Raw genomic sequence first — 57,235 nt, forward strand, 5'->3', positions numbered from 1 at the left:
CAACAAGCTGGAAGCCGAAATTGCCGAACTCGACGATGATGAAAAGCAGGAGTTTCTGGAAGAGCTGGGCATGGAAGAACCGGGCCTGAACCGCGTGATCCGCGCAGGCTACAACCTGCTGAACCTGCACACATACTTCACTGCCGGCGTCAAAGAAGTACGCGCCTGGACCATCCCCCTGCAAGCAACTGCGCCGCAGGCTGCGGGCAAGATCCACACCGATTTCGAGAAAGGCTTTATCCGCGCTGAAGTGGTGGGCTATACCGACTTTGTGGATAACAAGGGCGAAGCCGGCGCCAAGGAAGCAGGTAAATGGCGCCTGGAAGGCAAGGATTACGTTGTCGCAGACGGCGATGTTATCCACTTCCGCTTTAACGTCTAAAACACCCGCCCCCTCCTGACACCGACCGAAGCAGTCCCGGACTGCGGGGCCCCACAAAGGCTCCGCAGTACACCTCTCGGGTGCAACCCCGCACCTGATCTAGCACCATCACCGTAGGTTGCCATGTATCAATCCAACTGGAGAGTCGGCCTGCCGCTGGCCCTGACCACCGCCTTCCTGTGGGCCCTGCTGCCCATCGCCATGAAAGGCCTGATCAGCGACATGGATTCCACTACCGTGACCTGGTTTCGCTTCTTTGGCGCAGCCCTGTTTGCCGGCGCCTGGTATGGATCCCGCCGCGACCTGCAGCTCGGCGCACTGTTGCGCGGGAAACTGCTGCCCTACACCGTGCTCGCCGTCGCCGGCCTGCTGGGCAACTATATTTCCTATGCCACCGGACTCAATTACATCACTCCCGGCGCCCTGCAGGTACTGATCCAGCTGGCACCACTACTGCTCCTGATTTTCAGCGTGATCTTCCTCGGCGAGCGTTTCTCTGCGCGCCAGTGGATGGGCGTGGGCCTGGTATGTATCGGGCTGCCGCTGTTCTTCAACCTGCGTATTCAGGAGCTGATGGAAGGGGAAGACCGCGAGTATCTGGTGGGTGTTGGCCTGGTGGTTATCGCGGCAGTGACCTGGGCCATCTACGGCCTGTTCCAGAAAAAGATCGTCGCCCAGTCGCGCCCACAGAACCTGCTGATACTGATCTATATTTCCGGCACCCTGTGCTTCCTGCCGGTCTCACAGCCATCCAGCGCACTACAGCTGGACGCACTCGGCTGGGGCCTGCTGATTTTCCTGACCGCCAACACACTGATCGCCTACGGCGCCTTCGCCAAGGCTATGGGTGCCTGGGAGGCATCCCGGGTCAGCGCCACCCTCGCTCTGGTACCGCTGATGACCCTGGCGCTCAGCGCCGTCATCGGCAACCTGTGGCCGCAATACATCGAAGTGGAACCGCTGAACTGGATCAGCTGGGTTGGCGCAATTACCGTTGTGCTGGGTTCGCTGCTCGCCGCCATCGGCCGCGGACGCTGATCCCCGGGGGAAAAGCGGATTACGCGCTAAGCTACTGATTAATTTACTAAAAAAGTGTTGACAGACCCCCGAGGTAGCCCGATAATGCGCGCCCTCGGTTAGACGAGATTGGTTGTGGCAAGGTAGCTCAGCTGGTTAGAGCGCAGCACTCATAATGCTGAGGTCGGGAGTTCAAGTCTCCCCCTTGCTACCATTTTTCTCTGTGAGTACCAGCCTCACAGCACCTTTACTGGGGTGTAGCCAAGCGGTAAGGCAGCGGGTTTTGATCCCGTCATGCGAAGGTTCGAATCCTTCCACCCCAGCCATACTTAAAAAAGGCGATCTCGCAAGAGATCGCCTTTTTTATTATCCGCCCCGGACGCAAACTAGTGCGAAGACGGGGCCTACCACGAGCTGAAAGTAGCTAGGATCCCGGGACAGGCTGGCTCAAAGAAATATCCGTATCAACGGCGTCAGCCAATCCCGTGCGATTGCGCTCGCGACGCAACCCCAACAGGCGCAGCGCCTCAAAGCCCGCAAGACACACCACTACCGCAACCAACGCGATCGCCGTTCCGGCAAGCCCCAGGGTCGCCCTTTCCGAAATACAGGTCCACACGAACTGCACAATACACAATAGTGCCACTGCGAGAAGCGTGGGCTGGCGACCAATCAAACCGACCACGAATACCCCAAGAGGCGCCCCCAGAGCCACCACCGGCGCCGCCGCCAGCCAGTTACCCAACACTCCCGGCTGCCAATCGCCGGCAACACTCTTCACCACAACGCCCACCACGGAAGAGAACGCCATAATCACCACGGATGTCGGAATGGCGACCTTGAGATCCACGCGGCTGAGCAACACCAGTGCCGCGTATATCACCATATCGATACCGACCCCGGTAACCGACACTGCGGCAAAGCCGGATGCGGCCCCCAGCATCAGCCCCACTCGAAAATCCTTGGGACAACGCGGGTCCCCAGCGTGATCGTGACCGGTAATTTCCCGCAGGCGATACAGGTGCAAAACCCCGAAGCTGCCCCAGATCACCGCAAACGACAGCTTTACCCATAGCTCGGGAACAAGGGGCGCAAAATAGAGAATACCCAGCGGCGTCGACAACAGGCTGCCCAGCAACGCACCGCGCAACATAGACCAGGCCAGCAACTGGCGCCGACAGAAAATAAAGATACTGGCACTGACCATACCAATGGACTGTACCGCAAAACTGAAATCCCGACCGAGACTGGCCGGCATATCGAACAGCAACACCAGCACGGGAAACCCGACTGTGCCGCCACCCATGGGCGTAGAACCCGCGGCGTAGGAACCGATCGCCATGGACAGGGCCATTGGCCAGTGTTCAGCTACCTCGCCCCAGAGGTTCTGGCTGGATACAAACAGCGCCCAGAGACAGTAAAAAGCTGACAGGAATAAGAACCAGGCGGAGTAGCGGGATAAGAGCATGGCGGGAATAACCGGAGAGTATGTCCCGGCCTCGAGTGGTCGAGACCGGGAAATCAGGGAGCAGAGCGCCCCCTGAAAGCAGATATCAGGCTTCTGCCTGCATCTTCGCCAGACGGGAGAACTGATGCATGGAGCCGAGCTGTGCGAACAGCGGCGGCAGGAAACCACGCTTGCGGAAATCAGCGAAGTCTTCTTCGCTGAGCTCGCCCAGCTTCTTCTCGTCAACCATGTAGATACCGGTCAGGTTGATCTTCTCACCACCAGCGTTGACTGCAACGTTCTGAGTGGTCAGCAGGTCTTTCTCGGCCAGAATGGTGATGAACGCCTTGGTCATCTGGTCGCTCTCGAGGTAGCCCACCAGAGACTCTTTCTTGGCCTTCAGGTATTCGCTTTCTTCGCCAGACTCGGTGAACAGGGCATTACCCTCTTCCTCACCGACAACCGGGCTGTTTTCAATCAGGCCTACCATGAGCTGTTCTTTGTTCTCACCAGCCGGGGCCAGAACGAAAGGATGGTTGCGGACTGCGCCCGGAACGAAAACACCTTTCCACTTATCACCATCGACGAACAGGTTCTCGCCTACTTTCAGGCTCAGCAGTGCAACAGACTGGAACTGGTCGGTATCGGAGTTCTTGACGAAAACGATAGGGTATTCAGCACCCAGACGGGCGAATTCATGAGCAGTTACCGGCACCATGTGTGCTTTTGCAACGTGCTCGAAGGTCCCCAACTCACGAACTTTCAGCTTACCGTGAGCGTCGCTGCGCAGAGGAACGATTTTTGGGGCTTCTACAGTGGCCATACAACACCTTATTGAAATTTGAAGTTATTCTAAAAAACCCGGACAGTATATTTTTTATACTCAAAAAGGGAAGCAAAAAGTTACACCAGCGGGGAGGAAGTTACCAGTCCTTCCTGCACTGATTACGCGCCCTTCACCCACTCCAACCGCCCAGCCTCATCTATTCGTAGCTGACAAACAGGTTGGCGGTCAAACGCCCCGTCTCGGGACAGAAGCTGATGCTTTTGTCACTCAGTATATTCGCACTGTGCAGCAGATTTCCCTTGTAGATCACCGCCCGGTTATATTTTGCCGGCACAAATCCTACCCTGGTGAAAAGATCGTCAGAGTCTCCACAGTACTTCCGCGGACGGCGAAACTTGTTGAACTCAACATAGCAACTATCCAGGTAGTGTTCGACCCGGTCGGGGCGTATGGCTTCATAGCCAGTGCTTTTATGCCGGTAAAACCCGGTTCCCCCATGGGTCTCGTCACACAGATACAGCAAAATCGCGTAAAGCCTGGGGTCACTGGTATCGAAATGAGGAGCGCGCTGTAGAGGCCCCAGCTCATCCTCCGCAACCGTAATGAGATTCAGCGTCTCTTGCTGAATCTTCAACTCGGCTCCCGCTGCTATGTTAAATTTCTCACGCACAACCGCATCCAGTCGCTCCATCAACCGTAACGCATGGCTTTCGGGGGCCCCCGCACGGACACCGGGATAACCTTTCCCCTCCGCCGCCATCGGCCACGGCGCAAAGCTGGCGCGCTTGGCGAAATCCACCAGCTCTTCAGGGTTTTCGAGAAAATCATCAATCACTATGACGGTATTCTTCTCTTCCCCAACTTCAATCAATTGCATATCAAACAAACCAACGATCACTCACGATGCGAATATTTCTGAATCTAAACTGCAACGAGCTCAGCCTCAAAACAGAATCAAGTGCGACTTCTATTCAGATGGCACTGCAACTCTGTCAGCCAGTCTCGGTGCGACATTAAATCACCAGCGAGGGACTCGAAACGCAACAAGGCCTCGCGATAGATATCCGCGGCGCCACGACGCTCTTCCTCCCCCAGAGTGATGGCTTTCGTCGGATATTGCATTCCATAAAGTACGAACAGATAGTTTTCCACCCCAAAGAGATCAAAAGTACTGAAAAAGTCAGAGCGCTTCGGTGTAGACACCAGCCATCGCGACAACCGCTCCGCCAGCTCGTCAGATTTTTTGGAATTTTCCGTGCAGTCGACCCAGAATTCAGTATCTCTCCGATCGGAAATACAGTAATGCATCTGTACAAAATCGATTACTCTTTCCCAGGCGTATTTCACCGCCTTGTTGTAGTAACCCGATAGTGACGGAATATCTTCCAGCGAGCGGGGGAAACTTTTTGCTAGCAGGTTGGCAGACAGATCAGTCACCAGAATGGAGGTAGCTTCCAGCGGCTCCACGAACCCCTGAGCCAGCCCCAGGGCTACACAGTTTTTCTTCCAAAACTCTCCGCGATAGCCGATCTTCATCGGTATTTTTCGCACATCGGCGGTATCCAAAGTTCTCCCCACATAGCTGGAAAACTCACCTAGCGCATCAGACTCGGTCAGGTGGGCACTGGAATACACGCATCCCAATCCCCTGCGGTTGGTTAGAGGAATATCCCAGATCCAACCCGCCTTGTGAGCAGTAGCGGAGGTATAGGGCTGAATGGGATCATTTTCTGCCGTGGGCTCCTGAAGAACCAGCGCAGTATCGGTAAGGATTTGAGCGGACTTATCCACAAACGGCACCTGCAACTCTTGCCCCATGAGAATGGATGCAAAACCGCTACAATCTATATAGAAGTCAAACTGCTCTTCCTCTCCACTGGCATAGATCAACGAGCGCAGGTTTCCATCCTCTCCGGTGCGGGCACCCCTGACAGTCTCAGATTTATATTTAACACCAAAGCGTTTTTGAGCATTACTGGCGATCAGTTCGGAAAATTTTCCGGCATTAAAGTGATAGGCATAATCAACCACCCCCCTGTACGGCGGCGAAGACATGAGTTTGGGGGAGCGATTCTGTTCCGCGACAAAATACGCATCGGCGAGACGGGAAAATCCCTCTTTCCCCTTACCGTCCAGCCAGTAGTCCGTAATATCGTAGCCTTCGGGGTAAGGCGAACTGAAAGGATGGTAGTAATAGTTGCCACCGGGCTCTGGAGACTTTGTCATCCAGTTGGAAAACTTGATCCCCGTTTTGAACGTGGTGTCGCAGCTCACCAACAAATCCAGCTCGGAAATACCGAATTTGTGCAGCGTCTCGCGTATTCTGGGCACGGTGCCCTCGCCCACACCTATCACCGGCACATCCGGAGATTCGATCAGGGTGATCTCAATTTGCGAGTCACCAGATAGCTCAACACCCAGGTGGTTGGCCGCCATCCAACCAGCAGTGCCGCCGCCAACAATCGCAATCTTTTTTATCTTCATACCAATCACTTTCAGACAAAAAAAAGGCCCAGCTAAAAGCCGGGCCTTTTTTACTAGCTAACGATCAAGCTCTTAGAACTTGTAGCTTGCACCCAACTGGTACACGGCTTCGCCTTCGAAAGACCAGGCCGGGAAGCCTTCCAGAAGAGGGCCCTTCATACCGGTCTCGGTACTGGACGCATCGGCAGCACCGTACTGGATGTCGTCTTCTTCGAGGACGTTGATCGCTTCGAAGGTCACATCCAGATTGTCGGTAGCATACCAGTAGAAGCTCAGGTCCAGAGAACCGAAGTCATCGTGCATACGGTTACCGTACCAGAAACCACCCTCACGGATCAGGTATTCGGAGCGGAAATTGTATGCTGCACGCGCAGAGAAGGTATCATTTTCCCAGTAACCAACCAGGTTGTATGCATGCTCAGAAGCCTCAGTGAACAGCGGCAGCTGATCCATGAATGCATCAGTCGGAACGTCACCATCGGTATAGGTGTAGTTCGCAGCTACACCGAAGCCGTTGTCAAATGCATGCTGGATCTGAAGCTCAAGACCTTGCAGATCAGCACCACCTGAGTTTTTCAGCGTTTCGACTGCCCAGCTGTCGCCGCCCGCGGGATCTTCGAGGCCAATCTGCTGGTCCAACAGGATCTCGGAAGTCACGAAGTCGTCAATGGACTTAACGAAGTACGTCGCAGACACCAGATTACCGTCGCCGTAGTAGTATTCCAGAGCAATGTCAGCACTGGTGGCTTTCATCGGCAGCAGACCTTCGCTACCGAAACGCTGCTGCTGGTTGTTGTCACGGTCGTCGCCATAGCCGTTGTATGAAACGAGCATGTCGTCATAAGTCGGGCGAGAAATCGTCTGAGCAGCTGACGCACGCAGCACCAGATCTTCTGACAGCTCATAGCGAACGGTTGCACTTGGCAGGACGTCGCTGTAGTCGGCACGGTACGCAGACAACTCGTAGCTATAGCCATTGTTGGCGCCAATGTCGCCATCCATCAGCTCGGTACCATCCAGATCGTACTGCTTACGAGTAACGTCGGTAGAGATGTAACGCAGACCGAAGTTACCGGTCAGAGCTCCGGTCTCAAAAGTGAACATACCGTACAGAGCGGTGTTCTCTTCGTTCAGGTCGGAGTAACCCGCACGCTCTTCCGCCCAGCTATCCAGGCTGTCGCGAGTCGCAGCAACCATCGCACTCAGGTTCGGCTTGGGTGCAGTAAAGCCCTGCTGCCCCACCTGGAAAGTGCCGTTGTAAATCTCGCTAGCGGCTACTTCTACCGGAGTGAGCTGGCCAGCATAGGAACGGCGATTGACATCGTGATCGGTCCAGCGAGCACCGGTTTTAAATGAAGTCAGGATACCAACGTTCAGATCAAATTCCACATCAAGCTGAGCGTAGGATTCTTCATCCTGAGCAGGGCCGCTGCCCACAGCCCAGCCTTCCGGAGACAGCATGGTGCCGTAGTCATCCAGTGTCAGACTCGGATCCATGGTCGGATTGATGACAATCTCTTTGCCAGTCGCATCGATAGAGCCTTCCCACAGAGACATGGTGTCACCAGCGCGTACGCTCGGGAAGTGGGAGAAGTTGGTGGTAAAGTCAGTGCCGCCTTCTGCTTTGGTGGAACCGATGTTACCGCTTACACGGAAACCGTCACCTTCGTATTCAGTACCGAAATCGAAGGTGTCAGAGCTCATGGAGGATAGGCGTCCCCAGGTCTGGTTGAAGGTCTCGTTACCCGGAGCACCGGCAGCCCAACCCGGTTCCAGATCACCAAACTGAGAGTCGGTGGTGGTGCTGGAAGTACACAGGCCTGCGGCGTTGGTGGTGTGACAGGTCACATTGTCACCGGCCAGAGTGAACAGGTAGAGGCTGGTGTTGGTGTTGTTTGCTTCCATATCCAGGGACATGGCGTGCAGAGTGAAAGCCAGCTCTTCAGTCGGCGCGTACTGCAGGGTTACGTCCAGAGCAGTGCGCTCTTGATCCTGCAGGAAGGTGGTCGGCGCAACGTCGCCAGACCAGCGGTAGTCAGACTCGGTACCACGACGAACATATTCGCGGTCTTCTTTAGCTGCAGAAACCAGGACACCGAAAGTCTCGGAATCGTTTTTCCAGCTGTACAAGCCGGAAACTTCCGGAGAGAGTTCGTCGCTGATGGTTCCTACACGAGCGGTGGTACCAACCCATGCAGTGTTGGCGTCCATATCCAGCGGTTTGCGGGTGTTGACGATTACGGTACCGCCGATGCCACCTTCGTTCAGGTCGGCACGGGAGGATTTATATACTTCGATGCCACCGATCAGCTCGGCAGGGAGCAGGGAGTAGTTGAAGCTGCGGTCTACAGGGATCTGGTCAAACCAGCCTGTGGAAGCAACGTTCTGACCATTCAGCTGGGTCAGAGTCATAGAGGGAGCTGCACCACGAATGGACACAGAGGCACCCTGACCAAATGCGCGACCAACAGTGATACCCGGGATACGACCCAGTGCTTCACCTACGTCGGAGTCCGGGAACTTACCAACATCTTCCGCAGACACAGCGTCGACCAGATCGGTCGAGTCACGCTTAATGTTTACGGCATCTTGCAGAGCTCCACGAATACCGGTAACGGTAATTTCTTCCAGAGCGTCCTGGGCAACTGCCAGCGGAGCCATCAGGCCACCACTCAGTACAGCTGCGCTGATCGAGAGAGCGAGTTTGTTGCGCTTAAGCATCGATTTCCCCTTCCTTTTTTATAGATATAAAGGTTTGGTTAGAAACTTTTATTCACCTTGTACCTCGAAATGATAGCGCTGTCATTCGTTTTTATGATAGCGCTGTCATTCTCACGATTGACAATACACAGAATGAAATAAAAAAGCTACCTGCCGAGAAGGGAAATATCCGGCTTTTTTGTCGCATTTTGCAACAGCAACCTGTCAGTTATGACAATTGGCATAGAGCTACTCGAAACCCGCGTGCAAACTAGGATAAAAAATGCACAGGATAAATGACTAGAGAGGCCCCGTGTGTCAGAAGAGAAAGCTGCAGACCGGAAGCAAAACTCCCGACTGAGCCGGGAGTTTTGCTATCTAGAGAATTGAACCGCTAACGGGGAGCCCCGCGGTTATTCAATTTCCTTGATACGCATGGAGCTGGTGCCACCGCCCATATTCAGGCGCTCGCCCTGAGTAATCAGGATGCGCTCGCCCTTCTCCAGAGTTACCCGGGATCCCAGCACCTCAATGATGGCATCGGTCAGGTGCCCCAGGGGTACGGAAGCCGGATCAAACTCGATGGGCTCGACACCGCGCAGCAATACCAGCTGGCGTGCAACACGCGGGTGGCGAGTCAGCGCGTAGATCGGCAGCTGCGACGTCGCGCGGGACATGATACGCGGGGTGCGACCGGATTCGGTAAGCGCCGCTACCGCACTCAGGTTTTCAACCCGGACTGCGGCCTCGATCGCTGCCTGGGCAATGACAGTATCGATGGTTTCGGATGACGACCGGTCTGCTGCAGGACGGGTGGTGGTACCGAGGTACTGCTCAGCCCCCACGACGACTTCCGCCATAGACTCCACCGCGGCAACGGGGAAATCACCAGCAGCGGTTTCCGCGGACAGCATCACCGCATCGGTGCCGTCGAGCACCGCATTCGCGACATCCATTACTTCGGCGCGTGTCGGTGTCGGGTTGGTGATCATGGACTCCATCATCTGGGTCGCAGTGATCACACCGCGATTCAGGGCATTGGCGCGGTTGATCAGCTTTTTCTGAACACCCACCAGTGCGGCATCGCCTATCTCTACACCCAGGTCACCGCGGGCAACCATGATGACATCAGAGGCGAGAATAATACCGTCCATCTGCTCATCATCATTTACTGCTTCCGCGCGCTCCACTTTGGCGACGATGGCAGCGTTGCTACCCGCTTCGCGCATGGCCTTGCGTGCGATTTCCAAGTCTTCGCCACTGCGCGGGAAGCTCACCGCGAGGAAATCCACATCCAGCTCGGCGGCGAGCTTGATGTCTTCGTAATCTTTTTCCGTCAGCGCCGGAGCGGAAAGGCCGCCGCCCAACAGGTTGATTCCCTTGTTGTTGGACAGCTTGCCGCCCTGCAGCACACGGCAGAACAACTTGCTGTTGGTGCCACCGGTGACTTCGAGGCGAATCTTGCCATCGTCCAGCAGCAGGATATTACCGGGCTTGCAATCCGCAATCAGGGACGGGTAGTCCACACCCACACGTTGCTGGTTACCGCCCTCTTTCGGGCAATCTGCATCGAGGGTGAACTCGGCGTTGTTTTCGAGAAAAATGCTACCTTCGGCGAAACGGGCAATACGGATTTTCGGGCCCTGCAGGTCGCCAAGCACAGCCACCAGCTTGTTCTGCTCGGCGGCGGCGCGACGCACTTCTTCTACACGCTTGCGGTGGTCATCGGCACTGCCGTGAGAAAAGTTGAGGCGTACAACGTTGACGCCTGCGCGGATAATCTCGTCAATAACACGCGGCTTGTCAGTACCCGGGCCGAGTGTGGCAACAATTTTGGTATGGCGAATCATATTGGTGGTATTCGTTTTTCGATTGGATGAGAGGCGAATATTGTTTTTATGACAGTCGGCGCTGACTGCAGAAAAGCAAAACCGGAGCGGGTATTGCACCCGCACCGGTGCGATAACATTCACGTTATCAGGCTGCTATGACAGCCTTATTTTAAACGCCGGCTTTACAGCTCGAGCGCTTTGGCCATCGCCAGGCTGGTATCCAGCATACGGTGGGAGAAGCCCCACTCGTTGTCATACCACGCCATGACTTTGACCAGATTGCCATTCACACGGGTGTGGTTGGCATCGAAGTGGCTGGAAGCAGAGGTGTGGTTGAAGTCTACGGAAACCAGCGGCTGCTCACAGAAAGACAGTACACCGCCTTTGATGGTGCCTGCGGCATCGCGCATGATCGCGTTGATTTCATCAACGGTGGTTTCACGGCTGGCGATAAACTGGCAGTCCACCAGGGACACATTGTTCACCGGCACACGTACTGCCATTCCATCCAGTTTGCCTTTCAGCTCTGGCAGAACCAGGCCCACCGCCGCGGCAGCGCCAGTTTTGGTCGGGATCATATTGTCAGCTGCGGCACGGGCACGATAGATGTCCTTGTGCACAGCATCCTGGGTGTTCTGGTCATTGGTGTAGGCGTGCACGGTGGTCATGAAGCCGCGTTCGATACCGATCGCTTCGTTCAGAACCTTGGCTACCGGGGCCAGGCAGTTGGTGGTACAGGATGCGTTGGAAACCACCTTGTGCTCTGCGGTGAGCTTGTCGTCGTTAACACCGTAAACCACGGTCAGGTCCGCGTCGCCGGACGGCGCAGATACCAGTACCGCTTTGGCGCCGGCCTGCATGTGCTGGGAGGCCGCTTCTTTGCCGGTAAACAGGCCGGTACATTCCAGCACCAGATCTACTTCCAGCTCGCCCCAGGGCAGCGCCGCAGGATTGCGCTCCTGGCAAACCTTGACGGTGTCGCCACCGATAACCAGGTTTTCACCTTCTACCGCAACGTCGGTATTGAAACGGCCGTGTACGGTATCGAACCGGGTCAGGTGAGCGTTGGCTTCTACCGGTGCCAGGTCGTTGATGGCAACCAGCTGAATGCGATCGTTGTAACCGGATTCATAGATCGCGCGCGTTACATTGCGGCCGATGCGGCCATAGCCGTTGATAGCAATTCTGAGTTTCATATCGCTACACCCTCTGTGTCTTGAAAATTTATGAATTTTTATACGGGGTGCCGGGCGTGTCCCCCCCAGCACGTGCTTACTCTGTGAAAACGATTCTGCCGGGAAATTAGCCCTTCAGCAGAGTGGCCTCTTTAGCCAAGCGAGTGATTTCCGCCCAGTTTTTCTCGGCTACCAGCTTCGGTGCCGCCATCCAGGAACCACCAACGCAAACTACATTGGCCAGGCCCAGATAGTCTTTGGCGTTCTTCGGGCTCACACCACCGGTGGGACAGAACTTCACTTGCGCCAACGGACCACCGATGGACTTCAGCATGGGTACACCGCCCGCGGCTTCCGCAGGGAAAAATTTCTGATAGCGGTAGCCGCGCTCCAGCAGGCGCATGACTTCAGAAGGGTTCGCCGCGCCGGGCAGCATGGGAACAGAAACATCGTCCGCCGCATCCAGCAGCGCTTCGGTAGCACCCGGGCTTACCATGAAGGTTGCACCGGCATCCACGGAACGGCGCACGTCCGCCGCATTCAGCACGGTGCCAGTACCGACGTGTGCATCCGGCAGGTGCTTGGCAATTTCTTCAACCGCGGCAAGGGCCGCTTCGGTGCGCAGAGTCACCTCCAGTACGTTCAGGCCGCCCTCAACCAGCGCCTGAGCCAGTGGCAGGGCTTCGCTGACGTTATCGATAACCAGAACCGGAACTACACCGGCCTGCTCCAATACGGGTACAAGTGACTCTTGCATCATCTACTTCCTATAGGTCTCAATTCTTTTTAAACACGAACCCGATCGGGTTCACGGTGCCCAATACACAGTGACCGGTTTCAGTCCCTGCTTGAGAATACTGCGCACCGGCATTTCCAGCTCGTCGTCACCCAGCAGTGCCTGCCGGTACACCTTGAGCTTTTCCTCGCCGGTAATCAGCAACTTGATTTCTTTTGCCTGCAGAATGGCCGCCAGTGTCAGTGTCATACGCTCGGTGTGCGCACCAGTCACCGCGCTTTGCTTGGCCGTGATGGCCTTGCACAGCTTGTCCGACTTGGTGTCCAGCGCGTCGGCCAGACCTTCCGCATGGGGAAAGAACGAAGCGGTATGCCCGTCGTTGCCCATCCCCAGCAAACACACGTCAAACGGACGCGGCAATTCCTGATAAGCGCGCTCGCAATCGCCCTCGCCTTCTGCGGGCGTGGCTGCGGCGTTTTTCATACCCAAACACGGCGCCTTGCTGGCTTCGTTCTGCAACAGGCTGTTGGATATAAATGCCAGATTGCTACCGGCCTCGTCCTTCTCCACCCAGCGCTCGTCGACCAGCGCAACATTCACGTTCTGCCACGGCAGCGGACGTCGGGAAAGCTCGCGGTATACCGGCTCCGGTGAGCTGCCGCCGCTGACCAGAAAGGTGGCCTGCCCGTTCGCCTTGATACCCGCGTGCAGTGCTGCGGCACATTCGTTGGCCAGCGCCAGTGTCAGACGTTCCCGGTCTGCAAAAAACTTTTCTTCAACCATGTCTCTAAGACCCTGTTTTCGTTTTTCCGCCCGATTTCTCAGGGGTTGAACCAGTGGTGGCCATTCTCGGCCAGCAGCTGGTTGGAGGCCTGGGGCCCCCAGGTGCCTGCGCGGTAAAGCTGTGGCTGATTGGCAGTCTCACGCCAGTGGTCGATGATCGGGTCGACCCATGCCCAGGCGGCAGCGACCTCTTCGCGATGAATAAACAATGCGGAGTTGTTGGCCGCAGCGTCCAGCATCAGGCGCTTGTAGGCATCACTTTTGAAACTGTCGTAGGTGTCGGACAGTGTGAGGTTCAGTTCTACCGGCTGCAGCTCCATGGTGAGGCTGTCCATTTTCTTCGCCATCAGAACCAGCTTGATGCTTTCTTCCGGCTGCAACCGGATTACCAGACGGTTCGGCAAAACCTTTCCGGCTTCCGGCTGATACACACTGTGGGAGACGTTCTTGTACTGAATCACGATTTCCGCACAACGCTTCTCCATACGCTTGCCGGTGCGCAGGTAGAAAGGCACACCAGTCCAGCGCCAGTTGTCGATATGCGCGCGAATCGCAACAAAGGTTTCGGTGGTGCTGTTAGGCGCCTTGAGTTCTTCCAGGTAGCCAGGTACCAGCTCTTTACCCAGACCACCAGCGACGTACTGGCCGCGCACGATATTCTGATCCACATCCTGGTCAGTCAGCGGGCGCAGTGCCTCCAGCACTTTGATTTTTTCCGAGCGGATATTGCGCGCAGACATGCTGTTGGGTGATTCCATGGCGATCAGGCATAGCAACTGCAATAGATGGTTCTGCACCATATCGCGCATCGCACCGGTGTCATCGTAGAAACCCGCGCGACCTTCCAGGCCCACGGTTTCGGAGATGCTGATCTGGATATGATCGATGGTTTTCGCATCCCAGAGATGCTCGAAAAGCACGTTGCTGAAACGTAGCGCCAGCAGGTTCTGTACCGTTTCCTTACCCAGGTAGTGGTCGATGCGGAAAATACTTTCTTCGGGGAAGTACTCGGCTATCTTGCTGTTGATCTGGTCGGAAGTCTTGGCGTTGTAGCCGAGCGGCTTTTCCACCACGACACGGGAATTTTCGTGAATCAGCCCCTTAACCGACAGGTTTTCACAACAGGGCCCGAACACGGCCGGCGGAATCGCGAGGTAGAACAGGCGCGTGCGCTCGGTGTCCTTGCCGAGGATGTCCACCAGGCCATCCCACTGTTCGTCGGGCTTGGAGATATCCAGTGCGACGGCGCGCAGCTGCGCGCTGAATCCTTTCCAGTTTTTATCGCTGTATTCGCCATCGCGCAGGTGGGTTTTCAGCGCCTGCTGCGCGGTTTTCAGGTAAACGTCAGCGTCTTCCTGACGACGGCACACAGGCAGGATACGGGAATCCTTGTTCAGACCGCCTTCAATATAGGCCCGGTACAGGGCGGGAATCAGTTTGCGCAGTGACAGATCTCCGCCACCACCAAAAAGTACCATGTCGAATGCGTTAGCCATTTTCTTTGCTCTCAAGCAGTTGCGCGCTCACCGTTACCGGTGAGCGCGCTGAATTCAGTTAAAAAAGAATGCTTCCACCAGTTTCTGCGCCGCTAGCGAGCTTGCGCATATTGGTGAACAAGTCGCGCCCCATGCCGGTGGCATTGGCGGACAGATCGCACTCCGCTGGCGCGCGTGCAGCCAGCTCTTCATCACTTACATGTACTTTGAGAACGCCGGCTTCCGCATCCAGCTCAATAACATCACCATCCTGGATTTTTGCCACAACCCCACCTTCCAGCGCTTCCGGAGAAAGGTGGATGGCCGCCGGCACCTTGCCGGACGCGCCGGACATACGGCCGTCGGTGACCAGCGCCACCTTGTAACCGCGGTCCTGCAATACACCGAGCGAAGGCGTCAGTTTGTGCAGCTCCGGCATGCCGTTGGCCTGGGGCCCCTGGAAGCGCACCACCGCAACAAAATCCTTCTCGAGTTCGCCAGCCTTGAAGGCATCCAGCAATGCGTCCTGACTGTCGAATACCACCGCCGGCGCTTTCACTTTCAGTTGCGGTGTTTTCAGGGCGGACACCTTGATCACACTGTTGCCGAGGTTGCCCTGCAGTAACTGCAGGCCACCGTGGCCGGAGAAAGGGTCACTCGCGGGGCGGATAATGTCCGGGTTGCCGGACTCTTCCGCAGTGGGGCGCCATACCAGGCCGTCCCTGTCTTCATTCAGGAACGGATCGTAGGTGTAGGGCTCCATACCGGAATCACCCAGCACGGTGCTGACATCGTTGTGCAGCAGGCCTGCACCCAGCAATTCGCGAATCAGGAACTGCATACCGCCGGCAGCGGCGAAGTGGTTGATATCTGCGGTGCCATTCGGATACACGTGACACAGCAGCGGCACTATCTCGGAGAGCTCGGCCATGTCCTGCCAGGTAATCTGGATACCGGCGGCGCGTGCCATGGCAATCAGGTGCATGGTGTGGTTGGTGGAGCCACCGGTGGCATGCAGACCAACGATGCCGTTTACAAAAGATTTTTCGCTGAGGATTTTCGCGATCGGCGTGTAGTTGCTGGGCTCGGTAATCTGTACCAGCTGTTTTACCGCTTCATGGTTCAGTGCATCGCGCAGCTCGGTGCCCGGATTCACAAAAGAGCTACCGGGCAGCTGCAGTCCCATGATCTCCACCAGCATCTGGTTGCTGTTCGCGGTACCGTAGAATGTACAGGTACCAGCACTGTGGTAGGACGCACTTTCCGCTTCAAGCAATTCTTTGCGGCCGACTTTGCCTTCGGCATACAACTGGCGAACACGTACTTTTTCCGCGTTTGCGAGACCGGTAGGCATGGGTCCTGCCGGGATGAACACCGCCGGCAGGTGGCCAAATGACAGCGCGCCGATCACCAGACCGGGTACGATTTTGTCGCAGATGCCCAGGTACATACCGCCATCGAACATGTCGTGCGACAGGGAAATGGCAGTCGCCATGGCAATAACATCGCGGGAAAACAGTGACAGTTCCATACCCGGCTGCCCCTGGGTGACGCCGTCACACATGGCGGGGACGCCACCGGCAACCTGTGCGGTAGCGCCGTTGCGCAGCGCTTCCGCCTTCAGCATTTCGGGATAGGTGCCATAGGGCTGGTGGGCCGACAACATATCGTTGTAGGCATTGATGATTGCCAGGTTGGGACCCTGCCCGGAAGCGATCAGGTTTTTATCCTGATCACTGGACGCCGCCATGGCGTGCGCCAGGTTTCCGCAGGACAGCTTGTGGCGCGCACGACCTTTGCCTTGAGCGCGCTCTACCTGCGCCAGATAGCTGGCGCGGGTCTCTTCGCTGCGGCGGATGATCCTGTCGGTCACCGCCTGTATCCGACTGTTTACCACTGTAGTGTTTGCCATTTTGCTTAACTCTTCGTTTTTTATCAGCTCGCCACAGTTTGCTACTAAGCCTGTTCTCCAGCAGGCTCTGCCACCTCGACTTCAGGCAGCTCTGTGGTCGTAACCGCGCCGTTTTTTATCCGGCGGTAGTATTGGATCAGTTGCGCTGTAGAACCGTCTTCTCCAGCCAGATCACCTGCAGCCAGTTTTGGCTCCAGCTTGTTGGCAAGACCCTTACCAAGTTCCACACCCCACTGATCAAAGGAATATATTTCCAGGATCACACCCTGAACAAAAATCTTGTGTTCATAGAGTGCAATCAACCCTCCCAGCGCGCGGGGGGTCAACTCATTCAAGAGTATTGTGGTGCTGGGCTTTCCACCCCTGTGCACCTTGAACGGGGTTAGCTTTTTTATCTCTTCCTGCGACAGCCCCTTGGCTGCCAGCTCGCGGGCGACCGACTCGGCATCCACACCGTTCATCAGCGCCTGGCTCTGGGCGAACATATTCGCCAGCAGTATTTCGTGGTGGCCTTCGAGATCGTGCCCCGGGGTCACACTGCCGATGAAGTCCGCCGGCACCACTTCCGGGCTCTGGTGCAGATACTGGTAAAAAGCATGCTGCCCGTTGATACCCGTCTGCCCCCATATTAGGGGGCCGGTGGCGTAGTCCACCTCCACCCCTGCACGGGTGGTAGATTTGCCGTTGCTCTCCATGTCCGCCTGCTGCAAATAGGCTGGCAACATGTGCAGCGCCTGCTCATAGGGCAACACCGCGTGCGCCGGATACCCCATAAAGGTGCAGTACCAGACACTCAGCAGCCCCATGATCACCGGCGCGTTCTTCTCGAACGGCGCCTCGCGGAAGTGGCGATCCATTTCCGCGGCACCGTCCAGCAGAGCGCGGAAATTTTCGTAGCCACAGGCAATGGCGATTGGCAGTCCGATCGCCGACCACAGCGAATAGCGTCCGCCGACCCAATCCCAGAAGCGATAGGTCCGCTCTGGCTGGATCCCGAACTGCTGTGCCTTATCCGGGCTAGAGGTCACGCCGACAAAGTGGCGCTGCAACAGCCCTTCCACAGATACATCGGGCGCTGCGCACTGCAGCCACTTGAGGGCGCTGCGCGCATTGGTCATCGTCTCGCTGGTAGTGAACGTCTTGGACGAGACGATAAAAAGCGTTGATTCGGCATCCAGGCCGGCCAGCACATCCGTGAGCTGGGCTCCATCCACATTGGATACAAAGTGCACCGCGACATCGCCCTTCCGGTAGGCACGCAGTGACTCTATGACGGTCTGGGGCCCCAGATGGGAGCCGCCGACGCCGAGATTGACCACATCGGTGATCCGTTTACCGCTGTAGCCCGTCAGGTCGCCATTATGTAGTAAAACTACAAACTCTTTCAAGCGCTGCAGCTCAGCCTCCGCCAATCCCGCGACGGATGCCCCGCCGACCTCCACTTCAGCGCCCAGACCGCCGCGCAGCGCAGGATGTAGAACCGGCCGCCCCTCGGTGGCATTGATCGGTTTTCCGGCGAAGAAATCGCTCCGCCAATGCGCCACCCCGGCCTCTTCCGCGAGGCGTAGCAAATTTACAAATACTGACTGGTCGAGGTGGTTTTTAGAGAAATCCAGCAGAAACTGCGGCAGTTCAACGGTGAAGTTCGCAGCACGCTGTGGGTCTTCACTGAACAGATCCGCCAGCTTGCGCTGCTTCATCTGCACGGCCTGCGCCTGTAGCGCCTGCCAGATGGCGGATTGGGAAATGGCGGAGTGAGAGTGTGCATCTTGCATGGTATGCCCCCTGAAAGTGGCGCCCTCCGTGAGGTGGCGGGCACCGGTTATTCTTGTTTACCCGAACGACAGCGCTTCCAGCCCAAAACCCCAAGGGCGTCAAAACAAAATGACAACGCTGTCAATTTGACAAAAGATTCACACAGCGCCCCCGCCCTGTCAATCGGGTTTGTAGTTTTCTTTCACGAATTTAACGGTGTCGGCACAATAACCAAGCAACTCACGAACAAGGCCGGCCCCACGGCATACACGGGCAGCAAGCAAGGAGTAAACCCCCTAAACTTGGCGGGAAACCGCGGGGAAAATCAGCTTTCGGTTGCAAAACCAGGCCTTCGCGAAGAAATGACCATAAATCCATCGTCGTGTACGCGCTAACCGGGTAAACTGCCCGGCTGGGTATGCACAAGGACCAATTCCGATAAGGGAAAACAGCCGATCATGAAGAGCACCATCAACGATGTGGCCGCAAGGGCCGGGGTGTCGATCAAGACCGTATCGCGGGTTATCAACAATGAACCGTCGGTGAGACCTGCCACGCGCAAGAAGGTGATGGATGCGGTGGAAGAACTCCACTACCAGCCGAACCTGGCCGCGCGCAACCTGGCCGGTACCCGCAGCTATACCATTGCGCTGATCTACGATAACCCCAATGCCTATTACGTGATCGATATGCAGAACGGTATCCTCGAGGCCTGCAAGGCGCGGGGCTACGAGCTGCTGATTCACCCGAGCAACTCCAAATCGGAAACCGTGCACGATGAACTGCGCGCGCTGGTGGAACACTCGAAGGTGGCCGGCGTGGTACTTACCCCGCCGTTCTCGGAAACCCAATCGGTTATCGATGAAGTAAAACGGCTCGGCCTGGACTACGTACGTATCGTGTCCAGCGGCGCAGCGGAGGGCGACGAGGACAACTGCGTTCAGGTGGATGACACCGCCGCGGCTTACGACATCACCAAGCACCTGATTGAACACGGCCACAAGCGCATCGGATTCCTTTGCGGTGGCGAGGAACACATCTCAACCCACGGACGCCTGGAAGGTTACAAGCAGGCCCTGCAACAGGCCGGCATCGCAATCGATCCGAGCCTGATCATCCCCGGCGAATACGCGTTTGACTCCGGTGTCGAAGGCGCAAAATTACTGCTGAATACCGACAACCCGCCCACCGCCATTTTTGCCAGCAACGATGAGATGGCTGCCGGCGCGCTGTTCGCCGCGCGACTGATGCATATCGAGATCCCCGAGCAACTGTCGATTGTCGGGTTTGAGGACAGCCCCTTCTCCCGCCAGACCTGGCCCAAGCTGACAACCGCACACCAGCCGAACAACGAGATCGCCAAGTGTGCCGCGGCGCTTGTGCTTAACAAGGCGCGCAGCAAAAGCGCGTCGGAAAGCGCAGCCGCGAACAAGGATGCAGGCATCGTTAAAAAGTTCGTACCGGAACTGCTGGTACGCGACTCCAGTGGCGACTCACCCCGCTAAAGACAGGCAAAAAAAAGCCCTCACATGGAGGGCAAAGATGACGAGAACCAAAGAGAGAAACTTCTAAGAGAAGTTCAAAAAAACAAAATCCTTTTTAATACCTCTTCCTAAAACACTTTCGAAAAAACTGACTGATAGAGATGCGACGGCGGACCGGCCTGGAAACCCAGGTTATTTGGTCCAGCTGCGCATCTTGTGCCCTTTCAAAGCGTAAAACATGATGAACAGGTACGCCGGGATCGCAATGATGTAGGCGGCCTGACCGTCTCCGGTATCGGCAAAGTGACCGTACAGGGGCGGCAGCACCGCACCACCGGAAATACCCATAATCAGCAGCGCCGCACCCTTGGAGGTAAATTTACCCAGACCTTCCAGCGCCAGCGGCCAGATTGCCGGCCAGCACATGGCGTTGGCAAAGCCCAGCAGTGCGACAAAATAAACCGCGTTGGGAATTTCTGGCAGGCCAAAGTGGGCCAGGGTTGCAGAAGACATGGCTGTGCTGTCGAGCGAACCGCTCATGACGGCAAAAGTGAATGCGATACCCAGCACCGCAGAGATCAGCAGCGCGTTTTGCTGGCTGATAAAGCGCGGAATAGCGAAGGTGCCCCAGAGATAACCCAGCACCATAAATACCATGGTGTAAGACGTCAGCACGGAGGCCACGGAGGTATCCAGGCCCGCCTGCTTACCCAGCAGACCGATGGCGTCGCCGGCGATGACCTCCACACCGACATAGAAAAACAGGGCAATGGAACCGAGGATCAGCTGCGGGAATTTCTTCAGCCCGGTAAGGGTAATCGCGGCATCTTCTTGCCCCTCGATCACCTCGTCTTCGATATCCGGCAGCGGGGCAAACATCATGGCTACCGCCAGCACAAAGCCGAGTACCGCCATACCGATATACGGTGACACCAGCTGGCCTGCGAGCTCATCCAGTTTGGCGTCTTTCGCTGCTGCAGTCATCGCGGACAACTCGGCTTCGGAAATACCGCTGATGCCGGACATGACCAGCGCCGCGAATACCAGCGGAGCAACAATGCCTGCGCCCTTGTTCAAAAGGCCCATGATGCAGATCCGCACTGCGGCAGTTTCCGGGGAGCCGACTTTCACCACGTAGGGGTTGGAAGCGGTTTGCAGAATGGTCAGGCCCGAGCCAACCACAAACTGGGCCAGCAGGAAAATACCGAACATCCGGCTATATGCGGCAGGAATAAATATCAGGGCGCCCACCGCAACCAGTGCCAGGCCCAGCGCCATACCGGTCTTGTAGCCGGTACGCTCAATGATCGCCGCCATGGGCAGCGCCATCACGGTATAAGCGATGTAGAAGGCAGAAGCCACCAGCATCGCCTGGAAACCGGTCAGGTCACAGATGGTTTGCAGAAAAGGAATCAGGGCACCGTTCAGCCAGGTAACAAAACCGAAGATAAAAAACAGCAGGCCGATAATGACCATGGGTAAAACGCTACTGCGCGTTTCACTCTGACTAATCACTGCGGTATTCATAGACTCACCTTTTATTATGGTTTTGCCTTACTGGCTTGCGGGGTGCTTCCCCGGTTATCAATTCGAACAGGCCCTTGCACGGAGTTAAGCCGCGAAAACTTCCTGTCCGTTAATCCAGGTCTTTTGAACCTGGAGTTCGTCATCGATCAAAATAAAGTCTGCCGGTTTACCCTGCTGAATACGCCCGCCCGTACTCCCCAGGAATTGCGCGGGATAGAGACCCGCCATACGCAGGGCTTCGGTCAGCTCGACATCGCACCAGTCGCGGATATTGCGCACCGCGCCGATCATATCCAGGTGGGACCCAGCCAGCTCACCGGTGGTCGAGGTCAGCTTGTCGCCATCCCGGGTGACGATGCGCTCAAACAGCGGGAAGCTCATTTCATCGCTGCCCACCAGGGACATGGCATCGGTCACCAGCATGATCTTGCCGCGGGGCTTGGCCTTGAGCGCGAGGGTCATGGCCTCGGCGCTAACATGGTGTCCATCCGCAATCAGTCCGCACCAGCAGCCATCGCTGATCAGTGCAGTACCCACCATGCCCGGATCCCGCGAATGCAGCGGCGACATGGCGTTGTACAGATGGGTAAACCCGGTTGCCCCGGCGGCAACTGCCGCTGCCGCGGTCTTGCCATCGGCGTTGGAGTGCCCCAGGCATACCTTCACACCGAGATCGACCAGTTTCTGGATATCCGCTGGCGAAACATTTTCCGGCGCCAGGGTGACCATTTTCAGGCCTAGGTCCTCGCGGGCGTATATCGCCAGCTCCTCGTCGCTGAGCGGACGGATAAATTTTTCTTCGTGGGTGCCCTTTTTGGGGGTACTCAGGTGCGGACCTTCAAAATGCACCCCCAGCACGCCTGGCACGCCCTCTTTCAATGCGGCACTCACTGCATCCGCAGCACGCTGCATTACATCCACCTGATCGGTGATCAGGGTGGGCATGAATCCGGTGGTTCCAAAACGCGCGTGGGCCGCGGACATCTTGCCCAGTGCATTGACGGTGGTGTCGTTGTTGAACAGCGCTCCACCGCCGCCGTTGACCTGCACATCGATCAGGCCCGGCGCGAGCAGCCCCTTCAGATAAACCGCGTCCGCAGCCGCTTCGCCGCCGAGTGTGACAACCTTGCCACCCTCGATGGTCAGCGCCACATCACTGCGCAGCTCCTCGCCGTCGAATAACTGTTGTGCGATGAATGCCTGTGTCACTTGCCCGCTGCTCCCGCCGTTTACCACTGAATTCAATCAACCAGACTCAAACGGTCTGGGTGACTTTTTTCAGGCCGGCCGGCTCATCGGGGTTGATGCCCCGGCTAACCGCAACATGGGCCACGTCGAGGTAGAAACGCTGTAGCAGCGCCAGCGGCGCCACGCGCGGGTGCACCCCTTTGCTCGGCACATGCAGATTGATCAGGGTGCCGCCGCGACGGATGATGTCGGCGATCTGCTCACTGTGCGCCTGGTAGGACTCGTCCTCGATAGGCACATTGACCACGGTCAGCTTCTGCTCCACCAGGGTTACCGGGCCGTGCAGGAATTCCGCACTGGAGAAGGATTCTGCATGCACGCTGCAGACTTCTTTCAGCTTCAGCGCCAGCTCGCGGGTAATGCCGTAGCCGGGGCCTCGCCCCAGTACCACCAGGTTTTTCACCGCTGCCAGGTCTTCCGGGCGCAGCTGCACGTCGGACTCGATGGCATCGGTCAGAGTCTGCGGCAGCATCTCGACACCGGCCTTCAGCTCTGCGTCCTGGGTCCAGTTGGCGACCAGCTGCAATACTGCGGACAGGGTGCACAGGTAACTTTTGGTGGCTGCAACAGCCAGTTCCGGCCCGGCCTTCAGGGGCACAACCTGGTCGGCAATATCTTTGATCGGCGCGGTTTCATCGTTCACCAGCGCCACGGTGTAGGCACCGGCATCTTTTGCCATCTGCGCCTGGGCGAGGATGTCCGGGCTGCGGCCGGACTGGGAAATCACGATGACCAGCGCGTCCTCGAGCTTCAATTTCTTGCCGTACACACTGGAGACGGACGGCGCGGCCGCAAAAGTGGGCGTGCCGGTTTCGATTTCAATCAGGTACTTGGCAAATACGCCGGCGTGATCCGATGAGCCGCGGCCGACGATCATCACAAAGCGCGGCGGCTTGTTGCGCAGGCGCTCACCCAGCGCTTCCATGATCGGGGCATTGTTCTTCAATTGCTCGGCAATCCGGCTCGGGGCCTCGCGGGCCTCGGTTTCCATTACTGTCATCGCCATAGAAGCATCCACCTTGTTGGCCTCAGCGGGAGTCACTGCGCTCATAAAATCTATCCGTAAAATCCGTATGACTTTTCTGGTCTATCAACCTGTGTGTTCTAGCTAATGCGCGCGCTTATCCAAAGAGCGCTTTCGCATCCGCTTCTTCTGCTGCCCGCACTTCGCTGTCACCCAGCGCCGCCAGGGAGTGCTGGGCGAAATAGACACAGCCCAGTTCCGGCGGATCCAGCGGATCGGAAACCCGCTCCGCCACCTGCGGTTTCAGCCAGGGCTTGAGACGCGGCGCCAGGCCGCCAATCATGGCTAGGCGCGGCGGCTTGCTCTCCATCAGTTTCTCCGCAAGATCACTGATATACGCGGCGCCATCGCGCATGATGGACACGGCAACCGGGCAATCTGCTTCTGCACATTCCACCACCGGCACCGCCAGCCTGGCGTACTGACTGGACGGTTTACCCGCCATCAGCTCGATCACATCGTAGGGATCTTCCGTACCCAGGGCTTTCTGTACCTCGCGCTGCAGCATGGATTCAGCGGCAAGCCCTTCCATGGCCATCAATACGTACTTCACCGCTTCCATACCCAGCCAGGCACCACTGCCCTTATCGCCGTGAGGGAAACCGTGACCGCCGACAATCTCGCTGCGACCGTTGACCCAGGAGTAGCCCACGGAACCGGTGCCAGCGATAATGACCGCACCGTCGCCACCACGGTGTGCGCCGAGACAGGCGGAGTGCTGGTCGGTGGTGAGGAACATCTGCTTGAAGGGGTGTGCCCAGGCGTTCATCTCGTTATAGAGACGGGGCATATTGACGCCAGCCAGGCCGACACCGGCCACCAGCTCGCCCAATGTTTCTGCGGGCATACCTGCATCGGACACTGCCAGCGCGGCAGAGCGCACAATGGAGTCTATGGTCTGGGCGTATCCATGAAGGGGGTTTGCGGGCCCGGAGACCCCGGTACCCAGCAGGCGATTGTCGGCATCGAAAATCGACGCGCGGCACTTACTGCCACCGCCATCAACGCCAACATAGAGAATGTCCCTGCTGTCTCTCAAAGCAACCATCTGATCCGGCCCCTAAGATTTTCTATTGTTATGTGTCCTTACCGGAATCCCCACCGCATTTCTGCGCCCCAGGGAGGTCCGGCCCGGCGCCTCGAATGGCGCCTGTGCAATATAGGAGAAATACTACAAGACAAATGACAGCGTTGTCATGCCCTTTTTCAAAAAAAATCCCCAATATCCGGCGGTTTGCCCGTCGACTTTGCGCACAACGGCGAAAAATTCGCCAGCCGGTGCGCTGCAGCCCGCAGCCTACGGTAACCGGGAACAAAAAACAAACAGCCCGGACAGCAGCCTGTCTCGGCTGCCGACACCTAATCACCCAACGACCCAGTTCAAACTGCTTGCAATACCCTCGTCACACTTTTCTGCGATAAAGCGCGCGCCCGCGCAAACGGAAATACACAACAGCGGGGCAAGCAACCGCAAACCGACCAGTATCAGGAAGTATAGGGGGAAGCGATGGGACGCAGCCAAAGCGCCAAGCGTATATTAATGACAATAGGGAGTGTGGCGCTGTGGCTGCTGACATTTAACGCCGCCGCAGCCAATGATGACGGGACGAAAGTGCTGTTCAGGCTTACGGGCTCGAACACCATTGGCGCAGACCTGGCACCGGCACAGGTAAAAAGTTACCTGAAGTCCCAGGGCGCCACCGACATCACCCAGCGCAGCGCGGGGGAAAAGCACTGGATCCACGCAAACCTCAATGGCCAGCCAGTGGTGGTGCCGATTATCGCCCTGGGCTCAAGCACCGGCTTCAAGGCACTGGATGAGAGCACCGCGGATATCGGCATGGCCTCGCGCAAGATCAAACCCAAAGAAGTCGCCATGCTGTCCCGTTTCGGCAATCTCACCAGTCCTCAGGCAGAGCATGTCATCGGCCTGGATGCGCTGGTTGTCACCATTCACCGGGACAACCCGATCAGTCAGCTGGACATGGCACAGCTTGCTCAGATCTACCGCGGCGAAATTCGCAACTGGGCTCAACTCGGCGGCCCCGACCTGCCAATCCGCCCCCTGCACCGGGACATGGAGTCCGGCACCCGCGCCACCTTTGACGGCGAAGTATTTGGCGGTAGCCGTGCCACCCCCTCCTTTATCCATGAAGTTGCCGGCAACCATGAAACCCGCGACCTGGTGCAGCGGGATCGCGGCGCCATCGGCTATCTGCCTTACGCCGATGCGGACGGCCTGCACAAGGTGGCGATCAAGTCCGGCGACCTGGCCGCAGTGGTTCCCGACCGTGGCATCATTGCGACGGAAGATTTTCCACTCACCCGCCGCCTGTATCTCTACCGCAACCCCGCGCGTTTCAATCTACATGTAGAGGGATTTATCCATCACGTGGAGTCTCGTGCCGGACAGCAGATCGTCGCCGAGATCGGCTTTATCAACCTCACACCGGTGGCACTGAAGATGGCCCCCTACGCCAATGCCCCGCATAACTATCGTGCGCTGATGGAAAAGGGGTCACGCCTGAGCATCTCCTTCCGCTTCGCAGACGGCAGTACCGAACTGGATAACCGCGCCCTGCGCGATCTGCACCGCCTGCAGGATTTCATGGCTGAAGAGCAGAACCGGGCACTCTCGCTAACCCTGGTGGGCTTCTCCGATCGCAAATCCAACAGCAACATATCCGACCTGATCTCCCGCTTTCGCGCACTCAAGGTACAGGGCGCACTGCTGAGAGAACACGAGATGGGAGACAGCCAGATCATGGCCGTGGGCGCCTTTGCACCGCTGACGCCCGACAGCGAACAGGGGCCCGTGAAAAACAGCCGCGTGGAAGTCTGGATTAACTGACCGGCAGACAGCGAGGTTCACGGCCAGCGGCTATATTTATCGCCATGAACCTCACCTACCGCCACACCGCCCTCATCCGCACCACCAGTGCCCTGCTGGTTGTCGCCTTATTGCTGGTTGGCGGCTGTTCCAGCGTGCGCCTGGTTTACGGGCACCTGGACTGGTGGATGGACCGCAACATCAACAAGTACCTGGATCTCGATGGCGCCCAGGAAGACCTTCTCTCCCTGCGCGTAGACGAATTTCACCGCTGGCACCGCCAGACACAACTGCCGCGCTACGCGGACTATCTGGAAACGCTTGCCGGCAATGTCGATGATCCGGACACCACCCCAGCAAAGCTGATCGAGATCGAAAAGCAGGTGGATACCTTCTGGCACAGTTCGGTAGTAATGCTGAGCGATCTGCTATTGCCACTGGTGATACAGATGAATGAAAAGCAAATCGACCAGCTGGCGGAAAACGTTCGCGAAGAACGGGAGGAGTCCCTGAAAAAGTGGGAAAAATCCAAACGTAAACGGGAAAAGCAATTCCGCAAGGAGGCGAAGCGCTGGCTCGGCGACCTGACCAGCGAGCAGGACGCCATGATCGACCATCAGCTGGACACCACCCGCTTCGACCCGAAGCGCCGGGACGCCCAACGCCAGAAATGGGCCACCGCGTTTATCAGCACATTGCGCAGCAAACCCGAGGGCTACGAGAAACAACTCAGGGAAATGCTTATCGACCCGCAGTCACTGTGGACGGAAGAATACCGCCAGATGCAGGAGCAACTGCGCACCCAGGCGAGAAATCTCGGCGCCGAAATACTGAAGAGCGCCACACCACAGCAGCGCGCCCACCTCAAAACCACCCTCCTCGAATACGCGTCGGACTTCCGTATTCTCGCCGCGCAGGAGCACTGACTTAAGTTCCGCCGCTAAAAACGGCAGTCGGTTTCAGGCGAAACAAATTATCTGCCGGCAACCACTATTTTTACCGGGAATTGCGTTAAAAAAGCGTCAGAAAACATGACGTAATCCGCCCGCGACTGATAAGCTCCACACCGCAAGTTCAACCGCCATAATGAGGATTTTCCGTGCGTATCGATACCGCCCAACGCGAACAGCTGCAACAGTGGGAACAAGAGCTGGAGCAACAGTACCAGCGCATTTGCCAGCACAACCTGAGCCTGGATATTACCCGCGGTAAACCGGCGGCGGATCAGCTGAGCCTGTCCGACGGACTCGACGGTATTCTCAATGGCGACTACCGCGCTCCCGACGGTACCGATACACGCAACTACGGCGGCCTCGAAGGTATCGCCGCCGCCCGCGAGCTGGGTGCCGATATCCTGCAGGTGCCATTTGAAGAAGTCCTCGCCGGGGGCAACAGCTCGCTGACGATGATGTATCACGCGGCGCTCACCGGCTACCTGTTCGGCTTTGCCGGCAACCAGCCGTGGAAAGAAATGCGCGCGCCCAAGTTCCTGTGCCCGGTCCCCGGCTACGACCGTCACTTCTCCATCTGCGAGCAACTGGGCATTGCCATGGAAACCGTGCCGATGACCGCCACCGGTCCGGACATGGACGTGCTGGAACAGAAAATTCGCGAAGACGATCAGATTATCGGCCTGTGGTGTGTACCCAAGTTCTCCAACCCCACCGGCGTGACCTACGACGAAGACACCGTGGATCGTCTTGCGCAGCTGGGCAAAATCGCCAACCCGGGCTTCCGTATTTTCTGGGATAACGCCTACGCCATCCACGACCTGGACCACCAGGTGAAACTGCCGAACATTCGCGAAGCTGCGCTGGGCAACGATACTGCGGACGCTGTGTTGCAGTTTGCCTCCACTTCCAAGGTGACCCACGCCGGTGCCGGTGTAGCGTTCGTCAGCGCCAGCCCGGCCAACCTGACTTCCCTGAAACAGCAGATGTCCGCCATGACCATTGGCCCGGACAAGGTGAATCAGCTGCGCCATGTGCGCCTGTTCCCGGAACTGACCCAGCTGAAGGAACACATGCAGAAGCACGCGGAAATCCTGCGTCCCAAATTCGCTTGTGTACTGGAACACCTGGACAAGAATTTCGCCGACAGCGACCTGGGTGAATGGGAAACCCCCAAGGGTGGATATTTCGTTTCCTTCAACACCCGCCCGGACGTCGCCTCGGAAGTGGTTCGACTGTCGGCAGAGGCCGGTGTCAAGCTGACCCCTGCCGGTGCCACCTTCCCCTATGGCAAGGATCCGGAAAATACCAATATCCGCATCGCCCCCAGCTTCCCACCGCTGGAAGAACTGGACACTGCGATGTCGGTATTTGTGCTGTGTGTGAAGCTGGCGAGCGTGCGCAAGGCACTGCAGGCAGCCTGATCGGCCTATCTCGAGAAACAAAAAACCCGGCAAATTGCCGGGTTTTTTGTGTGTGCGCATTGCGTACGCTTTCCACCGGAGCGGAATACGAAACGGATACGTCAGTCGATCAGGCCGTATCCGTCGCGCAGCACCTGAATGATTTCGGCTTTCGGGTTGTCCGGGATTTCCAGTTTCTCGCCGATGATCTTTTCCGCAATTCCCACGTAAGTGGCGGATACATCCATCAACATGGACTCCGGCAGTTCGTTGTCGCGGGCCAGTGCTTCGCGTTCGTCCATGCGGTCCTTGTTCAGCAGGATATCCGGATCGGGGAAATGGTTCAGCAGCGCCTGGCGGAACCCCTCTTTGGAGTTTTCCACCACTTTGCCATTGCGGTACTGCTCGCCATCCCAGATACGGGAAGAATCCGGGGTGCCCACTTCGTCCATATAGATCAGTTTGTCCACACCTTGCGCATCGGTGACATAACCGAATTCGAATTTGGTATCGACAAACACTTGATCCAGTTTTTCCAGCTCTGCAGAAATGACGTCGAAGCCCTCTTTCAGCAGCTGCTCATAGCGGGCGATGTCGTCGGCACTGCGGAAATTGAACGCCGCGAAATTCTCCTCGATATTCTTGCGGGTGATATTCACATCATCCGCTTCCGGCACACCGGGAATACCTTTAAGAATGCCCTTGGTAGACGGGGTAATCAGCAACTCTGGCAGCTTCTGATCCTTGTTCAGACCATCGGGAATCTGGATTCCGCAAAACTCGCGCTCGCCCTTGCTGTAGGCGCGCCACATGGAGCCGGTGATGTACTGACGGGCGATGGCCTCGATCATGACCGGACGTGCCTTTTGTACGATCCATACCGCGGGATGCGGGATATCCAGAATATGGCTGTCTGCCAGCCCCTGCTCCTTGAACAGGCGGAACCAGTGGTTGGCAATGGCATTGAGTGCCGCGCCCTTGCCGGGAACACCGCGTAAATTGCCTTCACCTTTCCAGATACAGTCGAACGCGGAGATGCGGTCGGAGATCACCATTACCGCCAGTGGCGCATCGGCGGCAACCGGGTAGCCCTTCTCTTCGATAAGGCGACGGCTGTCGGCTTCGGTCAGCCAGTAGACGGAGCGGACTTTTCCACTGTGCACAGGCTTGTCTGTGCGGATCGGCAGGTCGTTGTTAACGGCCAATACTTTATCGGCAAGGCTCATGGACTTTCCTAATTGGTTAACCAAGGGGCGGCCCCCGGGATCAGGCGGCGAACTCTAGCAAATACCGGCGCTGCGAGACAGAGCACGCAATCGCCGGCAAACGGGCTACTCGCTGGGCTCCGAAGGCAGCTGTTCCGCGGCCTCCCTGGCCTGCCATTCGGCCTGGTGCTCACTGGTGGGCCAGGCGTTCAGAATTGCCTTGGCCAGGGTTGCCAGCGGGATCGCGAAAAACACCCCCCAGAACCCCCAGATGCCGCCGAAAACCAGCACCGCCATAATAATTGCCACCGGGTGCAGGTTGACCGCCTCCGAAAACAGAACCGGCACCAGCACATTGCCATCCAGCAACTGGATCATGCCGTAGGCAAACATCAGCCAGAAAAACTCACCACTCCAGCCCCACTGGAAAAGACCAATGGCGGCCACCGGGATAGTCACCACTGCGGCCCCGATATAGGGAATCAATACCGACAGCCCCACCGCAACCGCCAACAGCAGTGCGTAGTTGACCCCCAGCAGCAGGAACGCGACATAGCTGACCAGTGCCACGATGGCGATCTCGATCACCTTGCCGCGCACATAGTTGGCCACCTGGTCATTCATTTCGTACCAGATCTGGCGCAGCATGGGGCGCTGATGGGGAAGAAAAGATGCACACCAGGCCAGCAGCTTGTTGGAATCCTTGAGGAAAAAGAACACCAGAATGGGCACCACCACCAGATAGATCAGGACCGCGGCAAGCACCGGCAGGTTGGCCAGGGAAAACGTGACTACCGTCTGCCCCAGTGTCCCCAGCTCGCTGCCGAGGGTAGTAAAGATTTCATCGATCTGCTGGGCAGTCACCAGCCGCGGGTACTGCTCCGGCAGCAACAGCAACAGGTCCTGGCCGCGATCGATCATGTTCGGCAGCTCGGAGAACAGGCGCACCGTCTGGCGCGAGATGACCGGCATCACCACAAACAACAGGCCAACAATGGTCCCCACGAGCACCAGGCAGGCAATGGATACCGCCAGCCAGTGCGGCACCTTCCACGACTGCAGCCTCTGCACCATCCCCTGCATCAGGAAGGCGATCACCAGTGCTGCCAGCACGGGAGCGAGTACCCCTCCCAGTGTCGCCAGCACAATCATGGCGGCCAGTAACAGCAGTACCAGCAGTACCACTTCTTCCTGGCTGAAATAGCGATTTATCCAACCCCTAATAATCGCAAGCATAAATACTGATCTCTCGAGACTTTTGTTTTGCCGGCAGCTCTGCCGGTCGTCTTGACGGTGTGTTTATGATTTTCTTGTCCCACTGGCTACGCATTGCAGCCAGTAGTGGAATTCCCCTTCCCGGGTCTCTGCCCGCAGCAAAGGTACACCACTGAGCGTACAAAAGCTGCGAACATCCCGCTGGGACGCCGGATCGGTGGCCACCAGGTGCAGCAGTGCACCTGGCGCCAGCTGCTTCAGGGCCCGACGCATCGCCAATAGGGGCTGTGGGCAGGGCAGGCCCCGGGCATCTACCCTGTAGGCAGCCTCCCAAGCGAATTCGGGGGTATCTGTGGCTTTGTTCGGCGTATCGGTCATAAAACTGCGGTAAAGAACCGTTAATGCCGCGAATTATAACGGCGCACTCCGGTCAATGGGTCATATCAATAGAACCTTTTCCCACGGAGCTGATCAAAACCTCGACAGTCTCACAGGGACACGTATAGTGTTAGCGGTAGGCAAACCGGCAGGCGCAGTAGAGAATATGACCGAGATCCTTACAACATTCAGCCGACCCTGGAACCGCTGCTGGCAGCGACTTTACCGGGGCGCCACCGGCGTTGCCGCCGGACTGCTGCTTGGCGCCAGCCCTATCGCGGCCACGGCCCAGGACGACCACCACATCCAGCTGCCGCAGCTGGGGGACACCAGCAGCGGTCTGGTATCCCGCGCGCGGGAAAACGAGCTGGGGGAAATGTGGCTGCGCATGTTCCGCAGTCAGGTGCGCACCTCCAGCGATGCACTGCTGCAGCAGTATGTGGAAAACTCCCTCAAGTCCCTCGCCGAATACAGCCCCCTGGAAGACAAGAACCTCGACGTCGTGGTGGTCAACAATGACACCATGAATGCCTTTGCGGTGCCCGGCGGCGTGGTCGGCGTGCATACAGGCCTGTTCCTGTTTGCCGAGAACGAGGATCAGTTTTCTTCGGTCCTCGCCCACGAACTCGCCCACTTGAGCCAGCGTCACTACGCCCGCTCCCTGGAAGCCCAGCGCAACAGCACCATCCCCACCCTGGCCGGTATGCTCGGTGCGCTGGTACTCGCCGCCACTGCCGGTGGCGATGCGGGCATTGCAGCGATGACCGCCACCCAGGCCGCCGCCCTCGACAACCAGCTGCGCTTCTCCCGCCAGAATGAGCAGGAAGCAGACCGGGTGGGCATCGAAACCCTGGCCAAGGCCGGCATGGACCCACAGGCCGCGGGTGAGATGTTTGAACAGATGCTCAAGGCCACCCGCTACTACCGCCGCCCACCGGAGTTTCTACTCACCCACCCGGTGACCGAAAAGCGGATAGCGGATGCCAAGCTGCGCGCCAATCGCATGGAGAAGATTCCCCTGCGTGACAGCCGCGAATACCATCTGATGCGCGCGCGTATCCGGGTAAACGCGGAGGCCACGCCACAACAGGCGGTGAAGCGTTTCCAGGCGGAGCTGCGTGGTATCAATGACAATGAGGATGCGGCGCGCTACGGCCTGGCCCTGGCCCAGACTTCAGCCGGCAAACCGGACACGGCGCTGGATACCCTGCAGCCGCTTCTGGACAAGGACCCGGACAAGGATGCATTTATCCTCGCGCGCGCGGATATCGATCTGGTGCGTCAGGATTACAACAGCGCGACCAAGCGGCTGCAGCGGGCGGTGGACAAGAGCCCGAAAAACCACGCGCTGATCATGGGTCTGGCCAATGCGCACTTCAAGGCGGGCAATTACCTGGCCGCCGAGCGCATCCTGAAGAAGCACAGCCGGGTACGCCGCAAGGATCCTGCAGTGTGGTATCTGCTCGCGGAAACCCACGGCCTGGCCGGGGATATTGTCGGTGTGCACGAGGCGCGCGCGGAGTACTACATCCTGAATGGGGTGTTTGACAAGGCACTCCAGCACCTGCGCCACGGGGTGCGCCTGGCCAAGAATGACTACCAGACCCACGCCATTCTGGAACAGCGTATGAAGGATGTGATCAAGATGCAGGAGAAAGCGAAGGAGCTTTAAGCAAGCTATTCAGAAAGTGGTTTTGATCTTGGCCCGGTGGCGGTAAACCGCCGGGAATTCGTTTTCGAAACCGCTGTAGATACATCCCTGTACGCTGCGTCGGCGACGTCCCTGTCGCCGACGCTTTCGAAAACGAATTCCCGTCACTTCACCTTCAATTCATCGCTCTTACAGCGAAAGCCATCAATCCAACGGCTTGCGGAAATCCAGCATCCGCTGCAGGGGCATCATGGCGCGCTTGCCGAGATCCGGATCTACCAAGATCTCATTGTCGCCCCGCTCCAGAACCCCGCACAGGTTCTCCAGCGAGTTCATTGCCATCCACGGACAGTTGGCGCAGCTGCGACAGGTAGCGCCGGAACCGGCGGTCGGAGCAACGATCAGCTCCTTGTCCGGGCACTGCTGCTGCATCTTGTAGAAGATGCCCTGGTCCGTTGCCACGATAAACTGCTTGTTGGGGCGGGTTTTGGCCGCATTGATGATCTGGGAGGTGGAACCCACCACATCCGCCAGCTCCACCACCGCCGCCGGCGATTCCGGGTGTACCAGCACCAGCGCGTCCGGGTACAGCGCCTTCAGATCCGCCACACCCTTGGCCTTGAACTCCTCATGCACGATACAGGCACCGTCCCAAAGCAGTACATCCGCCCCGGTCTGCTTCTGTACGTAGCTGCCCAGGTGCTTGTCCGGCGCCCACAGGATTTTCTCTCCCTGGGAATCCAGGTAATCCACCACATCCAGCGCGATACTGGAGGTCACCACCCAGTCCGCACGGGCTTTTACCGCTGCCGAGGTGTTGGCATACACCACCACCGTGCGATCGGAGTGCTGGTCACAGAACGCGGAAAACTCTTCGATGGGACAGCCCAGATCCAGTGAGCAGGTCGCCTCGAGCGTCGGCATCAGTACACGCTTGTTGGGTGTGAGGATCTTGGCGGTTTCCCCCATGAACTTCACACCGGCGACAATCAGGGTATCCGCCTGATGCTGGGCGCCGAAGCGGGCCATCTCCAGGGAATCGGACACACAACCACCGGTTTCTTCCGCCAGCTGCTGAATCAGCGGGTCGGTGTAGTAGTGGGCTACCAGCACCGCATTCTGCTCTTTCAACAGGCGCTTGATGCGCTCGCGCCAGAGGTTTAGCTCCTCTTCGCTGTACTGGTGCATAGCGGGATGCGCCAGATGATCCTGGATAAAGTCGCGCGCATCGATGGCGTTGGGCGCCGGGCTGGTGGCAATTTTTTCGCTACTGTCTGTCATGAGTCTCTGATACTGCCGGAAAAAGGCGGCATTATACCGATTCGGGACAAATTCGCCGATTTTCAGGCCCATGAGTGGGTCACAAAGGGAATATTAACGTCGCAAGGCGCCGGGGCCGAAAAGCCGGAAGAAATAGTTTTAGGGGAATCTTGAGGAAATGGTGGGTCGTGCTGGATTCGAACCAGCGACCAATTGGTTAAAAGCCAACTGCTCTACCAACTGAGCTAACGACCCTTAAGATTGCCTGGCACTTCATGACGATCAAACATCATTTGGCCCTGGCTAACTACTTGTATAACCCGACTTGCGGCGAGTTTTTTAGTGGTTCCCGGCTCGATTGGAACAATCGGAAAGCCGGCAACAGGAGGGAAGATGGTGGGTCGTGCTGGATTCGAACCAGCGACCAATTGGTTAAAAGCCAACTGCTCTACCAACTGAGCTAACGACCCTTGACCCCTCAACCTGAGGAGCTGCGTATCTTACGGATCTAATCCGAAAACACAAGACCCGATTACAAAAAAATTTCCAACAAATATAAGGGGTTAGGAGCCCTCAGCTGAGACTATGAAAAACCTCAAGCGTAGACCGTCGGATCCACCAGTCCCGCCTCTGCGAAGCCGGCTGCGCGCAGGCGACAGCTGTCGCAACGGCCGCATGCGGCGCCATTGGCCTGGGCCTGGTAGCAGCTGACCGTCAGGCTGTAATCCACACCCAGCTCGGTACCGCGCTTTACGATATCGGCCTTGCTCATTTTCATCAGCGGCGCGCGGATGGTGAGTTTGTTGCCCTCAACCCCGGCGCGGGTGGCCAGGTTGGCCATCTTCTCGAATGCCTCGATATATTCGGGGCGGCAATCCGGGTAACCAGAGTAGTCAACTGCATTCACACCCACAAAAATATCCTGTGCGCCCAGCACTTCGGCCCACCCCAGGGCGATTGACAGGAATACGGTGTTGCGCGCAGGCACATAGGTCACCGGAATGCCGGAAGTCTCCTCTTCTGGCACTTCGATGCTATCGTCGGTGAGCGCCGAGCCACCGATGACCCGCAGGTCCAGCTTGACCACCTTGTGCTCACGGGCGTCCAGATCGGCCGCCACCCGCTGCGCAGCCATCAGCTCTGCGCTGCTGCGCTGGCCGTAGTCGAACCCGAGGGCATAGCACTGGTAGCCCTCATTGCGCGCCATCGCCAGTACGGTGGCCGAATCGAGTCCACCAGACAGTAAAACTACCGCTTTTTTATCACCCATTTTTCACCCCGCTTTCAATTCGAATTTGCTTGCTGCGCATGGACTGACCTGCATCTGTCAAACGCCGGGAATGTCTCCCCACAGCAATTTGTGCAGCTGCATCTGCATACGCACCGGCAGGCCGTCTTCCAGAATCCACTCCGCCAGCTGTCGCGCCGGCAGCTGTTCGTAACTGGGCGAGAAGAGCACTTCGCCCACCCGATCGACAAGCTGGTACTGGTCCAGGGTAAACCTGGCCCACTCGTAATCTGCGCGGTCACAAATGACGAACTTGATCTGATCGTTGGGCCCCAGCAGCGGAATGTTTTCCATACGGTTACGGGCCTGTTCACCAGAGGCCGGCGTTTTCAGGTCGACGACCCGCGACACCCGCGTATCCACCGCATCCACCGGCATGGCACCACTGGTTTCAAGCGACACACGGTAGCCGGCGTCACACAGGGCCTGTAGCAGCGGCAGACAGTTTGGCTGCGCAAGCGGCTCGCCACCGGTCACACACACATGGCGCGCCGGATAACTCTGCACCTTCTGCAAAATCTCCGCCAGCGTCATACGCTCGCCACCGTAAAAAGCGTACTCGGAATCGCAATAGGTACAGCGCAGCGGGCAGCCGGTCAGGCGCACAAACACCGTTGGCAGCCCGGAATCCCGCGCCTCACCCTGCAGGGAATAGAAAAGCTCACTGATCCGGAGGGACTCTTCAGTCAAGTCGACCGCCGTTCGCTGTGTGTGTATCTCGCCCATAATTCGCTGTTGCTGATGCTCTCGGCCGCTAGGGCGCAGAGCCAAAGCCCCACACCACAAATAAAAACGCCCGGGAGGCCAATGCCACCCGGGCGCGGGATCATAGAGTTTTTTTGGTCACAAAACCAGCACCCCGGCAACGCAACCCTCAGGCTGCACGCGCAGAGAAATCCAGCCAAATCCTTACTGGAAGTTCTCCTGCAGGTACTGTTTTGCCAGTCCGGAGGCGCGCGCATCACTCGCAGCCACCTGCTCTAGCAACTCTTTGGCCTTGGCATCATCACCCAGCTGGTGATAAACGGTGCCGAGCTTGTAGCGACCATCCCAGACCTTGCTGGAGTTGGGATAACCATCCAGCAATGCCACAAACCAGGTGCGGGCCTCTTCCACATTGCCCTGTACCAGCGCAATCTCACCCAGCCAGTAGTTGGCATTGGGGGCGTACTGGCCATTGGGGTAGTCGTCCAGCAGGCTCTTGAACGCCTTGCTGGCTCCGGCGTAATCGCCGCTGCGGGCGAGGCCAAAACTCGCCTGATAGCGATCCCGCTCACTCTCACTGGCGACCGGCGCGCTGTCGCTGCCATTGGCAGCCGGCTGCTGGGTACCGGGAGTAGCGCTGCCGGCATCACCGCTGTCCGGTGCGTCGCTCGCCGGAGTGCCACCAGTCAGCTTGGAAATACGGCGATCGAGGTCCATGTAGTCCTCGGTGCGCTGCTGCCGCAACCGCTTGACCTCGTGCTTCAACTCTTCCACAGCGCCACGCAGCTCCTGCACTTCCTGCTGCAATACCTGCATCTGGTAGTAGGCTTCGGCCTGCGGATTTGCCTGCAGGCGCCCGGCCGATGCTTCGGTCCGGCTGGCCAATTGTGGATAACTGGGCGGGGGTGGAGTTGCATTCCCCTGGTTAAGACTGCCACTACCGGACAGGTCGACAACCGGGGCCTGCGCTAAAACGGGCGAAGCCGCAGCCATAAAGGCTGCGGCTACCGCGATACTTCTAATCAAAAAAGACAATTGTCTACTTCCAGATTAGTTGATTACCACGCGACGGTTCATGGCACGGGCGCTCTCGCTGGAGCCTTCCTGGGCAGGACGCTCTTCACCGTAGCTGATCACTTCCAGGTTAGCAGCGTTCACGCCTTGCAGTACCAGGAAATCGCGAACGGCGTTGGCACGACGCTCACCCAGAGCCAGGTTGTACTCACGGGTGCCCAGTTCGTCAGCGTGGCCTTCCAGACGTACGGTGCCGGTGGTGGCAGCGCGCATACGATCCGCGTGCTTGATCAGCAGCTCACGGGTAGAAGGCTTCAGCAGGCTCTGGTCGAAGTCGAAGTAAACGACGTTGTCCAGAGGAACTGCAACTTCCTGTACCGGAGTTTCTTCAACTACCGGAGGAGGAGTGGTGTCGACCATGGCATTGCCAGTGTCTTCGGTATCGGTGCTGGAACAACCAGCCATTACTGCCAGTACGCAAGCCAGGCCAAGGCCGGTTTTTACTGATTTGAACATAAACAACTCCGCTTTAGTGTTATCGAAAAATCCTGTAAGACTTTAAAAACCCGTATTAAATCAGGGTTCGACTTTTTCTTATTTGTTTGATCTCACACATCGCGCAATTAAATGTGATTGCGCGAGGTACTGCATCAATCAAAGTAAGGCGACCACGCCGGCTCGCGGACATCTCCCTGCTGAGAAGGCAGGCTGTATTTCACCCCGGCATCCAGCGACACCGCAGCTAGAATACCCTTGCTCCCCCGCTTGGTGGCGTACATCAGCATCGCGCCGTTGGGCGCAATGCTTGGGGATTCGTCCAGGCGCGTCTCCGTAAGAACACGCATTCTGCCGGAAACGATATCCATCGTAGCGATGGTAAACACCCCCCTGCTACGATGCACCATTACCAGCGTTTTGCCATCGGGGGAAACCCGCGGACGCGCGTTGTAGTCGCCATCGAAGGTTAAGCGGTCGACTTGACCCGTGGCAAGAGTCAATTGGTAAATTTGTGGCTTACCTCCCCTATCGGAAGTGAAAACCAGTGATTTGCCATCCGGCATCCAGTTCGGCTCGGTATCAATAGAGAAGTGGCGGGTCATCCGGGTGAACCTGCCAGTGGCCAGGTCAAGGACATAGATCTCAGGATTGCCATCTTTTGATAGCACCATGGCGAGCTTGGAACCATCCGGAGACCAGGTAGGCGAGCTGTTCAGCCCCTTGAAATTGGTCAGCTGCTGGCGCGCACCGGTGCGCAGGTTCTCGCGAAAGATCGCCGGGCGACCTGTCTCAAATGACACATAAGCCACTTCCTGACCATTCGGCGACCAGCTAGGGGACATCACCGGCGCACTGAAACGACGGATCTGGCGGGCGCGGGCACCGTCGATATCCGACAGCATCAGCGCATAGCTGGGCTGACCGCCGCGCTGGGTTTCCTGTACGTACACCATCTGGGTGCCGAAAGCGCCGCGGATACCAGTAATGGCCTCAAAAATCTCATCCGCCGCCCGGTGTGCGATATCCCGCAGCTGCTGCGCGCCCCCGGTCACCTGCTTGGTAAACACTTTCCGTTGGCCGAAGATATTCACCAGATCAAAGCTCAGTAGATAACCATTGGCCTGGGGCTGTATACGACCGGTTACCACGTATTCAGTACCCAGTATCCGCCAGTCCCGAAAGCTCACTTCTTCCGGGGTTTTAGGGAATGAGAGCATGTCAGCACGGGGAATCGGCGCGATCAGACCGCTGCGACGCAGATCGGAAGACACGATTGAAGCAACATCTTCCGCCAGTACACCACTGCCGGACCAGTCAAATGGGACAACGGCTACCGGGGTCGGGTTATCGGTTCCTTCCTTAATTTCCACCACCAGCTGTGCCTGGGCGGAAACCGCCAGCGCACAGCCAATCAGGGTGGCAAAGAGTAGAGATACTGTTTTTTTCATCATTGGCGCAGGCCTTCGACTCTGAATATCAGTTTGGTGGTTCGTATCTGGCGCTCAAACAGCGACGGTTCTTCACGGGCAACATCGGCCACTTCGGGGAATACCTCTACCTTCTTGACCGCGGTTAACACCGATCTATCCACAGCAGGGTTACCGCTTCCCTTGGTAATAGTGGAGGCAACTACCCTGCCGGTGGGGACAAAGCTGATTTGAACCTCCACAACCATGCCATTGCGAGCACTGGGCGGACGGCTCCATACCGCTTCGATACGCTGCTGGATGGCCTGGGCTACGGACATAACCGCAGCCGCATCATTACTGGCATCCTGCAGCTCTTCTTCGTCTTCCAACGCTTCCTCAAAAGCGCTCTGGCGCTCCTGCTCGAGCTGCTCCTTGCGTTCCTTCTCTTTACGCTCTTTTTCCTTGCGGGCCTTTTCTTCCGCCTCGCGCTTCTTCCTGGCCTCTTCAGCCTTGCGCTTCTTGGCGGCGTCTTCTTTCTTTTTGCGCTCGGCCGCAGCCTTGCGCTTCTTCGCCTCTGCGGCCTCGCGGCGCTGGCGCTCCAGCTCCTGCTGACGGCGCTTCTCCCGCAGATCTACCTTGGGCGGCGCTTTGGGCTTGTCGGATTTGGACTCCAACTGCACCAGTTTGGCCTGTACGAACTTCGGCATGGGCTTGAGCTCACGCTTGTGTTCGGCCTCCCAGCCAAAGGTCAGCACCGCGATCAAAGCCGCGTGTAATGCCACACTGATAACGATAGCCGGGCCGTAGGAGCCTTTCATAGTTGCCTCTTGCCCCGGATCACTCTGACGGCGGCTCGGTGACCAGCCCAACGCTGGGTGCACCGGCCTGCTGCAGGTGGGTCATGGCGCCGACGATCAGGCCGTACTTGGCATCGGTATCCCCCCAAACCAGCACCGGTGTTTTCGGCTTCTGGCGCAGCACCTTGGCCACGGTTTCCTTGATCTCCTTGAGGGGCTTGGCAACCTTCTCATCGTCACCAAGGTTCAGGTAATAGGTGCCATCCGCGCGCACAGAGATGATCAGCGGCTCATCGTCGGTATCGTCAATGGGAGCCGAAGGCGCATCGGGCAGATCCACCTTCACCCCTTGCATCAACAGCGGCGCGGTCACCATAAATACGATCAACAGCACCAGCATCACGTCGATGTAGGGCACCACGTTGATCTCGGAGACCAGTTTGCGCTTGGTCGCTTTGCGAAAGTTACTCATGGCTTCGCTCTCGGCGCCTTAGCTGGCGGCGTGCACTTTGCGGTGAAGAATGGAGGAGAACTCCTCGGCGAAGGTCTCGTAGCTGGACAGCAGCCACTCGGCCCTGGCGGAATAGCGGTTGTAAGCCATTACCGCGGGGATGGCGGCAAACAGGCCCATGGCCGTGGCCACCAGGGCCTCGGAGATGCCCGGGGCTACAGTAGCAATGGTCGCCTGGTGCATGGTGGCAAGGCCGCGGAAGGAATTCATGATCCCCCACACGGTGCCAAACAGGCCGATATAGGGGCTCACGGAGCCGACGGTGGCGAGGAACGGCAGGTTCATTTCCACCTTCTCCTGCTCCCGGGACATGGCCACTCGCATGGCGCGCTCGGTCCCCTCCATCACCGCCGCCGGGCTGCTTTTGCCCTGCTGGCGAAGACGGGTGAATTCGGTAAAGCCGGCGCGGAACAGGGATTCCACCCCGTCGATCTTGCCCTTCTCTGCCGCGGCGTTGCCGTCACGGAACAGCTGGTTCAGGTCTGCGCCAGACCAGAATTTGCGCTCGAAGTTGATCAGCGACTTGCGCGCCCGCGACAGGTAGCTGCCGCGCTGGATAATCATTACCCAGGAAATCACCGAGGCCAGCAGGAGCATCAGCATCACCAACTGCACCAACAGACTGGCGCTGGAAATCAGGCCCCACAGGGAAAGTTGTTCACCGGCATTCATGTTATCGACTCACTGCCTTCAATGCTTGATAAATGGTTTCAGGTAATGCACAGGGTTTGCGGCTGGCATCGTCCACGCAGGCGACTTTGACCACACCCTCACAAATAATTTCATTGCCGCGCCAGATTTTCTGCTCGAAAGTAACCGCGGCTCGCCCAAGCTTGCCAATAGCGGCGGAAGCTTGCAGCTGATCGTCCAGTATTGCAGACCGCCGATACTGAACCTCAGCTGAATGCACCACCAGCAACAACCCCTGCTGCGGTATGGCGGGCTTATCATAGCCGAGAGAACGGACCAATTCTGTGCGCGCCCGCTCCATATACTTTAAATAATTGACGTAATAGACGATTCCGCCAGCGTCCGTATCCTCGATATAGACGCGAATGGGAATGGAGAAAGGTTCTGACACACACCGTCCTTAAATTGCCGACCGCGAACGCGTTTTTGTTGTAGAAAGCGGTTTGGGACGCGCCGGCGCGATTTCGAGACCGCGGACCGGCGACAACAGGACATGCTACAGGATCGTGAACGCTTCGTCAGGTGCGGTCCGGCTTGGGAATACCAAAATGCGCATAGGCCAATGCGGTCGCCACCCGCCCGCGCGGGGTGCGCGCAAGGTAGCCCTGCTGGATCAGGTAGGGCTCCAGCACGTCCTCGATCGTATCCCGCTCCTCACTCACCGCCGCAGCCAGGCTGTCGACGCCCACCGGGCCGCCATCGAATTTCTCGATCATGGTCAGCAGCACACGGCGATCGAGCTGGTCGAAGCCGCTGGCATCGACGTTTAGCATGTTGAGTGCACTGTCGGCGGTCTGCGCGCAGACGTGGCCATTGCCCTTCACTTCCGCATAGTCTCGGACCCGGCGCAGCAGGCGGTTGGCAATGCGCGGTGTACCGCGGGCACGACGTGCGACCTCGTGGGCCCCGCCCTGGTCCATTTCCACGCCCATCAACCCGGCGGAGCGGGCGACAATGCTGGTAAGGTCCTCGACACTGTAGAACTCCAGGCGCTGCACAATACCGAAGCGGTCGCGCAGGGGCGAAGTAAGAAGGCCGGCGCGTGTGGTCGCGCCCACCAGGGTGAAAGGTGGCAGGTCGAGCTTGATAGAGCGCGCTGCCGGCCCTTCACCGATCATGATATCGAGCTGGTAATCCTCCATCGCCGGGTACAGCACTTCTTCCACATGGGGGCTGAGGCGGTGGATTTCGTCGATAAACAGCACATCCCCGGGCTCAAGATTGGTCATGATGGCGGCGAGATCGCCGGCCTTTTCCAGCACCGGGCCGGAGGTGGTCTTGATCGCCACACCCATTTCCGCGGCAATGATGTTGGCCAGCGTGGTCTTGCCCAGGCCCGGCGGGCCGAATACCAGGGTGTGGTCCAGCGCTTCTTTGCGCAGCTTCGCCGCCTGGATAAAGATTTCCATCTGCTCCCGTACCACCGGCTGGCCGACATAGTCGGACAGGGTCTTCGGGCGCACAGCGCGGTCGTACTGCTCTTCCTGCCCGGTGGGGCCGATGGGTTCGGGGGCGATAAGGCGGTCAGCTTCAATCACTGGAGATTCTCAATTCTTTATGCGGGCGCCATGCTCTTGAGTGCGAGGCGAATCAGGGTGGCGCTGTCGGCTTCCGGCTGTTCTTTGGCGGCCCGCGCGACCATTTTGGTGGCATCCGTAGGCTTGTAACCGAGCGCGGCAAGCGCGCTTTCCGCCTCACCGGCGTGATCGATTACCGGCTCGGCATTGGTGGACATCAGCGGGATGTCGCCAAGATCACCGGTTTGCGGGGTGAGCTTGCCACGCAATTCAATAATCAGGCGCTCGGCGGTTTTCTTGCCAACGCCGGGCACTTTCACCAGTGCGCCCACGTTGTCATCGGCAACACAACGGGCCAGCGCGGCGCCATCGAGGCCGGACAGGATCGCCAGCGCCATTTTGGGGCCGACGCCGTTCACCTTGATCAGGGTCCGAAACAGCTGGCGGTCGGATTCCCGGATAAAGCCAAACAGCTGCTGGGAGGTTTCCGATACCGCCAGATGGGTATGCAGTTGCACGCTGCCACCCAACTGCGGCAGCTCAAAGATAGTGGTCATGGGAGCCAGGACTTCGTAGCCCACACCCTGTACGTCCACCAGCAACTGCGGCGGCTGGATAGCAGCCAGGGTGCCTGTCAGTCTTCCTATCATTCTTGTTCCAGTTCTTTTTTATTTAGGGCTTTACGCAAAGCCCTGTGGTACTTCCATTCAAATTCTGTAGCGATATTGTGGCTGCACTTACGCCCGGGACCGATCATGTCACACTCAAGCGCCCACGCCGGAATCGGGCGCGGCTTCCCGCCGAGGACTGGATCAGGGTCTGCATGGTGTGCATATGGCAAAGGGCCACCGCCAGCGCATCCGCAGCATCTTCCTGGGGGGAAGCGGGCAATTTCAGCAGGGTTTTGACCATGTGCTGTACCTGCAGCTTGTCCGCACCGCCGTTGCCTACCACCGCCTGCTTGACCTTGCGCGCCTCGTACTCCGCTACCGGCAAGTCCGCGTGGGTGCCAGCAACAATCGCCGCGCCACGCGCCTGCCCGAGCTTGAGTGCGGAGCCTGCACTCTTCGCCATGAACACATTTTCGATAGCCATCTGGTGTGGCTGGTACTGCTGGGCGATCTGGCTCACCGCGTCGAAAATCAGCTTCAGGCGTTCCGGCAAAGGGCCATCGGGCAGCTTGATTACCCCGCTGGCCACGTAACGCGCACCGGAGCGCTCGATATCAATCACGCCGTAACCAGTCTTGCGCGAGCCGGGATCAATCCCCAGAATTCGGGTCACAGCAGCCAGCCCCCTGTACATTTATACAATTGTTGCGGGAAGTGTCCCAAGGCCGCGGCGGGGCGTCAAGGCTGACCGTAAGGTACGCAGCGAAAGTGTGCCGCGAGCAGAAACAAAAATGCCCCGACAAGCGGGGCATTTTCAGATCGAGGGGTGAAAACAATCAGCCGAGCTCGGCCATCACCTCTTCCGGGATATCCGCGTTGGTGTACACGTTCTGTACATCATCCAGATCTTCCAGCATATCCACCAGCGCCAGCACCTTCTCGGCACCATCTTTATCCAGCGGAATCGTGGTCGACGGAATCATCGCGATCTCAGCGTTGTTCGGCTTGAAGCCCGCCTCGGTCAGCGCATCCTTTACCGCCATGTAGTCGGTAAACTCGGTGGTAACCTCGATACTGCCATCATCGTTGGTTTCGACATCCTCGGCGCCGGCCTCCAGAACCACTTCCATCAGCGCATCTTCATCCGCACCCGGTTCGTAGTACATCTGGCCTTTGCGGGAGAAGAGATAGGCGACCGAACCGTCGGTACCCAGGTTACCGCCGCGCTTGGTGAAAGCGTGGCGCACCTCTGCCACGGTGCGATTGCGGTTGTCGGTCAGGCACTCCACGAGTACCGCTACACCGCCAACCCCGTACCCTTCATAGGTAACCGCTTCGTAATTGTCACCGTCAGCGTTGCCGGCGCCGCGGGCAATGGCCTTGTCGATGGTGTCGCGCTTCATGTTGGCCCCAAGGGCCTTGTCGATGGTGGCGCGCAGGGTCGGGTTGTCCTCCGGGTTAGGGCCAGACTTCGCGGCAACGGTCAGCTCGCGAATGATCTTGGTGAAAATCTTGCCCCGCTTGGCGTCCTGGGCCGCTTTGCGGTGCTTGATGTTGGCCCATTTACTGTGTCCCGCCATCTAAATCTCTCCGGTATTGCTCCGTTTGTGACTTTTATGGGTGCGCCTGCCGCACAGGCGCTTCCGTAGTTTCGCTTATCCCACCTGCTCTTCTTTGGCGCGCAGGCGAATGCTGAGTTCACGCAGCTGCTTGGCGTCCACCGCTCCCGGGGCGTCGGTCATCACACAGGCCGCACTCTGGGTTTTCGGGAAGGCGATGACGTCGCGGATAGAGTCGCTGTCAGTCATCAGCATCACCAGGCGGTCGAGACCAAAGGCGAGGCCACCGTGGGGCGGCGCACCGTATTTGAGCGCGTCCAGCAGGAAGCCGAACTTCTCGCGCTGCTCCTCGGCGCTGATACCCAGCGCGCGGAATACCACCTGCTGCATATCCTGGTTGTGAATACGGATGGAACCGCCACCCAGCTCGGTACCGTTCAGCACCATATCGTAAGCGCGGGACAGCGCTTCCAGCGGGTTCTTCTCCAGCTCTTCCGCAGAGCAGGACGGTGCCGTGAACGGGTGGTGCAGCGCGGTAACGCTGCCATCGTCGTTCTCTTCAAACATCGGGAAGTCCACAACCCACAGCGGCGCCCACTCGGACACGTACAGGTTCAGGTCTTCACCCAGCTTGCAACGCAGGGCCCCCAGGGCCTCGGAAACCACCTTGCCCTTGTCGGAACCGAAGAAGATCAGGTCGCCATTTTCCGCCTGTACGCGATCCAGGATCGCACCGCGCACTTCGTTCGGCAGGAACTTGACGATCGGCGACTGCAGGCCGTTTTCCAGGTCGGACTTGTCGTTGACCTTAATATAGGCCAAACCCTTGGCACCGTAGATGGAGACATACTTGGTGTAGTCGTCGATCTGTTTACGGGTCAATTTGTCGTTGCCGCCGGGTACTTTCAGTGCGGTAACGCGGCCTTTGGGATCGTTGGCCGGGCCGGAGAACACCTTGAACTCCACTTCGGTCATCAGGTCCTTGATGTCCACCAGCTCCAGCGGGATACGCAGGTCCGGCTTGTCGGAGCCGAACTTTTCCATCGCCTCGGAGAACGGCATACGCGGGAATTCGCCCAGCTCTATGCCTTTCAGCTCTTTGAACAGCTTGCGAATCATGCCCTCAGTGATGGACATGATGGCGTTTTCATCGAGGAACGCGGTCTCGATATCGATCTGGGTAAATTCCGGCTGGCGATCTGCGCGCAGGTCTTCGTCGCGGAAACACTTGGCAATCTGGTAGTAACGGTCGAAACCGGAAACCATCAACAGCTGCTTGAACAGCTGCGGGGACTGCGGCAGGGCGAAGAATTTGCCACCGTGGGTACGGCTTGGCACCAGGTAGTCACGGGCACCTTCCGGAGTGGCGCGGGTGAGGATCGGGGTCTCAATGTCCAGGAAACCCTCACCGTCCAGGTAGTTGCGGATGGCGTTGGTGATCTGCGAGCGGAAACGCAGGTTGCGCTGCATTTCGGTGCGACGCAGGTCCAGGTAGCGGTACTTCAACCGCACATCTTCACCCACCGCAGTATGCTCATCCAGCTGGAAGGGCGGAGTTTCGGCGCTGTTGAGGATCTCCAGCTGCAGCCCGTAAACCTCGATTTCACCAGTAACCATGTTCGGGTTTACCGCTTCCGGGGCGCGAGCGCGCACGCGGCCGGTGACCTTCAGCACGTACTCGCTGCGCACGCGGTCGGCGAGCTCAAAGTGCTCTGCGGCATCCGGGTCAAACACCACCTGTGCGATACCGTCGCGGTCGCGCAGATCGATAAAGATAACCCCGCCGTGATCGCGGCGGCGGTCTACCCAGCCACACAGGGTTACTTCGCGGTCAATATCGGCGGATCGCAGGGCGCCACAGTAGTCGGTGCGCATGGAGTCTTATTCCCTTAGTAATGTTTCAATTCTGCTTGATGTCTGTCCCAGCCGTGGGCTCCGGGGCGTTCAGCTGGCTTTGGATTCTGTGCCGCCACCACTACTGGTGGGCTTGGCGGTATCACCGGCAAGGTTTTTCTTGCTGCCGGTTTTGAAGTCGGTCTCGTACCAACCGCCACCCTTGAGGCGGAATCCGGCGGCACTGATCTGTTTACTCAGTTCCGCTTTGTTACATGCGGGGCAGTCTGTCAGCGGAGCGTCGCTCATACGCTGCAGGGCTTCCATCTGATGGCCACAGGCCTGGCACTGGTATTCGTAGATAGGCATCGCTTGTACCCAGATCTCACTGAATATAAAGGGGCGCAGATTATACATGAGCACCTGCGAGGGAAGAAGGAGGCAGTTCCCCACAGACACACTGTGCTTCCAGAGACGGCCGACAGCGGTATTTGAGGGCCAATTTTCGAGCAAAACCCTGTAAAAAAGCACTTTTTTTCCGTTTTTACCCCGTGCGTGCGGACAAAAACTGGATATACTTCAGCTCAGTACTTGGGTACGCCCTTGCCCCGCTGCCGGGCGAACCTTGATGTACATACACTTTCACTGGAAAAAACACTTATATAGAAGGAAGCTAGCTATGGCCGCGAAGAAGAAAGCAGCAGCTAAGAAAGCCCCCGCCAAGAAGACTGCAGCCAAGAAGGCTCCAGCCAAGAAAGCAGCAGCCAAGGCCGCACCCAAGGCCAAGAAAGTGACTGCAATCAAAGAGAAGTACACCAAAACCCAGATTCTGAACCAGATTGCCGAGAACACCGAGCTGTCCCGCAAGCAGGTTCAGTCTGTTCTGGACGAGCTGACCGATCTGATCGAAGGCCACGTGAAGAAGCGCGCGGTTGGCGAATTCGCCCTGCCGGGCCTGATGAAAATCACCACTGTGAAGAAGCCTGCCAAGAAGGCGCGCAAGGGTATCAACCCCTTCACTGGCGAAGAGACCGTGTTCAAGGCAAAGCCGGCGAGCATCCAGGTCAAGGTTCGCCCGCTGAAGAAGCTGAAAGAGATGGCCGAGTCCTGAGTCTCGCCGCTTTCAGCCCGGAAAACCCCGCTTTTGCGGGGTTTTCTGTTTTTGGGGTCAGGGAAGAAGGCACGCCGCGAATAACCGCGAGGCGCGTCCGCCTCTACCAAAACCCCCGCCCACCGGCGTAAAATGGCCGCCCTTTAAAATTCATCGACATTAAAAGAAAGCACTATGCGCGCATCCCGCTATCTGATCGCCACCCAGAAAGAAACCCCTAATGACGCCGTGGTCATCAGCCACCAGCTGATGCTGCGCGCCGGTATGATCCGCCGCCTGTCCTCTGGACTCTACACCTGGCTGCCCACCGGCCTGCGGGTGTTGCGCAAGGTGGAAAAGATCGTGCGCGAGGAAATGGACAGCGCGGGCGCTCTGGAAGTGCTGATGCCGGTGGTTCAGCCCTCGGAGCTGTGGGAAGAGTCCGGTCGCTGGCAACAGTACGGCCCGGAGCTGCTGCGCATCCAGGACCGCCACGACAATTCTTTCTGCCTGGGCCCAACCCACGAGGAAGTGATTACGGACCTGATCCGCACCGAGGTAAACAGCTACAAGCAGCTGCCGGCGAACTTCTATCAGATCCAGACCAAGTTCCGCGACGAAATCCGCCCACGTTTCGGTGTAATGCGCGCGCGCGAGTTCACCATGAAGGATGCTTACTCCTTCCACCTGAACGCGGACTCCCTGCAGGAAACCTACGATGTAATGCACGATGCCTATTGCCGCATCTTCGACCGCATCGGCCTGGATTACCGCCCGGTGCTCGCGGATACCGGCTCCATCGGCGGTTCCCATTCCCATGAATTCCACGTATTGGCCCAGAGCGGCGAGGACGATATCGCCTTCTCTTCCGAAAGCCGCTACGCAGCCAATGTGGAGCTGGCGGAAGCCGTGGCGCCGGCGGGCGAGCGCCCGGCGGCAAGCAAGGCCATGGAGGAGTTGCACACCCCGGGACAGAAGACCATCGCTTCCCTGGAAGAGGCCTTCGGCATCCCAGCAAATACATCGGTCAAAACCCTGATCGTGCTCGGAGAAACCGAGGAAGAGGACGCAATCGCGCCGCTGGTCGCGCTGGTACTGCGCGGGGATCACGATCTGAACGAGCTGAAAGCCGAGAAACTGCCCGGCGTTGCCAGCCCGCTGACGTTTGCACCGGAAGAGCGCATCGCCAAAGAACTGGGCTGCGGTATTGGCTCCCTCGGCCCTGTAGGTCTCGAGATTGAAGTACTGGTGGATCGCGCTGCGGCGCACCTGGCAGATTTCGTGTGCGGCGCGAATAGAGATGACTACCACCTGACCGGTGTTAACTGGGAGCGCGATGTGGCGCTGAAGCGGGTTGAAGACCTGCGCAATGTGGTTCCCGGTGATGCCAGCCCGGATGGCCAGGGCACCCTGGAAATCAAACGCGGCATCGAAGTCGGCCATATTTTTCAGTTGGGCACCAAGTACAGTGAGGCAATGAATGCATCGGTACTGGATGAGAATGGCAAGGAACAGGTGATGACCATGGGTTGCTATGGCATCGGTGTTTCACGGGTGGTGGCTGCGGCAATCGAGCAGAACCACGACGATGCGGGCATCATCTGGCCGGAAGCCATTGCGCCGTTCCAGCTGGCAATTGTGCCGATCAATATGCACAAGAGTGAGGCGGTGCAGCAGAAATGTGAGCACATTTACGAGGCGCTGACTGCCAAGGGTATCGATGTGCTGCTGATGGACGAGCCCAAGGCGCGCCTGGGTGGGATGCTCGCGGATACGGAATTGATGGGTATTCCCCGCCGTATCGTGGTGGGTGACCGCGGTCTGGAAAAAGGCAATATCGAGTACAAGGGCCGCCGCGACAGTGAGAACCAGGAGTTCTCCGCGGATCAAATCATCGATACCTTGCTGGAAATGATCCCCCACTAAACCTCTCCCCCCACCTACTTACGAAGCCCTTTGTCGTGCTTCGTAAGTTAGCTCGGTGGCGGCCAAGCACTGGGTGGAGGGTTTCAGGACCGCTGTGAATACATCCCTGTAAGCTTCGTCGCAAACGTCCCTGTTTGCGACGATCCTGAAACCCTCCACCCAGCACTTGACCTTCGCCCTTTACTCTTTAGCTCCATTCGGGTGGCAGGTGGACAACACACAGCACTCCGATGCGAAGGGGCTGATACCGGGTGTCACCTTGCGAGACCTTCTAAAACAGGGATGTTTTAGAAGAGCCCCCATGGATGGGTTTACGGCGTGTCTCGCAAGGTGACACCCGGTAGCAGCCCCGCCACCAAGTCGCGCACAAAGCACTCGCGCCAGTACCGAAAGCTCAACGCTTCCCGTAAAATCCCACCCCATGATAAGAAAAGCCTTCTCCACACTGCTGCTGTGCCTGCTGAGCGCCACGGTGTCTGCCCAGGTAAAAGAGGTAGACCCCAAGCTCCTGCTGGCCCTGAAAGGCGCCGTCACCGAAGCTGACAGCTTCGCCGACCGCTTTGATGCGGAAGTCTGGCTGATGGCCAAATCCCAGCCACTGGCCCGGTATATCAAAGACCCTGACGAACGCATGCGGGTACTGAAAGCCATCCACCGCGAAGCCACCCGCGCAGAACTGCAACCGGAAATCGTGCTCGCGGTCATCCAGATTGAAAGCGCCTTCGACCCCTACGCCGTATCCCGGGTCGGAGCCCAGGGCATGATGCAGGTAATGCCGTTCTGGAAAAATGAGATCGGTCGTCCGGAAGACAACCTGATCAATATGGAAACCAACCTGCGCTACGGCTGCACCATCCTCAAGCACTACATAAAAAAGGCCAAAGGCAACATGCCCAATGCGCTGGCCTACTACAACGGCAGTTACGGCCGCCATACCTACAGCCGCAAAGTGCTGGATGCCTGGGCTGATCGCTGGAGATAGCACATAAAGGGCAACGCAATCCGGTATAAAAACGATAAACCCGAGGTACCCGATGAGTTACAGCTTTTTTACCGGCGCCGCCTGTAGCCTGCTTCTACTGGCCGCGGCGAGAATCGGGATAGGTCACCAGCAGCGCGCCCGGAATCCGTGGCTGCTGATACTGATTTTTGGTGCATTTGTGTATCTGTTGCGCCCCCTGCTGGATGATCAAGACTCCCTCACCGACCTGCTGATCGACCTCCCTACCCTGTTGATCCCCGGCGCATTCTGGATATTCACCCATCAACTGTGCAGGGAAAAAGATCCGTTTCCGCGCTGGGGTTGGGGGTTGATCATTTTCGAACTGACCATCGACCTGGCGAGCCAGCTCCATCTCCATCCCTACTTCTATCCACTGGCGCAGCCCTTCAAGCTGGGATTGATCGGTGCCGGCCTGGTGACCCTTTTGCAACAGTTGCAATCGGATCTCGTTGCAGAGCGCCGGCAGTTACGCATCGCCCTGCTGATCGCGATCGGTAGCTATATGGTGATCGTGGTGTGCGCGGAGTTTCTGTTTTCCTACTTCCCGATACCCGCCGGTATTCCCACGCTGCACGCCGTCATGGCCAGCACCCTCGCCTTCGCCGCCTGCCTGTGGCTGCTGGCGCTGTCGCCAGGGGCGCTGGAGGAATCCCTGTCGTCACTGCCAGAGCCATCCCCCGGTCATGTGGAAGGATCACTTACGGTCAATACACAGCAGGCTTCTGATAACACAGAAAATCTCCCGGCACTCGATCAGGGCCAGCGTCAGCTACTCGAAAACCTGCAGCGCCACATGCAAGGCGGTGGCTACCGACATACCGGGCTTACCATCCGCGAGCTGGCTGAGCAGCTGGGGAGCCGCGAACATATTCTGCGTGCCCTGATCAACAAGCACCTGGGCTTCCGCAATTTCAACGAGTACCTGAATGAGTTTCGTATCGACGAGGCCAGCCGTCGCCTTGCCGACCCGGATGAGGCACATTTGCCGGTGCTTACCATCGCGCTGGATATCGGCTACCGCTCACTCAGCCCATTCAATGCGGCGTTCAAGCGGCGACATGAGCAGACACCGACAGAGTTCAGGCGAGCGCGATTGCCCAGCTGACAACGGTTGTCTACTTAGGAAAAAAACGACTGGAAATCAAATTGGTAAACGATGGGATGAGTTAAAAAAACCGTCAGATTTTTTTCGTTTTCCACAAGCCAAAACCCGCCCCCTGGGCCACACTAAATCTTGCAGGACCTGCTCTGCAGGCAATAGCCCAGTCACCACCTCGTCTGTGGACAGGTTCCTGCAAGCTCTCTCAAACGGCTTTTCTATCCATCCGTGAAACCGTCCGTATCCCTCTGCAGCTCCATAGGTCGACACCGCGTACGTGAATCCGACTGGTATAGATTGGAATGAAGGGTGCCACGAGGCCAGCAAAGCCCCGCGGCCAACGGGAGGGTTATTCCTTCGGAGAGGACATGTATTTGATCAGCGCCTTGTAGTCATCATCGCTGCAATCGGAGCACATGCCGCCGGGAGGCATGGCGTTCAATCCATTTTTTACCGAACTCACCAGGGCGTCCATCCCCTTGTCCAGGCGCGGCTTCCAGGCTTCCGTATCGTGAATCTTGGGTGCATTGGCTACGCCAGCGGCATGACACACCATGCACGCTCTCTGGTATTTTTCCTCAACGGTTTCCGACACCGCCATAGCGGAAAAACTGGCAGCTAGGGCCATTGCTACGGAACAAACCGTGGTACGTATCGATAATTTCATCCGCGTATCCATCCATTCAGCGATTGCGTAGCGTCATGAAGCTACATAAACAATTGATATCAACCAGCAACAAGAAGTCACAGGGGGCAATTTGCGCCATCCGGCATCAAAAACTTCCCGTGCATTCTACAACTGTATACAGGGTTGCGATGCTATCCAAGTCCGCCAGCCAAATTCTACCCGGTCCATATGAATAGATTAGCGCCCGGCCAATCACTGTATCTCCTGTAAATTGGGACAGTAAATTTTCATTCTTGAACTATCCTGATTGGCAGAGAAATTCTTTCCCAGCGAGCCATCGCCATAAAAGCATAAGTCGGAGTTCGTGAATGAATCTGATCTGGATCAAGGATCCCAGCATTCAGTTTGCCGCAATCGGTGCCCTGTTGTTTGCCGCCAATGGCTTTTTCCAGGGTAGTAATCCCGGGGATGAACAGGAAATCGTCATCACCCAAAACCGAATTGAACATTTATCCGCCATTTTTGAACGCGGCTGGCAGCGACCTCCGGGACCTGAAGAACTGCGCGGGCTGATTGATGACTTTGTCCGCGAGGAAGTACTGTATCGCGAAGCGGTCAAGATGGGGCTGGATGAAAACGATACCGTGATCCGCCGCAGATTGCGGATGAAAATGGAGTTTCTGGCCAAGGACCTGGTAGACGCCATCGAACCCAGCGAGGAGGTCCTGCAGCGCTACTACACCGACAATATCGACAAATATACCCTCCCCGCCCGCTATACCTTTGAACAGGTTTTCCTCAACAGCGACAAACGCAAAGAGGTATCCGAAGACGCCAGAATCCTGCTGACCAAGCTGACCGCGGGCAGTGATCCGCGCAAGCTCGGCGATCCCAATATGCTGCAGTACCGATTCGAGAATGTGAGTGCGGAACGGATTGATCGCCTGTTTGGCAGCGACTTCTCACTGCAGTTCCCGGACCTCGAATCCGGCCAGTGGATTGGCCCCCTGACATCTTCCTATGGTGAGCACCTGGTGCGGATTTCCGACGCCACCCCACAGCAACAAGCGGAGTTTTCCGCAGTGAAAGCGGATGTGCTGCGGGACTGGCAGGTGGAAGAGCAACAGAACATCCTGCAGATCCAGTATCAAACCCTGCGCGAAAACTACCGGATCAGCATCGCCGAACCGGTGGCCAACGGGGAGGTGATAAAACAATGAGACTGCTGACGCTTCTGGTATCACTCTTAACCCTGGCTGCAACACTACTGCTCTCGTCCGCTTCTCTTGCACACGAACTTCGCCCGGCTTCACTGAGCGTAATTCAGACAGCGCCAGAGCAGTTTGACGTGACCTGGCGGGTGCCCGCTCGCGGTGATATGCGACTTTCCCTTTACGTCCAGTTCGATGAACAGACCCAAGAGCGCAGCCTGCCCACCGCACTGATGGCAGGCGGCTATTATGTGGAGCGCTGGCAAATCTCCCATCCGAACCAACTGATCGGCAGCACCATCGCCATTGACGGTCTGGCGAACACCATGACCGATGCGCTGGTGCGCATCAGCTGGCTGGACGGGCGGGAACAGGTCGGCCGCCTGATGCCTGATCGAACCCGGCTGGAAGTGGAAGAACGAGCGGGCATGGCAGAAATCGCCGGCACCTACTTTGTACTCGGCGTCGAACACATTCTGCTGGGGATAGATCACCTGTTGTTTGTGCTGGCGCTGGTGGTGCTGGTCAGCGGCGGACGCCAGCTGATAGCCACCATCACCGCCTTCACCGTGGCCCACAGCATTACCCTGGCGCTGGCGGTACTGGGTGTGGTTTCCGTCCCCCAGGCACCTGTGGAGGCCGTCATTGCCCTGAGTATCGTGTTCCTCGCCACGGAAATCCTGCACAAGCTCGAGGGACGCAAGACACTGGCTATTCGCATGCCGTGGGTCGTGGCATTCGCCTTTGGTTTATTGCACGGGCTGGGATTTGCGGGGGCGCTTTCCGAGATAGGGGTGCCGGAACACGCGATCCCCCTGTCTCTGGGGCTGTTTAACGTCGGGGTCGAGGCCGGTCAGCTGGCGTTTATCGCCGGCGTTTGTGGCCTGATGTTTTTACTGCGCCGGGTAAAACCGGTGCAGTTGTGGGAGATCAGGACCGGCACCAGCGCTACCGCAGCGTCGGCCCTGCCGGTCGCTTATATTGTGGGAGGGCTGTCGGCCTGGTGGTTGATTGATCGCACCATTTCGCTGGTGGTGTGATCTGCAACACTTTTGCCTCTACAACATTCTCAGAACTGCATTCAATCCTGAAACAGCAACTCCAGGGGATACCCGGTAAACGGCTTGGTTTTTTCGATGACCAGGTGGGAGGTCATCCGGGTGATCGCTGCATCTTCATCTGCCAGTAACTGTTCGGAAACACGGTTGAAGTCCCCCGCATCCGGACATACAAAGCGCAGCATGTAATCGAATTCACCAGACATTTTTACGCAGGATACAATCTGCTCGATCTTGTTGATGGCGCGGCGGAAACTTTCGCTGGTGCGGGCATCCTGCCGCTTCAACGCCACATTCACGTAAAACTCCGCGTGACGCACCTTGTCCAGGTTGACCTCCGCCTGAAACTCGCGGATAAATTTTTCAGTAGTCAGCTTCTTCACCCGCGCGAGACAGGCGCTCTCCGAAAGCCCGATCTGGTCTGCCAGATTGAGGTTACTGATACGCGCATTGGTCTGCAGGACTTCGAGAATCTTGAGATTGTGACGATCTACTTTCACGGTAATTTTCTTTATGTAATTTTCAGCAAGGCCCCGGCGTCCGGTGCCAACTGATCAAGGATAACGGTAATTCTGCGGGGCGAATACTCCATAGGAAGTATTCCCCCGAAAGCCCCGGGATGTTTCTCAGCCCGCCTTGAGACAACCGCTCACGACAAAGCGTTCAATACGATCCAGTGCGCGCATCAATTCGCCCTCATCGGCAGCCAGCGTCAAACGCACATGGTTTACCGCACTCGGCCCGAACGGTTTTCCAGGCAATACTGATACCAGCTCCGCATCCAGTAGTGCCCCGGCAAAAGCCTCGCCGTCTTCGGCTACCGCAGATACATCCACCATGACAAACATACCGGCTTCCGGTGAATAGCAGCTGAGCCCCGGAATCTTGCCGATACGCTCGACAATCAGGTCGCGACGCTTCTCGTAGGCATCTCGCATCTGCTTGACGAAGTAAGTATCAAACTCCAGCGCGAACGCCGCGGCTTCCTGAATAAACTGGGGTACGCCGAATATGGTGGCCCCGGCGTATTCGATCAGGCGCTCCACCAGTTCACCCTGCGCCACCGCCCAACCCAGTCTCCAGCCGCTCATGGCGTGGGACTTGGACAGGCCATCGATCACCACCACGTTATCCAGATGATCGGCAGCCGTGCGCAGGGAAGTATGACGGCGGGCGAAGGTGATCATGGAGTACATCTCATCGGAGATGAGCCAGATATTGCGCTCGCGGCAGTAGGACGCGAGTTCGCGCAGTTGCTCCGGCGTGGCCATGGCACCGGTAGGATTGACCGGAGTGTTGATCATCACCACGCGGGTTTCTTCGCTGATCGCCTGCTTGATGGTTTCAATATCGAACGCGAAGCCCTGCTCCGGAGGACAGGCAACCTTGCGCACATCCAGTTGCAACGCGTCGGTGATCGGCACGTAGCCGATATACATGGGCTCGGGAATCACAATCTGGTCCCCGGGGTTCAACAGGCAGGACAGTACCGCATAAATGGCGTTGGTGCCGCCCGGGAAAACCACCACATCATCGGGGTCACAGGGATGCGGGCTGACCTTGCTTTCGATATCGGCGATGGCGCGGCGCAGCATGGCCTCACCGGCCGCCGGCGAGTAGTGGGTGCGGCCGACACCGAGGCGGGCACGGGCGAAGTCCAGAATCGGCTCCGGGGTATCGAAGTTGGGATCCCCCACGCAAAGGAAGATGACATCTTCCCCCTTGTCCGCCAGCGCGTGGGCGCGGTCGCTGACTGCCCAGACATCGGCATCGGCGGAGTGGAGGGCCTGACTCTGTTTGCTGAACCGGGGAGTGTACATCGTGCTATTCCATTTTCTGGCGTTGTTATCGATCACTCTAAGGTAGCAACCAGCGGGGTAATCGATATCGCTTCACGGCGCAGGTTTTCGCAGCAGCCCGGTTATTTATCCGGGTTTACCGCAGAAAATTCGGCATCCGCGCCGCAGCCAGCCCTCAGAATCGATAGTTAATGCTCAGCCCTCCCACGGTGTCCTCCGGTCGCACCAGCAGGTCGGCGGCAACGCGGAACTTGTCATTGACGCTCACCCCCACCATGGCGCCCACACCATTCTGGAAAAATCCCGCGTTTTTACTGCGGTAGGAAGGC

At 57.7% G+C, this 57,235-nt stretch carries 52 protein-coding genes and 4 tRNA genes (2 of these 56 only partly in view); 15 read left to right on the forward strand and 41 right to left on the reverse strand.

Going from position 1 to position 57,235, the window contains the following annotated elements; all coding sequences use genetic code 11:
• The 4 genes from ychF to ACONT6_RS12925 form a co-directional block, all read left to right on the forward strand.
• Positions 1 to 382, forward strand: partial view of a redox-regulated ATPase YchF gene (ychF, locus tag ACONT6_RS12910; RefSeq protein ID WP_428818892.1) — the final stretch only. Its footprint begins 710 nt before the window's first position; the window shows 382 of its 1,092 coding nt (coding positions 711-1,092); its start codon lies beyond the left edge, outside the window; its stop codon occupies positions 380 to 382.
• A gap of 123 nt (positions 383 to 505) precedes the next feature.
• Positions 506 to 1,420, forward strand: coding sequence for a DMT family transporter (locus ACONT6_RS12915; RefSeq protein ID WP_428818893.1), 915 nt, complete (start codon positions 506 to 508; stop codon positions 1,418 to 1,420).
• Between the two features lie 116 nt (positions 1,421 to 1,536).
• Positions 1,537 to 1,613: transfer RNA gene (locus ACONT6_RS12920), tRNA-Met, on the forward strand.
• A gap of 37 nt (positions 1,614 to 1,650) precedes the next feature.
• Positions 1,651 to 1,725, forward strand: a tRNA-Gln gene (locus ACONT6_RS12925).
• A 98-nt stretch (positions 1,726 to 1,823) separates the two neighbouring features.
• Here ACONT6_RS12925 and ACONT6_RS12930 read toward each other — a convergent pair.
• The 12 genes from ACONT6_RS12930 to pgi form a co-directional block, all read right to left on the reverse strand.
• Positions 1,824 to 2,867, reverse strand: a complete 1,044-nt coding sequence (locus ACONT6_RS12930; protein WP_428818894.1) for a sulfite exporter TauE/SafE family protein — start codon at positions 2,865 to 2,867, stop codon at positions 1,824 to 1,826.
• 85 nt (positions 2,868 to 2,952) lie between these two features.
• Positions 2,953 to 3,669, reverse strand: a complete 717-nt coding sequence (locus tag ACONT6_RS12935) for a SapC family protein (RefSeq protein ID WP_181252392.1) — start codon at positions 3,667 to 3,669, stop codon at positions 2,953 to 2,955.
• Between the two features lie 160 nt (positions 3,670 to 3,829).
• Positions 3,830 to 4,510, reverse strand: a complete 681-nt coding sequence (locus tag ACONT6_RS12940; protein ID WP_428818895.1) for a DUF6445 family protein — start codon at positions 4,508 to 4,510, stop codon at positions 3,830 to 3,832.
• A gap of 77 nt (positions 4,511 to 4,587) precedes the next feature.
• Positions 4,588 to 6,117 (reverse strand): tryptophan halogenase family protein, encoded by a 1,530-nt coding sequence (locus tag ACONT6_RS12945; protein WP_428818896.1) that lies wholly within the window; start codon positions 6,115 to 6,117, stop codon positions 4,588 to 4,590.
• Between the two features lie 72 nt (positions 6,118 to 6,189).
• Positions 6,190 to 8,838, reverse strand: a complete 2,649-nt coding sequence (locus tag ACONT6_RS12950; protein ID WP_428818897.1) for a TonB-dependent receptor — start codon at positions 8,836 to 8,838, stop codon at positions 6,190 to 6,192.
• Between the two features lie 392 nt (positions 8,839 to 9,230).
• Positions 9,231 to 10,667 carry a pyruvate kinase gene (gene pyk, locus ACONT6_RS12955; protein WP_428818898.1) on the reverse strand — a complete coding sequence of 479 codons (1,437 nt, stop codon included), beginning with the start codon at positions 10,665 to 10,667 and terminating at the stop codon, positions 9,231 to 9,233.
• A 164-nt stretch (positions 10,668 to 10,831) separates the two neighbouring features.
• Positions 10,832 to 11,845 carry a type I glyceraldehyde-3-phosphate dehydrogenase gene (gene gap, locus ACONT6_RS12960; protein WP_428818899.1) on the reverse strand — a complete coding sequence of 338 codons (1,014 nt, stop codon included), beginning with the start codon at positions 11,843 to 11,845 and terminating at the stop codon, positions 10,832 to 10,834.
• Between the two features lie 106 nt (positions 11,846 to 11,951).
• Positions 11,952 to 12,581 (reverse strand): bifunctional 4-hydroxy-2-oxoglutarate aldolase/2-dehydro-3-deoxy-phosphogluconate aldolase, encoded by a 630-nt coding sequence (locus ACONT6_RS12965; RefSeq protein WP_428821516.1) that lies wholly within the window; start codon positions 12,579 to 12,581, stop codon positions 11,952 to 11,954.
• 51 nt (positions 12,582 to 12,632) lie between these two features.
• Positions 12,633 to 13,343, reverse strand: a complete 711-nt coding sequence (pgl, locus tag ACONT6_RS12970) for a 6-phosphogluconolactonase (protein WP_428818900.1) — start codon at positions 13,341 to 13,343, stop codon at positions 12,633 to 12,635.
• Between the two features lie 38 nt (positions 13,344 to 13,381).
• Positions 13,382 to 14,839, reverse strand: coding sequence for a glucose-6-phosphate dehydrogenase (zwf, locus tag ACONT6_RS12975; protein WP_181252386.1), 1,458 nt, complete (start codon positions 14,837 to 14,839; stop codon positions 13,382 to 13,384).
• 58 nt (positions 14,840 to 14,897) lie between these two features.
• Positions 14,898 to 16,730: a phosphogluconate dehydratase gene (gene edd / locus ACONT6_RS12980; RefSeq protein WP_181252385.1), complete on the reverse strand. Its 1,833-nt coding sequence runs from the start codon at positions 16,728 to 16,730 to the stop codon at positions 14,898 to 14,900.
• Positions 16,731 to 16,774: 44 nt separating this feature from the next.
• A complete protein-coding gene (gene pgi, locus ACONT6_RS12985; RefSeq protein ID WP_428818901.1) occupies positions 16,775 to 18,505 on the reverse strand; it encodes a glucose-6-phosphate isomerase in 1,731 nt (576 codons plus the stop codon).
• 438 nt (positions 18,506 to 18,943) lie between these two features.
• Here pgi and ACONT6_RS12990 point away from each other — a divergent pair, with 438 nt between their 5' ends.
• Complete coding sequence (locus tag ACONT6_RS12990) at positions 18,944 to 19,990, forward strand: LacI family DNA-binding transcriptional regulator (protein ID WP_078084513.1); 1,047 nt, start codon at positions 18,944 to 18,946, stop codon at positions 19,988 to 19,990.
• Positions 19,991 to 20,161: 171 nt separating this feature from the next.
• On the opposite strand, the gene ACONT6_RS12995 is transcribed toward ACONT6_RS12990, so the two are convergent.
• The 4 genes from ACONT6_RS12995 to nagK all read right to left on the reverse strand — a co-directional run bounded on the left by ACONT6_RS12995 (position 20,162) and on the right by nagK (position 24,816).
• Positions 20,162 to 21,496, reverse strand: a complete 1,335-nt coding sequence (locus tag ACONT6_RS12995) for a sugar MFS transporter (protein WP_428818902.1) — start codon at positions 21,494 to 21,496, stop codon at positions 20,162 to 20,164.
• Positions 21,497 to 21,580: 84 nt separating this feature from the next.
• Positions 21,581 to 22,705, reverse strand: a complete 1,125-nt coding sequence (gene nagA / locus ACONT6_RS13000; RefSeq protein WP_428818903.1) for an N-acetylglucosamine-6-phosphate deacetylase — start codon at positions 22,703 to 22,705, stop codon at positions 21,581 to 21,583.
• Positions 22,706 to 22,751: 46 nt separating this feature from the next.
• Positions 22,752 to 23,795 (reverse strand): glucosamine-6-phosphate deaminase NagB-II, encoded by a 1,044-nt coding sequence (gene nagB-II, locus ACONT6_RS13005; RefSeq protein WP_428818904.1) that lies wholly within the window; start codon positions 23,793 to 23,795, stop codon positions 22,752 to 22,754.
• Positions 23,796 to 23,865: 70 nt separating this feature from the next.
• Positions 23,866 to 24,816 carry an N-acetylglucosamine kinase gene (gene nagK, locus ACONT6_RS13010; protein ID WP_428818905.1) on the reverse strand — a complete coding sequence of 317 codons (951 nt, stop codon included), beginning with the start codon at positions 24,814 to 24,816 and terminating at the stop codon, positions 23,866 to 23,868.
• Positions 24,817 to 25,308: 492 nt separating this feature from the next.
• On the opposite strand from nagK, the gene ACONT6_RS13015 reads away from it, so the two are divergent.
• The 3 genes from ACONT6_RS13015 to ACONT6_RS13025 all read left to right on the forward strand — a co-directional run bounded on the left by ACONT6_RS13015 (position 25,309) and on the right by ACONT6_RS13025 (position 28,972).
• The gene (locus tag ACONT6_RS13015) at positions 25,309 to 26,619 is read left to right on the forward strand and encodes a substrate-binding domain-containing protein (RefSeq protein WP_428818906.1); all 1,311 of its coding nucleotides are present in this window, start codon (positions 25,309 to 25,311) and stop codon (positions 26,617 to 26,619) included.
• Positions 26,620 to 26,663: 44 nt separating this feature from the next.
• Positions 26,664 to 27,524: a DUF6279 family lipoprotein gene (locus ACONT6_RS13020; protein WP_428818907.1), complete on the forward strand. Its 861-nt coding sequence runs from the start codon at positions 26,664 to 26,666 to the stop codon at positions 27,522 to 27,524.
• A 173-nt stretch (positions 27,525 to 27,697) separates the two neighbouring features.
• Positions 27,698 to 28,972 (forward strand): aminotransferase class I/II-fold pyridoxal phosphate-dependent enzyme, encoded by a 1,275-nt coding sequence (locus tag ACONT6_RS13025; protein ID WP_428818908.1) that lies wholly within the window; start codon positions 27,698 to 27,700, stop codon positions 28,970 to 28,972.
• Positions 28,973 to 29,073: 101 nt separating this feature from the next.
• Here ACONT6_RS13025 and ACONT6_RS13030 read toward each other — a convergent pair whose 3' ends face one another.
• The 3 genes from ACONT6_RS13030 to ACONT6_RS13040 form a co-directional block, all read right to left on the reverse strand.
• Positions 29,074 to 30,177: a phosphoribosylaminoimidazolesuccinocarboxamide synthase gene (locus ACONT6_RS13030; protein WP_428818909.1), complete on the reverse strand. Its 1,104-nt coding sequence runs from the start codon at positions 30,175 to 30,177 to the stop codon at positions 29,074 to 29,076.
• Between the two features lie 105 nt (positions 30,178 to 30,282).
• Positions 30,283 to 31,392: an AI-2E family transporter gene (locus tag ACONT6_RS13035; protein ID WP_428818910.1), complete on the reverse strand. Its 1,110-nt coding sequence runs from the start codon at positions 31,390 to 31,392 to the stop codon at positions 30,283 to 30,285.
• 63 nt (positions 31,393 to 31,455) lie between these two features.
• Positions 31,456 to 31,749 (reverse strand): sulfurtransferase TusA family protein, encoded by a 294-nt coding sequence (locus ACONT6_RS13040; RefSeq protein WP_428818911.1) that lies wholly within the window; start codon positions 31,747 to 31,749, stop codon positions 31,456 to 31,458.
• A gap of 166 nt (positions 31,750 to 31,915) precedes the next feature.
• Here ACONT6_RS13040 and ACONT6_RS13045 point away from each other — a divergent pair, with 166 nt between their 5' ends.
• A complete protein-coding gene (locus ACONT6_RS13045) occupies positions 31,916 to 33,421 on the forward strand; it encodes a M48 family metalloprotease (RefSeq protein ID WP_428818912.1) in 1,506 nt (501 codons plus the stop codon).
• Positions 33,422 to 33,604: 183 nt separating this feature from the next.
• Here the strand turns inward: ACONT6_RS13045 and nadA are convergent, their stop codons facing one another.
• From nadA to ACONT6_RS13135, 18 genes are all read right to left on the reverse strand, one after another.
• Positions 33,605 to 34,681: a quinolinate synthase NadA gene (gene nadA / locus ACONT6_RS13050; RefSeq protein ID WP_428818913.1), complete on the reverse strand. Its 1,077-nt coding sequence runs from the start codon at positions 34,679 to 34,681 to the stop codon at positions 33,605 to 33,607.
• Positions 34,682 to 34,839: 158 nt separating this feature from the next.
• Positions 34,840 to 34,915: transfer RNA gene (locus ACONT6_RS13055), tRNA-Lys, on the reverse strand.
• 139 nt (positions 34,916 to 35,054) lie between these two features.
• Positions 35,055 to 35,130 (reverse strand) — tRNA-Lys (locus ACONT6_RS13060).
• Between the two features lie 125 nt (positions 35,131 to 35,255).
• Positions 35,256 to 35,930 (reverse strand): 7-cyano-7-deazaguanine synthase QueC, encoded by a 675-nt coding sequence (queC, locus tag ACONT6_RS13065; RefSeq protein ID WP_428818914.1) that lies wholly within the window; start codon positions 35,928 to 35,930, stop codon positions 35,256 to 35,258.
• A 57-nt stretch (positions 35,931 to 35,987) separates the two neighbouring features.
• On the reverse strand, positions 35,988 to 36,674 hold the full coding sequence (gene queE, locus ACONT6_RS13070; protein WP_428818915.1) for a 7-carboxy-7-deazaguanine synthase QueE: 687 nt from the start codon (positions 36,672 to 36,674) through the stop codon (positions 35,988 to 35,990).
• Between the two features lie 183 nt (positions 36,675 to 36,857).
• A complete protein-coding gene (ybgF, locus tag ACONT6_RS13075; protein ID WP_428818916.1) occupies positions 36,858 to 37,688 on the reverse strand; it encodes a tol-pal system protein YbgF in 831 nt (276 codons plus the stop codon).
• A gap of 15 nt (positions 37,689 to 37,703) precedes the next feature.
• Positions 37,704 to 38,183, reverse strand: a complete 480-nt coding sequence (pal, locus tag ACONT6_RS13080; RefSeq protein WP_078083311.1) for a peptidoglycan-associated lipoprotein Pal — start codon at positions 38,181 to 38,183, stop codon at positions 37,704 to 37,706.
• A 134-nt stretch (positions 38,184 to 38,317) separates the two neighbouring features.
• The gene (tolB, locus tag ACONT6_RS13085; protein WP_428821517.1) at positions 38,318 to 39,613 is read right to left on the reverse strand and encodes a Tol-Pal system beta propeller repeat protein TolB; all 1,296 of its coding nucleotides are present in this window, start codon (positions 39,611 to 39,613) and stop codon (positions 38,318 to 38,320) included.
• Positions 39,613 to 40,392, reverse strand: coding sequence for a cell envelope integrity protein TolA (gene tolA, locus ACONT6_RS13090; protein ID WP_428818917.1), 780 nt, complete (start codon positions 40,390 to 40,392; stop codon positions 39,613 to 39,615). Before tolA ends, tolB begins: the two co-directional genes overlap by 1 nt.
• Before the next feature lie 19 nt (positions 40,393 to 40,411).
• Positions 40,412 to 40,843: a protein TolR gene (tolR, locus tag ACONT6_RS13095; RefSeq protein WP_428818918.1), complete on the reverse strand. Its 432-nt coding sequence runs from the start codon at positions 40,841 to 40,843 to the stop codon at positions 40,412 to 40,414.
• An 18-nt stretch (positions 40,844 to 40,861) separates the two neighbouring features.
• The gene (tolQ, locus tag ACONT6_RS13100) at positions 40,862 to 41,554 is read right to left on the reverse strand and encodes a protein TolQ (RefSeq protein WP_078083307.1); all 693 of its coding nucleotides are present in this window, start codon (positions 41,552 to 41,554) and stop codon (positions 40,862 to 40,864) included.
• 1 nt (position 41,555) lies between these two features.
• On the reverse strand, positions 41,556 to 41,963 hold the full coding sequence (gene ybgC, locus ACONT6_RS13105) for a tol-pal system-associated acyl-CoA thioesterase (protein WP_181252367.1): 408 nt from the start codon (positions 41,961 to 41,963) through the stop codon (positions 41,556 to 41,558).
• Between the two features lie 127 nt (positions 41,964 to 42,090).
• Positions 42,091 to 43,110, reverse strand: coding sequence for a Holliday junction branch migration DNA helicase RuvB (ruvB, locus tag ACONT6_RS13110; RefSeq protein WP_428818919.1), 1,020 nt, complete (start codon positions 43,108 to 43,110; stop codon positions 42,091 to 42,093).
• Between the two features lie 17 nt (positions 43,111 to 43,127).
• Positions 43,128 to 43,739 (reverse strand): Holliday junction branch migration protein RuvA, encoded by a 612-nt coding sequence (gene ruvA, locus ACONT6_RS13115; RefSeq protein ID WP_181252365.1) that lies wholly within the window; start codon positions 43,737 to 43,739, stop codon positions 43,128 to 43,130.
• A 103-nt stretch (positions 43,740 to 43,842) separates the two neighbouring features.
• The gene (ruvC, locus tag ACONT6_RS13120) at positions 43,843 to 44,373 is read right to left on the reverse strand and encodes a crossover junction endodeoxyribonuclease RuvC (RefSeq protein WP_428818920.1); all 531 of its coding nucleotides are present in this window, start codon (positions 44,371 to 44,373) and stop codon (positions 43,843 to 43,845) included.
• Positions 44,374 to 44,536: 163 nt separating this feature from the next.
• Positions 44,537 to 45,280, reverse strand: coding sequence for a YebC/PmpR family DNA-binding transcriptional regulator (locus ACONT6_RS13125; protein ID WP_428818921.1), 744 nt, complete (start codon positions 45,278 to 45,280; stop codon positions 44,537 to 44,539).
• A gap of 75 nt (positions 45,281 to 45,355) precedes the next feature.
• A complete protein-coding gene (gene aspS, locus ACONT6_RS13130) occupies positions 45,356 to 47,134 on the reverse strand; it encodes an aspartate--tRNA ligase (protein ID WP_428818922.1) in 1,779 nt (592 codons plus the stop codon).
• A 69-nt stretch (positions 47,135 to 47,203) separates the two neighbouring features.
• A complete protein-coding gene (locus ACONT6_RS13135) occupies positions 47,204 to 47,461 on the reverse strand; it encodes an FmdB family zinc ribbon protein (RefSeq protein WP_428821518.1) in 258 nt (85 codons plus the stop codon).
• Positions 47,462 to 47,771: 310 nt separating this feature from the next.
• On the opposite strand from ACONT6_RS13135, the gene ACONT6_RS13140 reads away from it, so the two are divergent.
• The 4 genes from ACONT6_RS13140 (at position 47,772) to ACONT6_RS13155 (ending at position 52,216) form a co-directional block, all read left to right on the forward strand.
• Positions 47,772 to 48,203, forward strand: coding sequence for an HU family DNA-binding protein (locus ACONT6_RS13140; RefSeq protein WP_078083300.1), 432 nt, complete (start codon positions 47,772 to 47,774; stop codon positions 48,201 to 48,203).
• 174 nt (positions 48,204 to 48,377) lie between these two features.
• Positions 48,378 to 50,108, forward strand: a complete 1,731-nt coding sequence (locus tag ACONT6_RS13145) for a proline--tRNA ligase (protein ID WP_428818923.1) — start codon at positions 48,378 to 48,380, stop codon at positions 50,106 to 50,108.
• A gap of 421 nt (positions 50,109 to 50,529) precedes the next feature.
• Positions 50,530 to 51,090 carry a lytic transglycosylase domain-containing protein gene (locus ACONT6_RS13150; protein WP_428818924.1) on the forward strand — a complete coding sequence of 187 codons (561 nt, stop codon included), beginning with the start codon at positions 50,530 to 50,532 and terminating at the stop codon, positions 51,088 to 51,090.
• A gap of 52 nt (positions 51,091 to 51,142) precedes the next feature.
• Positions 51,143 to 52,216: a helix-turn-helix domain-containing protein gene (locus tag ACONT6_RS13155; protein WP_428818925.1), complete on the forward strand. Its 1,074-nt coding sequence runs from the start codon at positions 51,143 to 51,145 to the stop codon at positions 52,214 to 52,216.
• A gap of 343 nt (positions 52,217 to 52,559) precedes the next feature.
• Here ACONT6_RS13155 and ACONT6_RS13160 read toward each other — a convergent pair whose 3' ends face one another.
• Positions 52,560 to 52,877 (reverse strand): c-type cytochrome, encoded by a 318-nt coding sequence (locus tag ACONT6_RS13160; RefSeq protein WP_428818926.1) that lies wholly within the window; start codon positions 52,875 to 52,877, stop codon positions 52,560 to 52,562.
• A gap of 329 nt (positions 52,878 to 53,206) precedes the next feature.
• On the opposite strand from ACONT6_RS13160, the gene ACONT6_RS13165 reads away from it, so the two are divergent.
• Positions 53,207 to 54,058, forward strand: a complete 852-nt coding sequence (locus tag ACONT6_RS13165; protein WP_428818927.1) for a peptidyl-prolyl cis-trans isomerase — start codon at positions 53,207 to 53,209, stop codon at positions 54,056 to 54,058.
• The gene (locus tag ACONT6_RS13170; protein ID WP_428818928.1) at positions 54,055 to 55,089 is read left to right on the forward strand and encodes a HupE/UreJ family protein; all 1,035 of its coding nucleotides are present in this window, start codon (positions 54,055 to 54,057) and stop codon (positions 55,087 to 55,089) included. Before ACONT6_RS13165 ends, ACONT6_RS13170 begins: the two co-directional genes overlap by 4 nt.
• A 41-nt stretch (positions 55,090 to 55,130) precedes the next feature.
• On the opposite strand, the gene ACONT6_RS13175 is transcribed toward ACONT6_RS13170, so the two are convergent.
• The 3 genes from ACONT6_RS13175 to ACONT6_RS13185 form a co-directional block, all read right to left on the reverse strand.
• Positions 55,131 to 55,607, reverse strand: a complete 477-nt coding sequence (locus ACONT6_RS13175; protein ID WP_078084471.1) for an Lrp/AsnC family transcriptional regulator — start codon at positions 55,605 to 55,607, stop codon at positions 55,131 to 55,133.
• A gap of 126 nt (positions 55,608 to 55,733) precedes the next feature.
• Positions 55,734 to 56,927 carry a pyridoxal phosphate-dependent aminotransferase gene (locus ACONT6_RS13180; protein ID WP_428818929.1) on the reverse strand — a complete coding sequence of 398 codons (1,194 nt, stop codon included), beginning with the start codon at positions 56,925 to 56,927 and terminating at the stop codon, positions 55,734 to 55,736.
• 154 nt (positions 56,928 to 57,081) lie between these two features.
• Positions 57,082 to 57,235 carry the 3' portion of an autotransporter outer membrane beta-barrel domain-containing protein gene (locus tag ACONT6_RS13185; RefSeq protein ID WP_428818930.1) on the reverse strand. Its footprint extends 2,036 nt past the window's final position, so 154 of the gene's 2,190 nt are visible here — the last part of the coding sequence; its start codon lies off the right edge, out of view; it ends in the stop codon at positions 57,082 to 57,084.

It is taken from the genome of Microbulbifer sp. MCCC 1A16149, from assembly GCF_050368945.1.
Lineage (GTDB): Bacteria > Pseudomonadota > Gammaproteobacteria > Pseudomonadales > Cellvibrionaceae > Microbulbifer.

What these genes read in the sequence shown, in the direction of transcription:
- nagB-II (WP_428818904.1), bottom strand. Translation starts at nt 23,795, where the DNA reads ATGAGCGCAGTGACTCCCGCTGAGGCCAACAAGGTGGATGCTTCTATG.
- pal (WP_078083311.1), bottom strand. Translation starts at nt 38,183, where the DNA reads ATGTTCAAATCAGTAAAAACCGGCCTTGGCCTGGCTTGCGTACTGGCA.
- ACONT6_RS13160 (WP_428818926.1), bottom strand. Translation starts at nt 52,877, where the DNA reads ATGAAATTATCGATACGTACCACGGTTTGTTCCGTAGCAATGGCCCTA.
- ACONT6_RS12935 (WP_181252392.1), bottom strand. Translation starts at nt 3,669, where the DNA reads ATGGCCACTGTAGAAGCCCCAAAAATCGTTCCTCTGCGCAGCGACGCT.
- ACONT6_RS13170 (WP_428818928.1), top strand. Translation starts at nt 54,055, where the DNA reads ATGAGACTGCTGACGCTTCTGGTATCACTCTTAACCCTGGCTGCAACA.
- tolR (WP_428818918.1), bottom strand. Translation starts at nt 40,843, where the DNA reads ATGAGTAACTTTCGCAAAGCGACCAAGCGCAAACTGGTCTCCGAGATC.
- ACONT6_RS13140 (WP_078083300.1), top strand. Translation starts at nt 47,772, where the DNA reads ATGGCCGCGAAGAAGAAAGCAGCAGCTAAGAAAGCCCCCGCCAAGAAG.
- ACONT6_RS13135 (WP_428821518.1), bottom strand. Translation starts at nt 47,461, where the DNA reads ATGCCTATCTACGAATACCAGTGCCAGGCCTGTGGCCATCAGATGGAA.
- ACONT6_RS12995 (WP_428818902.1), bottom strand. Translation starts at nt 21,496, where the DNA reads ATGAATACCGCAGTGATTAGTCAGAGTGAAACGCGCAGTAGCGTTTTA.
- tolA (WP_428818917.1), bottom strand. Translation starts at nt 40,392, where the DNA reads ATGAAAGGCTCCTACGGCCCGGCTATCGTTATCAGTGTGGCATTACAC.
- queC (WP_428818914.1), bottom strand. Translation starts at nt 35,930, where the DNA reads ATGGGTGATAAAAAAGCGGTAGTTTTACTGTCTGGTGGACTCGATTCG.
- ACONT6_RS13145 (WP_428818923.1), top strand. Translation starts at nt 48,378, where the DNA reads ATGCGCGCATCCCGCTATCTGATCGCCACCCAGAAAGAAACCCCTAAT.
- edd (WP_181252385.1), bottom strand. Translation starts at nt 16,730, where the DNA reads ATGGCAAACACTACAGTGGTAAACAGTCGGATACAGGCGGTGACCGAC.
- ACONT6_RS13180 (WP_428818929.1), bottom strand. Translation starts at nt 56,927, where the DNA reads ATGTACACTCCCCGGTTCAGCAAACAGAGTCAGGCCCTCCACTCCGCC.
- ruvA (WP_181252365.1), bottom strand. Translation starts at nt 43,739, where the DNA reads ATGATAGGAAGACTGACAGGCACCCTGGCTGCTATCCAGCCGCCGCAG.
- ACONT6_RS12965 (WP_428821516.1), bottom strand. Translation starts at nt 12,581, where the DNA reads ATGCAAGAGTCACTTGTACCCGTATTGGAGCAGGCCGGTGTAGTTCCG.
- nadA (WP_428818913.1), bottom strand. Translation starts at nt 34,681, where the DNA reads ATGACAGACAGTAGCGAAAAAATTGCCACCAGCCCGGCGCCCAACGCC.
- nagK (WP_428818905.1), bottom strand. Translation starts at nt 24,816, where the DNA reads ATGGTTGCTTTGAGAGACAGCAGGGACATTCTCTATGTTGGCGTTGAT.
- ACONT6_RS12950 (WP_428818897.1), bottom strand. Translation starts at nt 8,838, where the DNA reads ATGCTTAAGCGCAACAAACTCGCTCTCTCGATCAGCGCAGCTGTACTG.
- pgi (WP_428818901.1), bottom strand. Translation starts at nt 18,505, where the DNA reads ATGCAAGATGCACACTCTCACTCCGCCATTTCCCAATCCGCCATCTGG.
- ACONT6_RS12915 (WP_428818893.1), top strand. Translation starts at nt 506, where the DNA reads ATGTATCAATCCAACTGGAGAGTCGGCCTGCCGCTGGCCCTGACCACC.
- ACONT6_RS13045 (WP_428818912.1), top strand. Translation starts at nt 31,916, where the DNA reads ATGACCGAGATCCTTACAACATTCAGCCGACCCTGGAACCGCTGCTGG.
- tolB (WP_428821517.1), bottom strand. Translation starts at nt 39,613, where the DNA reads ATGAAAAAAACAGTATCTCTACTCTTTGCCACCCTGATTGGCTGTGCG.
- gap (WP_428818899.1), bottom strand. Translation starts at nt 11,845, where the DNA reads ATGAAACTCAGAATTGCTATCAACGGCTATGGCCGCATCGGCCGCAAT.
- ACONT6_RS12940 (WP_428818895.1), bottom strand. Translation starts at nt 4,510, where the DNA reads ATGCAATTGATTGAAGTTGGGGAAGAGAAGAATACCGTCATAGTGATT.
- ACONT6_RS13155 (WP_428818925.1), top strand. Translation starts at nt 51,143, where the DNA reads ATGAGTTACAGCTTTTTTACCGGCGCCGCCTGTAGCCTGCTTCTACTG.
- ACONT6_RS13150 (WP_428818924.1), top strand. Translation starts at nt 50,530, where the DNA reads ATGATAAGAAAAGCCTTCTCCACACTGCTGCTGTGCCTGCTGAGCGCC.
- ACONT6_RS13015 (WP_428818906.1), top strand. Translation starts at nt 25,309, where the DNA reads ATGACAATAGGGAGTGTGGCGCTGTGGCTGCTGACATTTAACGCCGCC.
- ACONT6_RS13125 (WP_428818921.1), bottom strand. Translation starts at nt 45,280, where the DNA reads ATGGCGGGACACAGTAAATGGGCCAACATCAAGCACCGCAAAGCGGCC.
- ACONT6_RS13020 (WP_428818907.1), top strand. Translation starts at nt 26,664, where the DNA reads ATGAACCTCACCTACCGCCACACCGCCCTCATCCGCACCACCAGTGCC.
- queE (WP_428818915.1), bottom strand. Translation starts at nt 36,674, where the DNA reads ATGGGCGAGATACACACACAGCGAACGGCGGTCGACTTGACTGAAGAG.
- ACONT6_RS13035 (WP_428818910.1), bottom strand. Translation starts at nt 31,392, where the DNA reads ATGCTTGCGATTATTAGGGGTTGGATAAATCGCTATTTCAGCCAGGAA.
- ACONT6_RS13165 (WP_428818927.1), top strand. Translation starts at nt 53,207, where the DNA reads ATGAATCTGATCTGGATCAAGGATCCCAGCATTCAGTTTGCCGCAATC.
- pyk (WP_428818898.1), bottom strand. Translation starts at nt 10,667, where the DNA reads ATGATTCGCCATACCAAAATTGTTGCCACACTCGGCCCGGGTACTGAC.
- aspS (WP_428818922.1), bottom strand. Translation starts at nt 47,134, where the DNA reads ATGCGCACCGACTACTGTGGCGCCCTGCGATCCGCCGATATTGACCGC.
- zwf (WP_181252386.1), bottom strand. Translation starts at nt 14,839, where the DNA reads ATGGCTAACGCATTCGACATGGTACTTTTTGGTGGTGGCGGAGATCTG.
- ACONT6_RS13030 (WP_428818909.1), bottom strand. Translation starts at nt 30,177, where the DNA reads ATGAGCCTTGCCGATAAAGTATTGGCCGTTAACAACGACCTGCCGATC.
- ACONT6_RS13040 (WP_428818911.1), bottom strand. Translation starts at nt 31,749, where the DNA reads ATGACCGATACGCCGAACAAAGCCACAGATACCCCCGAATTCGCTTGG.
- pgl (WP_428818900.1), bottom strand. Translation starts at nt 13,343, where the DNA reads ATGGTTGAAGAAAAGTTTTTTGCAGACCGGGAACGTCTGACACTGGCG.
- ACONT6_RS12990 (WP_078084513.1), top strand. Translation starts at nt 18,944, where the DNA reads ATGAAGAGCACCATCAACGATGTGGCCGCAAGGGCCGGGGTGTCGATC.
- ACONT6_RS12945 (WP_428818896.1), bottom strand. Translation starts at nt 6,117, where the DNA reads ATGAAGATAAAAAAGATTGCGATTGTTGGCGGCGGCACTGCTGGTTGG.
- ACONT6_RS12930 (WP_428818894.1), bottom strand. Translation starts at nt 2,867, where the DNA reads ATGCTCTTATCCCGCTACTCCGCCTGGTTCTTATTCCTGTCAGCTTTT.
- tolQ (WP_078083307.1), bottom strand. Translation starts at nt 41,554, where the DNA reads ATGAATGCCGGTGAACAACTTTCCCTGTGGGGCCTGATTTCCAGCGCC.